At 69.2% G+C, this 57,671-nt stretch carries 45 protein-coding genes (2 of these 45 cut by a window edge); 19 read left to right on the top strand and 26 right to left on the bottom strand.

Annotation, left to right across the window (positions count from 1 at the left end; translation table 11 throughout):
- Positions 1-651 carry part of the coding region annotated (locus QHF84_RS39815) for a hypothetical protein (protein ID WP_281318795.1) on the top strand (this coding region is incomplete at its 5' end). Its footprint begins 1,056 nt before the window's first position, so 651 of the 1,707 annotated nt are shown.
- Between the two features lie 72 nt (positions 652-723).
- On the opposite strand, the gene QHF84_RS39810 is transcribed toward QHF84_RS39815, so the two are convergent.
- The 3 genes from QHF84_RS39810 to QHF84_RS39800 all read right to left on the bottom strand — a co-directional run bounded on the left by QHF84_RS39810 (position 724) and on the right by QHF84_RS39800 (position 4,195).
- A complete protein-coding gene (locus QHF84_RS39810; protein WP_281318794.1) occupies positions 724-2,061 on the bottom strand; it encodes an MYXO-CTERM sorting domain-containing protein in 1,338 nt (445 codons plus the stop codon).
- 666 nt (positions 2,062-2,727) lie between these two features.
- The gene (locus QHF84_RS39805; protein ID WP_281318793.1) at positions 2,728-3,345 is read right to left on the bottom strand and encodes an isochorismatase family cysteine hydrolase; all 618 of its coding nucleotides are present in this window, start codon (positions 3,343-3,345) and stop codon (positions 2,728-2,730) included.
- A 406-nt stretch (positions 3,346-3,751) separates the two neighbouring features.
- Positions 3,752-4,195, bottom strand: a complete 444-nt coding sequence (locus QHF84_RS39800; protein ID WP_281318792.1) for a hypothetical protein — start codon at positions 4,193-4,195, stop codon at positions 3,752-3,754.
- A gap of 124 nt (positions 4,196-4,319) precedes the next feature.
- On the opposite strand from QHF84_RS39800, the gene QHF84_RS39795 reads away from it, so the two are divergent.
- Together QHF84_RS39795 and QHF84_RS39790 are read left to right on the top strand one after the other, a co-directional pair.
- Positions 4,320-5,132 carry a hypothetical protein gene (locus QHF84_RS39795; protein ID WP_281318791.1) on the top strand — a complete coding sequence of 271 codons (813 nt, stop codon included), beginning with the start codon at positions 4,320-4,322 and terminating at the stop codon, positions 5,130-5,132.
- 53 nt (positions 5,133-5,185) lie between these two features.
- Positions 5,186-5,371 (top strand): hypothetical protein, encoded by a 186-nt coding sequence (locus QHF84_RS39790; protein ID WP_281318790.1) that lies wholly within the window; start codon positions 5,186-5,188, stop codon positions 5,369-5,371.
- On the opposite strand, the gene QHF84_RS39785 is transcribed toward QHF84_RS39790, so the two are convergent.
- Positions 5,368-6,399 (bottom strand): SUMF1/EgtB/PvdO family nonheme iron enzyme, encoded by a 1,032-nt coding sequence (locus QHF84_RS39785; RefSeq protein WP_281318789.1) that lies wholly within the window; start codon positions 6,397-6,399, stop codon positions 5,368-5,370. The genes QHF84_RS39790 and QHF84_RS39785 overlap by 4 nt on opposite strands.
- Positions 6,400-6,444: 45 nt before the next feature.
- Positions 6,445-8,067, bottom strand: coding sequence for an FHA domain-containing protein (locus QHF84_RS39780; protein WP_281318788.1), 1,623 nt, complete (start codon positions 8,065-8,067; stop codon positions 6,445-6,447).
- 340 nt (positions 8,068-8,407) lie between these two features.
- Between QHF84_RS39780 and QHF84_RS39775 the strand changes: the two genes are divergently transcribed.
- Complete coding sequence (locus QHF84_RS39775) at positions 8,408-9,367, top strand: NYN domain-containing protein (protein WP_281318787.1); 960 nt, start codon at positions 8,408-8,410, stop codon at positions 9,365-9,367.
- Positions 9,368-9,392: 25 nt separating this feature from the next.
- On the opposite strand, the gene QHF84_RS39770 is transcribed toward QHF84_RS39775, so the two are convergent.
- Both QHF84_RS39770 and QHF84_RS39765 read right to left on the bottom strand, forming a co-directional pair.
- Entirely contained in the window at positions 9,393-10,274 is an 882-nt protein-coding gene (locus QHF84_RS39770) for an MBL fold metallo-hydrolase (RefSeq protein ID WP_281318786.1), read from the bottom strand.
- A 53-nt stretch (positions 10,275-10,327) separates the two neighbouring features.
- A complete protein-coding gene (locus tag QHF84_RS39765) occupies positions 10,328-10,489 on the bottom strand; it encodes a hypothetical protein (protein ID WP_281318785.1) in 162 nt (53 codons plus the stop codon).
- Between the two features lie 140 nt (positions 10,490-10,629).
- Between QHF84_RS39765 and QHF84_RS39760 the strand changes: the two genes are divergently transcribed.
- The 5 genes from QHF84_RS39760 to QHF84_RS39740 all read left to right on the top strand — a co-directional run bounded on the left by QHF84_RS39760 (position 10,630) and on the right by QHF84_RS39740 (position 16,260).
- A complete protein-coding gene (locus QHF84_RS39760; protein WP_281318784.1) occupies positions 10,630-11,787 on the top strand; it encodes an acyl-CoA dehydrogenase family protein in 1,158 nt (385 codons plus the stop codon).
- A gap of 277 nt (positions 11,788-12,064) precedes the next feature.
- Positions 12,065-13,819 carry a circadian clock protein KaiC gene (gene kaiC, locus QHF84_RS39755; protein WP_281318783.1) on the top strand — a complete coding sequence of 585 codons (1,755 nt, stop codon included), beginning with the start codon at positions 12,065-12,067 and terminating at the stop codon, positions 13,817-13,819.
- Entirely contained in the window at positions 13,816-14,130 is a 315-nt protein-coding gene (locus tag QHF84_RS39750) for a circadian clock KaiB family protein (RefSeq protein WP_281318782.1), read from the top strand. The genes kaiC and QHF84_RS39750 overlap by 4 nt, the downstream gene beginning before the upstream one ends.
- Before the next feature lie 10 nt (positions 14,131-14,140).
- Complete coding sequence (locus QHF84_RS39745) at positions 14,141-14,533, top strand: circadian clock KaiB family protein (RefSeq protein ID WP_281318781.1); 393 nt, start codon at positions 14,141-14,143, stop codon at positions 14,531-14,533.
- Entirely contained in the window at positions 14,530-16,260 is a 1,731-nt protein-coding gene (locus QHF84_RS39740) for an ATP-binding protein (protein WP_281318780.1), read from the top strand. Before QHF84_RS39745 ends, QHF84_RS39740 begins: the two co-directional genes overlap by 4 nt.
- A 130-nt stretch (positions 16,261-16,390) precedes the next feature.
- Here QHF84_RS39740 and QHF84_RS39735 read toward each other — a convergent pair whose 3' ends face one another.
- Positions 16,391-17,122, bottom strand: a complete 732-nt coding sequence (locus tag QHF84_RS39735) for a DUF2071 domain-containing protein (protein ID WP_281318779.1) — start codon at positions 17,120-17,122, stop codon at positions 16,391-16,393.
- Between the two features lie 66 nt (positions 17,123-17,188).
- On the opposite strand from QHF84_RS39735, the gene holA reads away from it, so the two are divergent.
- A complete protein-coding gene (gene holA / locus QHF84_RS39730) occupies positions 17,189-18,244 on the top strand; it encodes a DNA polymerase III subunit delta (RefSeq protein ID WP_281318778.1) in 1,056 nt (351 codons plus the stop codon).
- A 3-nt stretch (positions 18,245-18,247) separates the two neighbouring features.
- Here the strand turns inward: holA and QHF84_RS39725 are convergent, their stop codons facing one another.
- Both QHF84_RS39725 and QHF84_RS39720 read right to left on the bottom strand, forming a co-directional pair.
- On the bottom strand, positions 18,248-19,072 hold the full coding sequence (locus QHF84_RS39725; RefSeq protein ID WP_281318777.1) for a lysophospholipid acyltransferase family protein: 825 nt from the start codon (positions 19,070-19,072) through the stop codon (positions 18,248-18,250).
- Positions 19,073-19,240: 168 nt separating this feature from the next.
- Entirely contained in the window at positions 19,241-20,536 is a 1,296-nt protein-coding gene (locus QHF84_RS39720) for a hypothetical protein (RefSeq protein ID WP_281318776.1), read from the bottom strand.
- 334 nt (positions 20,537-20,870) lie between these two features.
- On the opposite strand from QHF84_RS39720, the gene glmU reads away from it, so the two are divergent.
- Positions 20,871-22,292, top strand: a complete 1,422-nt coding sequence (gene glmU, locus QHF84_RS39715; RefSeq protein WP_281318775.1) for a bifunctional UDP-N-acetylglucosamine diphosphorylase/glucosamine-1-phosphate N-acetyltransferase GlmU — start codon at positions 20,871-20,873, stop codon at positions 22,290-22,292.
- Between the two features lie 3 nt (positions 22,293-22,295).
- Here the strand turns inward: glmU and ribA are convergent, their stop codons facing one another.
- Positions 22,296-22,976 carry a GTP cyclohydrolase II gene (gene ribA, locus QHF84_RS39710; RefSeq protein ID WP_281318774.1) on the bottom strand — a complete coding sequence of 227 codons (681 nt, stop codon included), beginning with the start codon at positions 22,974-22,976 and terminating at the stop codon, positions 22,296-22,298.
- A 245-nt stretch (positions 22,977-23,221) separates the two neighbouring features.
- Here ribA and QHF84_RS39705 point away from each other — a divergent pair, with 245 nt between their 5' ends.
- Positions 23,222-24,460, top strand: coding sequence for an MFS transporter (locus QHF84_RS39705; protein ID WP_281318773.1), 1,239 nt, complete (start codon positions 23,222-23,224; stop codon positions 24,458-24,460).
- Positions 24,457-25,710, top strand: coding sequence for an SLC13 family permease (locus QHF84_RS39700; RefSeq protein WP_281318772.1), 1,254 nt, complete (start codon positions 24,457-24,459; stop codon positions 25,708-25,710). Before QHF84_RS39705 ends, QHF84_RS39700 begins: the two co-directional genes overlap by 4 nt.
- Here QHF84_RS39700 and QHF84_RS39695 read toward each other — a convergent pair.
- The 5 genes from QHF84_RS39695 to QHF84_RS39675 form a co-directional block, all read right to left on the bottom strand.
- Positions 25,707-28,133: a metallophosphoesterase gene (locus QHF84_RS39695; protein ID WP_281318771.1), complete on the bottom strand. Its 2,427-nt coding sequence runs from the start codon at positions 28,131-28,133 to the stop codon at positions 25,707-25,709. The genes QHF84_RS39700 and QHF84_RS39695 overlap by 4 nt on opposite strands.
- 723 nt (positions 28,134-28,856) lie before the next feature.
- The gene (locus QHF84_RS39690) at positions 28,857-31,958 is read right to left on the bottom strand and encodes an efflux RND transporter permease subunit (protein ID WP_281318770.1); all 3,102 of its coding nucleotides are present in this window, start codon (positions 31,956-31,958) and stop codon (positions 28,857-28,859) included.
- Positions 31,955-33,190, bottom strand: a complete 1,236-nt coding sequence (locus QHF84_RS39685; RefSeq protein ID WP_281318769.1) for an efflux RND transporter periplasmic adaptor subunit — start codon at positions 33,188-33,190, stop codon at positions 31,955-31,957. Before QHF84_RS39685 ends, QHF84_RS39690 begins: the two co-directional genes overlap by 4 nt.
- Before the next feature lie 2 nt (positions 33,191-33,192).
- Positions 33,193-34,896 carry an alpha/beta fold hydrolase gene (locus QHF84_RS39680; RefSeq protein WP_281318768.1) on the bottom strand — a complete coding sequence of 568 codons (1,704 nt, stop codon included), beginning with the start codon at positions 34,894-34,896 and terminating at the stop codon, positions 33,193-33,195.
- Positions 34,897-34,970: 74 nt separating this feature from the next.
- Positions 34,971-35,846 (bottom strand): hypothetical protein, encoded by an 876-nt coding sequence (locus tag QHF84_RS39675; RefSeq protein WP_281318767.1) that lies wholly within the window; start codon positions 35,844-35,846, stop codon positions 34,971-34,973.
- Between the two features lie 656 nt (positions 35,847-36,502).
- Here QHF84_RS39675 and QHF84_RS39670 point away from each other — a divergent pair.
- The 3 genes from QHF84_RS39670 to QHF84_RS39660 are packed head-to-tail and all read left to right on the top strand — an operon-like array spanning position 36,503 to position 38,497.
- Positions 36,503-37,006 (top strand): hypothetical protein, encoded by a 504-nt coding sequence (locus tag QHF84_RS39670; protein ID WP_281318766.1) that lies wholly within the window; start codon positions 36,503-36,505, stop codon positions 37,004-37,006.
- A gap of 46 nt (positions 37,007-37,052) precedes the next feature.
- On the top strand, positions 37,053-37,685 hold the full coding sequence (locus QHF84_RS39665; protein ID WP_281318765.1) for a sigma-70 family RNA polymerase sigma factor: 633 nt from the start codon (positions 37,053-37,055) through the stop codon (positions 37,683-37,685).
- Positions 37,682-38,497, top strand: a complete 816-nt coding sequence (locus tag QHF84_RS39660; protein ID WP_281318764.1) for a hypothetical protein — start codon at positions 37,682-37,684, stop codon at positions 38,495-38,497. Before QHF84_RS39665 ends, QHF84_RS39660 begins: the two co-directional genes overlap by 4 nt.
- A gap of 7 nt (positions 38,498-38,504) precedes the next feature.
- Here QHF84_RS39660 and QHF84_RS39655 read toward each other — a convergent pair whose 3' ends face one another.
- Positions 38,505-38,627, bottom strand: a complete 123-nt coding sequence (locus tag QHF84_RS39655) for a hypothetical protein (RefSeq protein WP_281318763.1) — start codon at positions 38,625-38,627, stop codon at positions 38,505-38,507.
- On the opposite strand from QHF84_RS39655, the gene QHF84_RS39650 reads away from it, so the two are divergent.
- The 3 genes from QHF84_RS39650 to QHF84_RS39640 all read left to right on the top strand — a co-directional run bounded on the left by QHF84_RS39650 (position 38,626) and on the right by QHF84_RS39640 (position 41,416).
- Positions 38,626-40,107: a MopE-related protein gene (locus QHF84_RS39650; protein WP_281318762.1), complete on the top strand. Its 1,482-nt coding sequence runs from the start codon at positions 38,626-38,628 to the stop codon at positions 40,105-40,107. The genes QHF84_RS39655 and QHF84_RS39650 overlap by 2 nt on opposite strands.
- Before the next feature lie 92 nt (positions 40,108-40,199).
- Entirely contained in the window at positions 40,200-40,442 is a 243-nt protein-coding gene (locus QHF84_RS39645; protein ID WP_281318761.1) for a hypothetical protein, read from the top strand.
- 311 nt (positions 40,443-40,753) lie between these two features.
- The gene (locus QHF84_RS39640) at positions 40,754-41,416 is read left to right on the top strand and encodes a hypothetical protein (protein ID WP_281318760.1); all 663 of its coding nucleotides are present in this window, start codon (positions 40,754-40,756) and stop codon (positions 41,414-41,416) included.
- Positions 41,417-41,421: 5 nt separating this feature from the next.
- On the opposite strand, the gene QHF84_RS39635 is transcribed toward QHF84_RS39640, so the two are convergent.
- The 9 genes from QHF84_RS39635 to QHF84_RS39595 all read right to left on the bottom strand — a co-directional run.
- Complete coding sequence (locus tag QHF84_RS39635) at positions 41,422-44,238, bottom strand: serine/threonine-protein kinase (protein ID WP_281318796.1); 2,817 nt, start codon at positions 44,236-44,238, stop codon at positions 41,422-41,424.
- Between the two features lie 5 nt (positions 44,239-44,243).
- Positions 44,244-44,873, bottom strand: coding sequence for a sigma-70 family RNA polymerase sigma factor (locus QHF84_RS39630; protein WP_281318759.1), 630 nt, complete (start codon positions 44,871-44,873; stop codon positions 44,244-44,246).
- Between the two features lie 112 nt (positions 44,874-44,985).
- Positions 44,986-45,993, bottom strand: coding sequence for an SUMF1/EgtB/PvdO family nonheme iron enzyme (locus QHF84_RS39625; RefSeq protein WP_281318758.1), 1,008 nt, complete (start codon positions 45,991-45,993; stop codon positions 44,986-44,988).
- Positions 45,993-48,809: a MopE-related protein gene (locus QHF84_RS39620; protein WP_281318757.1), complete on the bottom strand. Its 2,817-nt coding sequence runs from the start codon at positions 48,807-48,809 to the stop codon at positions 45,993-45,995. The genes QHF84_RS39625 and QHF84_RS39620 overlap by 1 nt, the downstream gene beginning before the upstream one ends.
- A 37-nt stretch (positions 48,810-48,846) precedes the next feature.
- Positions 48,847-50,322 carry a hypothetical protein gene (locus tag QHF84_RS39615; protein ID WP_281318756.1) on the bottom strand — a complete coding sequence of 492 codons (1,476 nt, stop codon included), beginning with the start codon at positions 50,320-50,322 and terminating at the stop codon, positions 48,847-48,849.
- Positions 50,323-50,405: 83 nt separating this feature from the next.
- On the bottom strand, positions 50,406-51,308 hold the full coding sequence (locus QHF84_RS39610; protein WP_281318755.1) for a hypothetical protein: 903 nt from the start codon (positions 51,306-51,308) through the stop codon (positions 50,406-50,408).
- Between the two features lie 43 nt (positions 51,309-51,351).
- On the bottom strand, positions 51,352-52,950 hold the full coding sequence (locus QHF84_RS39605; RefSeq protein ID WP_281318754.1) for a GAF domain-containing SpoIIE family protein phosphatase: 1,599 nt from the start codon (positions 52,948-52,950) through the stop codon (positions 51,352-51,354).
- 133 nt (positions 52,951-53,083) lie between these two features.
- On the bottom strand, positions 53,084-55,810 hold the full coding sequence (locus tag QHF84_RS39600) for a serine/threonine-protein kinase (protein ID WP_281318753.1): 2,727 nt from the start codon (positions 55,808-55,810) through the stop codon (positions 53,084-53,086).
- 57 nt (positions 55,811-55,867) lie between these two features.
- On the bottom strand, positions 55,868-57,671 hold the 3' portion of the coding sequence (locus QHF84_RS39595; protein WP_281318752.1) for a serine/threonine-protein kinase. It continues 800 nt past the right edge of the window; the window shows 1,804 of its 2,604 coding nt (coding positions 801-2,604); its start codon lies off the right edge, out of view; its stop codon occupies positions 55,868-55,870.

The raw sequence follows: 57,671 nt of genomic DNA, 5'->3' as shown, positions 1-57,671 counted from the left end.
TTCCCGGTGACGCCGAATTTGATGGAGATCACGCTCGGGGATTGGTCGACGGGGCGGAGCCGCGTGGGCAGCGTGCACGCACGGGCGATGCCGCTTCCGCTTTTGCCGGGGTGGCAGCGGGGGCAGAAGCTGGATGTGATGGCCGTGCCGCGGCGTTTGGCCCGGCCAAACGGCTATTTGACGGGGCTCGTGGCGGAGAGCGCTTGTGCGGCCGCTGGAAAGCGGCTGTGCACGCTGCCGGAGTTCGTCCTGGCTTGCCGGGGGCAAGACGATACGCCATTTCCGTACGGCGATACGTACGTGGAGGGGGCGTGCAACGTGTTCCGCGAAGCGCACCCGGCGGCCATTTTGCATGACAATGCGTCGATCGGGCACCTCGATCCACGATTGAATCACGTGCGGGCCGGGGAGGCGCCGCTGTTCCGGAGGACGGGCGCGACGCCGGCGTGCCGGAGCCGCTGGGGGAACGACGCGATTTACGATATGGTCGGCAACCTCGACGAGTGGGTGGACGAGGGCAGCGGGGCGTTCGCCGGCGGGTTTTACGCGCGATCGACGCGGTCGGGCTGCGATGCGGTGGTGACGGCCCACCCGCGGAGTTACCTCGATTATTCGACGGGCGTGCGGTGCTGCAAGGACGCGGAGCCCTGAAGGGGCGCCGGGAACATCGATCGATTCAAGAACCGCTCGCGCCGGGTCCGCGCGAGGTCGATGGGGATCGCGTCATCCCCGTCGCCGCCGTCGACGCACGACGAGCGAGGCGCCGAACGCGACGACGAGCGCGGCGCCCGCCGAGGACGACGCTCCGCCCCCGGCCACCGCGCACCCGCTGCTCGTCTCCGTCGGTGTCGTGGTCCCGCCGCCCGCTCCGGTGTCCTCGCCCTTCGGGTCGAGACGCGCCGTTCGCACGAACAGCCTCGCGCCGTCGTCGTACGCGAGCGCGTACGAGCCGTCGGACGACGCTGCGAGACGAATATCGAGCGATGGCTGGGTCGAGATCACCGCCGTCTCTCCGCGGGGCGCTCCATCCGCGTCGAGCGCGACGATCGACGAGCCGCCGCCGTTCGCACGATACGCGAGCGCGACGCTCGTGCCGTTCGTCGCGAGCCGTGGGTCACGGATCCCCGGCGCCTCCGCGAGATTGTCCAGCGCGCGGATCGTGCCGTCCGGGGCGAGGAACCACCCGTGGATATGCTCGCGGTTTTGCCCATTCGAGTCGCCGGGCGGGAGGAAGTACGACCACGAGACGGCGAGCGTCCCGGCGCCGGTGAGCGCCACCGCGATGCGCGCGTAGGTCGCGTCGCGAAAGCCAAGGAACGTCGGCTTCGGATCCGTGTTCGCGTCGTCGAGCGCGACCAGCGCGACGTTCCGCAGCGGATTCGAATCGTTGAGCTGGAAGCCTGCGACGCACTGCGCGGCTCGACATGCGATGTCCATGCGCGGCGAGCTGGTCGGCGAGAACAGCGTGCTCGGCTCCCCTGCCTTCGGGAACGCGACGACGACACCGCTCGTGCACGAGAGCACGAGGCCGGTGCTCCGCGCCTCGAGCGCGAGCGGGCTGCACTCGACGAGGCCCTGCTCCTCGAGCCCGTACGTTCCGTCGTCCCCCACCGTCCCCGCTTCGTCGACCGAGAACAGACGTGTGGCGGCATAAAGACCAACTTGCTCTCCGACCGCGATGCGATACGCGCCGTCCGCGAAGACCGCGCGCACCGCGTAGAGTCGCGTCTCTGCCGAATAAACGAGGAACCGCGGGACGACGACGCCCTGCTCGGCGTCCAGGATCGCGGCGTAGAGATCGCGATTGCCTTCGACCCACGTGACGAGCATCGAAGAGCCGCGTGGAGCGACCGCGTAGTCGTCGCGACGCTCGTCGAGGAACTCGCCGCTGCCGTCCGGAGGCTCGACGATCGCGGGAAGTGTCGCGCCGACGTCGATCGGCGCGCTCAATTCGATCGGAGCGGCCAGCGCGATGGACGCGTGCGTGACGGCGATTGCGGAAAACAGGCCCGCGAAAAGCGGGCGGCGAAGACGTGGACCAAGCGTGGAGGAGGCAAGCATGCTGCCTTGGACGCCGCCTCGTGACCCCTATTCACCTCCCCGGGTCTGCCTCCAGGTCCGATTTCGCACCCGGAACCCCTCCCCGGGTCTGCCTCCCGCGGCACCCGCTGAAATAAGCAAGCTTCTCGGCATATTCGCACATCGACGCGAGCCGCGAGGCCCCCGCGGGCTTATGTTGCCAATGTAAGTTGCAGGGAGGTCTGCCATGCGGCAATCAGCACTGCTGTTGGGCACATTCGGCATCCTGGGGTTCTCCTCGTTCTCCTGCGATCGTGGTGAAGTGGGCATGGATCCTGAGGCTCAGGAAGTGAGCCTGTTGGCAAAAGAAGAAGGGTGCCTGTCTTCGGACTGCGACGATGACATCGCGAGCGACAAAGGCGCCCTCATCGAAAGGGAAGGAGATTCCGAGGTGGAGACAGCTCTCACGGAGCGCCCCCCCATTTCGGTGAGGCGACCTGACCCCTGCGCCCGCTGGGGCGGCGCCGGGGCGCGGTGCGTTCCAGGCAGCCGGACGAACTGCGCTATATACATTGTGGTGGGCGGCGGCTGCGCCTGCTTGCCCATCCCTTGTCCGCGGCCGAGCACGCGCTGCCCTGGAACGGTTGCGTGCCCGTGAGCACGCGTCTGCGTGTTCATCCCTTCCTCTCCGCTCCTCGGGTTCATCTTCTACGTCTGTTTCGCGCCCGCCCCATCTCCTCGGGTTTTCCCGTCGGTACTGCTTCCGGCGTGCCACCGCTCGTCGGCCAGCCACCTGGCACATGGCACGACTTCGGCCGCGCGGCTGGGAAAAACCTTGTCCATGAAGAATTCGTGGACGGTGGGGTCGCTGTCCGCGCAGCCGTCGCGAAGCACGGTGACCCGATAACCCCGATCGGCTGCGTCGTAACAGGTTGCGGCGACCATTGCACTGGTGGCCACTCCAGCGACGGCGATGGTGTCGACGGCATGGGCACGCAGCACGATATCCAGGTCAGTCCCGGCGAAAGCGCTTGCCCGGCGTTTGAGCACAAGGACGTCTTCGTCGTGCACCGGTAGGTCGATCTCGGTTCCGGCCATCCCCTCGTGGAAGATATCCCCCGCTTCGAAGAAGGCGGAGAACAATGCATTACCCGGCGGGAGATCCGCCCGGTTGACGCGGAACGCGGTACGTATGAACACCACCAGCACGCCGGCGGATCTGGCGCGCGGGAGGAGGTCGGTCAGCGGTGGAACGACCTGCCGCGCGAACGGGTAGGCGCCGGTGATGCCGCGCTGGATGTCGCCGATGATGAGTGCGGTTGCCATGACGTCAGCATGTAGAACAAAGAAACCGCCTCCTCGGGGGCGCAGCACGCTTCTCGCGGGGCGGTAACCGTGTCCTTCCACACTCCCCGGGTCCGCCTCCAGGTCCGGCATCACACCCGGAACCACTCCCCGGGTTCGCCTCCGGGTCCGACATCGCACCCGGAACCACTCCCCGGGTCCGCCTCCAGGTCCGATTTTGCATCCGGAACCACTCCCCGGGTCCGCCTCCAGGTCCGATTTCGCACCCGAAACCACTCCCCGGGTCCGCCTCCAGGTCCGATTTCACACCCGGAACCACTCCCCGGGTTCGCCTCCGGGTCCGATTTCGCACCCGAAACCACTCCCCGGGTTCGCCTCCAGGTCCGATTTCGCACCCGAAACCACTCCCCGGGTCCGCCCTCGGGTCCTAGCCCGGAATCGAGGCCCTCCGCTTGCCGGCGATGGTTTCGGTCCGGGCCCGCTCGAATTTGGGGCGGTCGGCATACACCTTGAGCCGACCGCCGAGCGCGACGTTCGCGACCGAGACGCCCATCGCCACGAGACGCGATTTCACCAGGATGTGCGCATCTCCCTGCTTCGGATGCTCCTGCGCCCAGCGCACGAATTCCTGCCGCACGATGCTGTCGTAGCCCGTGACGTGCTCCCAGTCGTGAAAGACCTCGAGGTCGCCCAGCGTGAGCGAGGCGAGGCGGTCGAACGCGCGCATCACGTGGAGCGCACAGTCGAGGTCCGCATGCCCGGAGACGCGGGTGAAAAACACGCCGTGCGCTGGGTTCGTCATGAGGAGCTCCCAGGCGTCCGTCTTCCAGGACTCTTTCCATTGCCCACGATCGGAAAGGGCTTCGGCCATGCTCGCCCATGGTGAGCATGAATTTTCCCGGAGCGGAAGGGGGATCGGGACGTATCCCGGCGCAAGGAACCAGGTGTAAGCTCGCCCGGCGGGCCCCGTTCTTCCACCACTGAAAGGATTTCCGATGCGTCGCCTCGCCCCTCTCGCCGTTTGCGCCCTCGCGCTCGCCACCCTCACGGGCTGCGGAGCCAGCTACGTGCCGTCCCGAAACACCCATTTCGAGATGGATCGCGAGGTCGAGATCGACGACGAGGACATCCGCAAGGCCTTCGATGCCCGGCCCCAGATGCCCCCCGGCGCGATCCGGCTCGCCTATTACACGCTCGACCCGGACGTCGCCGGGGACCTGGAGAAAGTGTTCGGCAGGCTGCCCGGCGTCACCAGCGTCTATCGAATTCCGTCCTTGTTCGTCACCGGTCAACGGCGGCTCTCCGAAGGGAATGGAAACGGGTATTCCTACGGACCGCCGCGCGAACTCTCCTTGAAGAAGCTCCGCTTGCTGGCGGCCCGCGCGAACACCGACGTGCTCGTCATCGTCGACCACGGCTACCAAAACCAGGGCGTCAATCCCCTCGTCGCCACGGTCTCGCTGCTCGTGCCCATCTTCTTCGTGCCATTCGTCGATACGCAGGTGAAAGGGTACGCCGAGGCGTTCGTCGTGGATGTGCGCAATGGTTACCTCTACGGCCACGTCTCCGAGGAGGATACGCGCGGAGAGCCGTACGCGACGATCTACGCGAAGGGCGCCAAGGACTATGTCGACGAGCAATGGATCGATCTGCACATGTCGCTGCAAAAACAGCTCGTGAAGCTCTTCGAGGACGAGCGCGCCCGCAAGGCCACAGCGGGCGAGCCCCCTCCCCCGCCCCCGCCCGGCACAGCCCCCTCGCTCGCCGCCCCGCCGGCCGCGCCGCCCGGGGCGCCTCCGGCTCCCTGAAACGTCAGTGCCGCCCGATTGACGAGGCAAGCAGGCCTCGTCACATCGGAGGTATGCGACCCGTCATCCCGAAGACCCTGCTCCTCGCCGCCCTGACGCTCGCCGCCGCCTGTCGCGAGCCGCTGCCCAAGGACAAACCACCCAAAACGCCCACGGGCCCGATCGCCCCCGCCACGAACGAAGTGCCCGGGACGGCCACGCCGGACGGCACGGCCGCGCCCGATACCTCGTCGAATTAACGCTTCTTCTTGCGGGGCTTTTTTTCGATCCCCGGCGCGTCCATGCAGCAGCGGAATCCCGTCGAATAGTCGTGGTAGGTCGGCTCGTGGGCGATCGTGGTGAACGAGCAGCCCGGGCCGTGCTCCAGGGTGGTGCTGAAAAACCCGCCCATGAAGATGCCATTTCCCACTTTCCAGGGCTGCTTCTTCCGCTCGACCTCGTCCCGCGCGAGGACGTCCTCGATATCGGAGCCGACCACGTCGCTCACCCACTCGTGGAGGTTGCCGACCATGTCGAAGGCGCCCTCGTCACTGCCGCAGGTCGCGTACTCGCCCGATTTGGCGAGGAAGCCGGGCTCGCGGTCGAGCTTCGGGTCGTTGAAGACCTCGTACGTCCAGGCGCCGCGGCTCCGGCCGTAAAATTTTTCGAGGAGGTGGAGCTTGCCGGTATTGCAGGCGCCGCGCTGGCCCTTGTTGCCGTACGGATACCGGTAGCCCTTGCGGCCCTTGCAGGCGCGCGTCCATTCGGCGCGGCTGCACAGGCGTTTGCCCGCGTGCGCGCAAGCCTCGGCGGCCTCGACGCGGCTGATGTAGGCCTGCGGGTAGACGTCGGCCGCGCTCATGGCGACGTAAAATGTGCCCTTTTCGGGTCGATCGTAATGGGGCCAGGGCGTCACGACGCCGTCCGCGGTCTTCGTGGCGAGGTGCCCCTCCCAGCGGTCGACGCAGGAGCGGCCGGTCTTGATCATCTCGGCAGGACAAGTCGGCGGGGAACCGCCGTCGGCCTCCGCATCCGCACCCGCGTCCGCGATCGCTGCCGTGGCCGCGTCCGCTTCCGCATCCGCGCCCGCCTCCGCCTCCGTTCCCGCCTCCGCGACCGTCGCCGCGACGATGGGCGCGGTGGACCCCACGGGAACGGCCTCCGTCGTGCTCGGCGCGGCTTGTCCGCCGGTGGGTTTGTCCTCGGAGGAGGTACATGCGGCGAGGGATCCCGCGGCGATCAGCGTGAGGGCCAAGGCGAGGAAGGCGGGGCGAGAATCGAGGCGCATCGGAAGCAAAAGCAAAAACGCTCGAGGCCCGGAGGGGCCTTTCCACTATCGTTCTTCTTCGTATTTGAGCTCGACGTCCCCGACGCCGATCACGTCCCCGGGCTTGAGCGCCGCCGGCGCCGTGATCTTCTTGCCATTGACGAACGTGCCGCTGCCGCCGCCGAGGTCCGTCAGCCAGAACCTGCCGTCCTGCCCCACGATCGAGCAATGCTCGCGCGAGACGTCCTTGCCTTCGAGGCGGATCTGCGCGTGGTTCGTCTGGCCAATCGTGATCGTGGTGCCTTCGAGGCGATAGCCGTCCTTCGGGCCATTGCCATGCACGACGAGCAGGCGGGCGCGGGGGAGGTTGCCCGCGACGGTGGCCATGGCCCGGCGGCTGAGAGGGCCCGCCTGGCTCGCGCCCGCGCGGCGAGAAGCAGCCGCGGCCCGGCCCGCCTGGGCCTTGCGGAAGAGGCGATACGCCGCAGGGTTCGGCTTCTTCGCGAGGACCTCCGCCTCCTCCGCGAGCTGCGCGATCGTCTCGCCGAGCGGCGTGCCGTCCTCCGCTTCGAGATCCGCTTCGGCGCGCATGCCGTCGACCGCGCGCCGGAGCAGCGCCGCCGCCGTCTCGAACGAGCTCTGATCGGCGAGCGTACGCGCCGCGGTGCGCGCCTCCTCCGCGAGCGCGACGAGCACCCGCGCACGCGCCGCAGGGTCGCGCTCGGACGCGCCCGCCTTCACCACGGTGCCGATCGCGCGATCGAGGACGTGCACGTCGGCCGCGCCGGGGCGCCGGTGCGCGAGGCGCGCGCGCACGACCTCGAAGTCCCCGTTTGCCGCGGCGCCGGGCTCGATCGCGACCTCGACGACCAGCGACGCGCGTTCGCCCGGCTGGAGATCCGGCAGCTCCACGCGCGCCGCGCCCATGGTCTTGCGCACACGCACGTCGCCCGCGATGCGGATGATGTCGACGCCGCGCGCGGGCGAGAGGTCGACCGACACGCCTTCGGCGACCGCGTCGCCCGTCGCGCCCACCGCGAGCGCAAGCTCGGTCGCGCAGAGCGCCGGATCCCGCACGTAATAATACTGGCCGCCGCCCGCGACCGCGATGCGCCGCAGGATGTCCTCGTTGTGCTCTTCGCCGTAGCCGAGCGTGGAGACCGTCGCGTCCGTGCGAAACGAGGCGGCGATCTCGGCGAGCGCCTCGGGGCGACGATCGCCGAGCGTCGGATCACCGTCGCTGAGCAGGAGGATGCCTCGTCGCTCGGCAGGCACGCGTGGACCGAGCGCGCTGCGGCTCACGCGAAGGCCACTCTCCATGTCGGTGCCGCCCTCGGGATCGATGCGGCGCAAGCTGCCCGCGAGCCTGCGCCGCGCGGACACGTCGAGCTGCTCGAGCTCCGCGACGATCTCCGCGCCCTCGGAGAACGAGACGATCCCCACGCGGTCCGTGGGATCGAGCAGCTCCACCATGCGCTCGATGGAGCGCACGACTTGCTCCATCGGCTGGCCCCACATCGACGCGGAGACATCGATCGCGAACACCAGCGCGAGCGGCGGTCGCTCGTGCCGTTCGTCCTCGGGGAGCGCGGCCGAGACCTCGATGACGAGGTGCGCGCGCTGCGTCGCGCCCGGAGGGACACTCCGGACGTCGAGCGCGAGCGACAGATCGAGGGCAGGACCGGGCATGCGCCCCCAAGAATACCCGGCAGAGGCAAGAGCGCGAGTCGAGATCGTTTGGGGGCTGCCAAAGAGATGCAAGAGGGACGGAGCGCCGCGCCGCCATGCGTCGATCTGAAGATGGTACGGCCGACCATAACACTACGATGACGGCGAAAAGCGTGAGCGAGACAGGTGGGCGGGCGTCCTGCATCGCGCAAGCCGTTTTTTTCGGCCGAAGAGCGGGTTGACCGGATGAGGAGCCTCGGATTAAGACACCCCGCCCCTGCGATCACGTGATGCGATCGCTCAATGGCCGTGATCGGCTTCCCCGGGGGCGCCGGATTTCTTTGTTTCGAGCGGCGGTGTGATGCGCGTCTGTATTTTCTTCGACGGCAAGAATTTCCACTCGGGTTGGCGTGACGAAGCGGGAGGGCGGAGGCTCGCGTTTCCCAAGCTGTCGCGCTGGCTCGTCGAGCGCGTCGGCGGATCGCTGCTTTGGGGCGCCTATTACTATACCGGCATCGAGATCGGCTCGGCCGCGGTGACCGAAGGGCAGAAGAAGCTCGCGGGCTTCCTCGACATGCTCGAAGTGCAGCCCGGCTTTTTCGTGAAGCGTTTCCCCCGCAAAACCACGATGTTCCAGTGTGCGGCCTGCGGAGCCGAGAACCGGTATACGCAGGAAAAAGAGGTCGACACCTCGATGGTCGCGGACATGTTGCGTCTCGCGGCCGTCAACGCGTTCGATGTGCTCGTCCTCGTCTCGGGCGACTCCGATCACGCGCCGGCCGTGGAAGGCGTGCGGCAGCTCGGCCGCCAGGCCTACGTGTCGACCTGGGGCCGCGCGGGTCTGTCGACGCGGCTGCGCAAGGCCGCGTTCGATCACATCGATCTGCTCGAGGGGATCTCGTTTTTCGAGGATACCGAGGGCTCCGGCTCACCCGCGCCGCCCGGGCCCGAGCCGCGCTGGGCGAGCGAGGACATTCCCCCGGCCGTGCCCACGCCGCCCGCAGGGACGGCGCCCCGCGAAACGACGCACGACGAGTGCGAGGACCCGGAGGACGCCGACCCGGACGCGTCCGAATCCCCGCCGCCCTCGTACGAGCCGTCGGAGGACGAGTCGGTGTTCATCGAGGAGCTACGCGCCGCCGAGCGCAGGCTGCGCAACGGGTACGTCGGGGCGAACTACTTCGTGACGCGCTGGCAATCGAACCGGCTCGATCCGTCGCCCGACGCGCGCCGCCGCATGCTGGAGCACCTCGTGACGTCGCGGCTCATCGAGGTGTATCACGCGCCCGACGGGAACGCGGCGATCCGGGCGCGCGAGTAGCGCCGTTTCAGGTCAAAGTTTCAGCTCAAAGGAAGAGGTCGCCGAGCAGCGGGAGCGCGCCGACGCGTACGTCCCGCGACGCGCGCCCGAGCCGCTCGGCGAGCGTGCCGATGCCCACGGCGGGCAGGGCGCGCACCGGCTCGTGCAGCGGCCGGAAGAAATCGTCCCAGTGCGAGAGGAGCACGTTCGCGGGCGAGACGGCGCGCATCACGCGCTCGGGCAGGTCGACGCCGCTGCGCCAGCCCGCCACGCAGAGCAGGAGCAGGTCGACGTTCCGCGGCGCGGGCTCGTCGGGCAAGAGCTCGGCGCTGCCGAGGTGCACGATCGTGCGGCCATGCACCTCGATTTCCACGCGGAAGACGGCCCCGCAGCGGTAGCCCTCGGCGCGGACGGGGACGGCGTCGCAGTCGTCGATGTCGCCGGGGAAAGGCACGCGGCCGAGGGCGAAGCGCGAGTGCGCGCTCGGGACGAAGCGCAGGCGGAACGGGCCGACCTCGCGGGTGATGGGCGCCTGTCCGGGCGCGCGCTCGACCATCTCGACGCGGTCCTCGGGCACGCCCGCGGCGCGGCAGAGCGCGGCGGCGGAGCGTGAGCCGAAGACACGCGCGCCGGTGCGCTTGGCGATGATGGGCACGTCGAGGGCGTGGTCGAAGTGCGTGTGTCCGACGATCACCGCGTCCGCGCGGTGGATGTAGCGCCCGATCGCGCCGAGGTCGGGGGCGAGCGGCGACGTCATGCATCGGGCGAGCGAGGCGCGCGTGACGTAGGGGTCGAGCAGCAGGACGTGGTCCTCGCAGGTGATCTCGAAGCCCGCCGTGCCGAGCCAGCGGACGGTCACGGCAGGACGGACGGCCGGGCCCTTCGGGGCGAGGTCATCCGGTCGGAAAAACAGGCTCTCGGGGCGCACGGGCGGCCGGTATAGGCGTGACGCGCCGCGCAGGGAAAGGTTTTCGTTTTCCCTCAGCGCCGACCGATCGGGCGGAACAGAAGGCCCGTCACGGCAAACGCGATGGAGATGACGAGCAGGACGTTGATCCACGGGCCTGCCTGGTAGACGCCCGTCGCGGCGAGCAGCCAGGCGAGGAAGGCCCCGACGGTGAGTCCCCAGAAGACCAGCATCATGGGAGCGCACTGCGAAGGGTGTGCCCGTTCGGAGTGGGAAGGTTCGTCGCGGGGGTTCGGGCAGAGCCCGGCTTGTCCGGGCGTGGCCCCGAGCGTTGGATGGGGACGTTGCGTCGGCCTCTCGTGCTAGTGTCCCGCGCATGAGCGACGTCGTCTTCGACCTCGAGAACCCGACCGAAGATCACCGAATGCTGCGCCAGATGGTGCGGAACTTCGTCCGCGACGTGGTGGAGCCGCAGGCGGAAGAGCATGATCGCACGGGCACGCTGAACGTCCCCTTGCTGAAACAGGCGGGCGAGCTCGGTCTGCTCGGGCTCACGGTCCCGGAGAAGGACGGGGGCGCGGGCATGGATGCCGTGAGCGCGGTGATCGTGCACCACGAGCTCTCGAAGAGCGATCCAGGCTTTTGCCTCGCGTACCTCGCGCACGCGATGCTCTTCGTGAACAACTTCTACTACGCCTCGAACGAAGCGCAGCGCGAGCGCTGGCTGTCCAAGGTGATCTCGGGCGAGTGGATCGGCGCGATGGGCATGACGGAGCCGTCGAGCGGCACCGACGTGCTCGGCATGCGCACCGTGGCTCGGCGCGAGGGCGAAGGGTTCGTGCTCAAGGGCCACAAGGCGCTCATCACGAACGCGGTCGATGCCGACGTGTTCATCGTCTACGCGAAGGTCGACGGCGACGTGACGACGTTCGTCGTGGAGCGCAGCGCGCCCGGGTTCTCCGTCGGAAAGAAGACCGAGAAGATGGGCATGCGCGCGAGCACGTTGAGCGAGTTCATGCTCGACGACGTGTTCGTGCCCGCGGAGAACGTGCTCGGCACGGTGGGCGGGGGCGTGCGCAACATGATGCGCAACCTCGAGATCGAGCGGCTCACGCTGGCGGCGATGAGCCTCGGCATCGCGGATCGGTGTCTCGACATCATGGTGCGGTACGCGGCGGAGCGGACGAGCTTCGGCAAGTCGATCGCGGAGCACGGGCAGATCCAGCGCTACATCGGCGAGAGCTTCGCGAAGACGGAGGCCGCGCGGGCGCTCGTCTACAGCGTGGCGCGTGACGTGGGCCCGGCCAAACGCAACCGCATCGGCACGGACGCGGCGAAGCTCTTCGCGGCGCCGGTGGGCAAGGAGGTCGCCGACAACGCGATGCAGGTCCTCGGCGGATGGGGATACTGCAGCGAGTACAAGGTCGAGCGGTTCCTGCGCGACGCGAAGCTCCTGGAAATCGGCGGTGGTACATTGGAGTCCCATCAGAAGAATCTGACGAAGGAGCTCCTGCGGAAGGTGAAGCAGGATTAAGCCCCACACCGAGAGCGATTTTCTTTCGACAACAATCCCTCGTCCTCCTACGATAACGTCCTCGTCGGTGACGGATGGGGGGTGTATGGCCGCGACAACCTGTACCCTGTCTTGCACAATGCTCATGCTTGTGCGATAGGGTCGAATCCAGGAAATCCAGAAAGGATTTACCGCCGACGGAGCCGTTGCGAGCTTCGTCGGCGATCACGAGCGGTTCGGCGCGGGTCGACCTGCGCCGAACGATTTGAAAATCATTTCGTCCGGGAGTTGGGTTCGTATGGGCACATACGAGTCGAAGGCGAATGTAGGCCACACAGTAGAATCGTTGGACGTACTGCAAAAGGTCCCGACCGGTATCAAGGGTTTCGATGAAATCACTGTCGGGGGACTCCCGAGGGGGCGCACGACGCTGGTATGCGGGAGCGCGGGGTCGGGAAAGACGCTCTTTGCATTGGAGTTCCTCGTCCGCGGCGCGATCGATCACGGCGAGCCAGGGGTATTCGTGGCGTTCGAGGAGACCGCCGTGGAGCTCACGCAGAGCGTCGCTTCCCTGGGCTTCGACCTCGACGACCTCGTCGCCCGCAAAATGCTGGCGATCGACTACGTGCACGTGGAACGGAGCGAGATCCTCGAGACCGGGGACTACGACCTCAATGGCCTCTTCGTGCGGCTCGAATACGCGATCTCGTCGGTCGGGGCGAAGCGCGTGGTCATCGACTCGCTCGAGACCTTGTTCTCGGCCCTCGGGAACGAGGGCATCCTGCGCTCCGAGTTCCGGAGGCTCTTCCGCTGGCTGAAGGATCGCGGCGTCACCGCAATCATCACGGGCGAACGCGGCGACGGCACCCTCACCCGGCACGGGATCGAGGAGTACGTCTCGGACTGCGTGATCCTTCTCGAACAACGCGTGCACGAGCGGGTCGCGACGCGATACCTGCGTGTCGTCAAATACCGCGGGACGATGCACGGGACGAACGAATATCCGTTCCTCATCCACGCCGGAGGCATCTCCGTCGTGCCCGTGACCTCGCTCGGGCTCACGCACCCCGCCTCCGACGAGCGCATGTCGACCGGCGTGCCGCGCCTCGACGCCATGCTCGGCGGCAAGGGAATCTACCGCGGGTCGAGCGTGCTCATCTCGGGGACGCCGGGCACGGGCAAGTCGAGCCTGGCGGCGCACGTGGCCAACAGCGCCTGCCGCCGCGGCGAGCGTTGCCTCTACTTCGCCTTCGAGGAGTCGCAGGGCCAGTTCGTGCGCAACATGCGCTCGATCGGCCTCGACCTGAAACCTTGGCTCGATCAGGGCCGGCTCCAGTTCCACGCCTCCCGCCCCACGCTGTTCGGGCTGGAGATGCACCTCGCGAACATGCACCGGCTCATCGAGGCCTTCGATCCGAGCGTGGTCGTGGTCGATCCCGTGACGAACTTCGCGATGGTGGCGACGAACCACGAGGTGCGCGCGATGCTCATGCGGCTCGTCGACTTCCTGAAGAGCCGCGGGATCACCGCGGTCTTCACGAGCCTGACAGCCGGCGGCGGCGCGCTCGAAGAGACGGACGTGGGGATCTCGTCGCTCATGGATACGTGGCTGCTCGTGCAGTTCCTCGAAGGCAGCGGGGAGCGAAACCGCGGGCTCTACGTGCTCAAGTCGAGGGGCATGATGCACTCGAACCAGGTGCGCGAGTTCCACATGGGCGCGCACGGGATCGATCTGCTCGACGTGTACGTGGGTCCGGCGGGAGTGCTCACGGGAACCGCAAGGCAGGCGCAAGAAGCGAAGGAGCGCGCCGAGGCCATCACGCGGCAGCAGGAGATGGACCGCAAGCAGCGTGATCTCGCGCGGAAGCGCGCCCAGCTCGAGGCGCAGATCCTCGCGCTGCGCGCCGAGTTCGAGGCCGAGGAGCAAGAGGTCCTGGCCAACCTGGACCAGGACAAGCGGCGCGAGCTGAACCTCAGCCGCGATCGTGAACAGATGGCCCGTCTTCGGCAGGCGGACCCGAGCAGACAGCAGAATGGAGGTAGTGCCGGATGACGAGCCCCTTGGACGGGATTTCCCGCGATGTGACCTCCGAGATCTGGGAGTTACGTCTGTACGTCGCAGGCCAGACGAGAAAATCGCTGCTCGCGCTGGGCAACTTGAGGCGGCTCTGCGAGGAGCACCTCGCCGGGAAATACCACATCGAGATCGTCGATCTGCTCCAGCACCCGCAGCTCGCGGAGGGAGATCAGATCCTGGCGATCCCGACGCTCGTGCGGCGTTTGCCCGAGCCGATCCGCAAGATCATCGGGGACCTATCCAACACCGAGCGCGTGCTCGTGGGGCTCGACATCCGGCCTCATTGAGAGGACGACCATGGGGGGAAGCGATCACGACGACGGGCGCGACGGACAAACCCCCCCGGCAGCCGCCGGGGACATGGACGACTTCTGGGCGCAGGCGCTCGTCGACGAGCCCCAGGAGACGTACGTCCTCCGGCTTTACGTCGTCGGCAATTCACCGCGATCGCGGTGGGCGATCCGCAACGTGCGGAAGCTCTGCGACCAGCACCTCGCGGGTCGCTTCGACCTCGAAGTGCACGACCTGAACCAGGAACCGTGGCTCGCGCGCGAAGCGCAGATCGTCGCCGCGCCGACGCTCGTACGGGAGCAACCGCTGCCCGTGCAGCGCATCATCGGCTCGCTGTCCGACATCGAGCGGGTCCTCGTGGGTCTGGGCGTGCCTCCGAACCCGACGGGGGATCCATGACGAAAAAAGACGACGCGTTTACCTCCGCACCGGAGTCCCCGCTCGTCGCGCACGACCTCCTCCGGCGCGTCGAGGAGGCCGAGGCGACGCTGGCGGCGATCCGCGCCGGCGAGGTGGATGCGCTCGTGGTGTCCGCCGACGGCACGCCGCGGGTGTTCGTGCTGAAAGGCGCCGATCACGCGCACCGGACGCTGCTCGAGACGCTGAACGAAGGCGCGATGACGATCAGCGGGGATGGGACGATCCTGTTCGCCAACCGCAAGGTCGCCGAGATGCTCGGCCGCCCGCTCAGCAAGGTGCTCGGCGCGTCGCTGCGCGGGTGCGTCGGGCCCGAGGAGGCAGCGACGTTCGACGCGCTGCTCGGGGCGGCCAAGGGCGGGAGCGCAAAAGGGGAGCTCTCGCTCGAGCAAACGAGCGGGGCGCGGCTGCCGGTGATGCTGTCGATCCGGGACGCGGGCGAGGAGGACCCGACGTTCACCGTGGTCGCGACGGACCTGACGCCGCTGAAGGCCGCGGAGGCGGCGCTCCGGCAGGCGAACGACGAGCTCGAAGCGCGGGTCGCCGCGAGGACGGCCGAGCTCGTGAAGGCAAACGAGGCGCTCCGCGAGGCCGATCGGCGCAAGGACGAGTTTCTCTCGATGCTCGGGCACGAGCTCAGGAACCCGCTCGCGCCGATCCTGACGGCGGCGGAGATGATCCGCGTGGCGACCCACGGCGACGCGCGGGTCGAGCGCTTCCGGGGCGTGATCGAGCGCCAAGCGCGGAACCTTTCGCGCCTCGTCGACGACCTGCTCGACGTCTCGCGCATCACGCGTGGGACGATCACGCTGCAGACGAAGCTCGTGGATCTCGGGACGATCGTGCGGAGCGCGGTGGACGCGGCGCGGCCGCTCGTCGACGCCTCGGGCCACACGCTCCGGGTCGCGCTCCCGGCGGCGCCGGTGCTCGTGGAGGGGGATCCGACGCGGCTCGAGCAGGTGATCGTGAACCTCTTGAACAACGCGGCGAAGTACACCGAGCGCGGCGGCGAGATCACGCTCTCGGTCGTGCAGGACAAGGCGAGCGTGACGGCGACCGTGAAGGACAACGGGATCGGGATGCCGGCGGAGCTTTTGCCGCGGGTGTTCGATCTGTTCGTGCAGGGCGAGCGCGCGCTCGATCGGTCGCAGGGCGGGCTCGGGATCGGGCTCACGCTGGTGAAGAGCCTGATCACGATGCACGGGGGCTCGGTCGAGGCGCGGAGCGAGGGCGTGGGCAAAGGCTCGGAGATCGTGGTGCGGCTGCCGCACGTGCGAAGGGAGGGGCCAAACGCGAAGGCGCAAGCCGCGGAGGAGGCTCCGGCGAGCGCGCAGCGGGCGCTCGTCGTGGAGGACAACGCGGACGCGGCGGACATGCTCTCCGAGCTGCTCGGGCTCTGGGGCTACGACGTGCGGGCGGCGCAGAGCGGCGAGGAGGGCGTGTCGCTCGCGGCGACGTTCCGACCGCACGTGGTGCTGCTCGACATCGGCCTGCCGGGCATGGACGGGTTCGAGGTGGCGCGGCGGCTGCGGGCGACGTGGCCGACGTCGCAGGCGCTCCTGATCGGCGTGAGCGGGTACGGGCAGGAGGCGGATCGACGCAAGGCCGAGGAGGCGGGGATCGATCATCAGCTCATGAAGCCGCTCGATCCGCAGGTGCTCCACGGGCTGCTCGAACGCTCGAAGGGGCGGCGCGCGCGGAGGTCGTAGCAGCCTGTGGAATCATCGTCGCGAGCGCCCCGAAGCTAGGGCGACGGAGCGAGGAATCCTGAAGGATTTCGAGCGATGTCGACCGACGATTCGGGGCGCGCAGCAGATGAGTCCACAGGCTGCTAGGGACTCAGACGATGGGCACGAGCTTGTAGACGTCGACGTCGACGCCGGGGCTGTAGAGCGCGAGCGGCTCGGTGGAAGGCTCTGGCAATCCCGCGGCCGCGACCATTCCATCACGCCACGATTCGACCTTCACCTCGTGGAGCGGATACGGCACGTGGTGCACGCGCCCGAGCGACAAACCCGAGCGGGTGCGGGCGTACAGGATGTATCGCTCGGCGAAGAAATGCGTGAGCGTCCCGGGTTTGGCCGAGCCGATCGATTCTCCGATATGGTAACGCGCCTCGAACGCGGCCGGCGTGGGGCCGGGGAAGAGGCGCTTGCTCCGGTAGTCGACGGTATTTCCCGAGATGTCGAGCTTCATCGAGGCGCGGTGGTACGGCAGGTGCCAGCCGGCGCGCGCGACCGCCACCGCGATCGTCGCGGCCGCGTCGAGGCTGAAGAACCAGACGCCCGGATCCTTGCCGCGGAAATGCACGTACGTGCGGACGTTGAGCTCGTGGAAATGCGAGATCCCCGGGACGGACGGCGACCAGCGCGGGGCGACGTCGCGCATCGTGAACGGCACGACCCCGACCCACGCTTTTCCCTCGAACGTGTCGACGGTGAGCTCGGACGGCAGGAGCCTCGCGATCGCCTCCGCGGGCACCTCCCAGTGCAGGAACAGGAGGGTTCGCCATCGCTGGAAGCCGGCGGGCCGACCCGGCGGACGTTCGGCCGGAGAGAGGCGGTCGATCATGGCGAGGGACATGGTACCTCTTCCCGCGCTTGACGCGCCCCTTCGAAGGGACGAACGGAGAGACCCGTGACGCCCGAGCAAGCCATCCAGGAAGCCACGAAAGGGAACTTGCGGCCCGTCTACCTCGTGCTCGGCGAGGAGCGGTACCTCGCCGACAAGGTCGTGCACGCCCTCAAGGAAGCGACGATGAAGGGCGGCATCGCGGGCTTCAACGAGGACAAGTTCACCGCCGGCGAGGCGAACGTGGACGCCGTCCTCTCGGCCTCGAAGATGGTGCCGATGATGGCCAAGCGCAGGTTCGTCCTCGCGCGTGGCCTCGAGCGCTGGGAGAAGAAGGGCGACAGCGACGACGACGACGGCGGCAAGGCCGCCGAGGGCAAGCGCGGAGTGAAGGACGGCAGCCCCCTCGACGCGCTCGCCGAGTACGCGAAGGCGCCGGCCTCGACGACGGTGCTCGTGCTCTCGGCGACGAAGCTCCACGCGCAACGCAAGATCGTCACGGCGGCGAAGAAGGAGGACTTCCTCGTCAACTGCGAGCCCGTGAGCCGCAAGGCGCTGCCGACCGTGGTGCGGCAGATGGCCAAGGAGCGCGGGCACGACATCGCGCCGGACGTGGCCGATCACCTGGCGGAGATCGCCGGGCCGGAGCTCGGCTACGTGGCGGACGCGATCGAGCGGCTGAGCCTGTTCGTCGGCGAGGGCAAGCCGTTCACGGAGGACGCGGTCGTGACGATGGTCATGAAGGTCCGGCCGGGCTCGGTGTGGGACCTCGTCGACGCGCTCACGCGGCGGCGGCTCGACAAGGCGCTCGCGGTGCTCGCGGAGGTCGTGGATTCGAAGGACGGGGGGCTGCCGCTGCTCGGGCTCGTGGCGTCGAACGTACGGAAGATGGTGAAGATGGACTCGGCGCTGCGCGCGGGGGCGAACGTGAACGAGGCGGCCGCGCGCGCGGGCATTCCGCCGTTCAAGGCGCAGGAGACGGCGCAGACCTTGAAATCGCTGCCGCGGGGGACCTTGCCCGCGTGGGTGCGCCTGCTCGCGGAGGCGGATCGAGCGCTCAAGGGCTCGAAACGCTCACCGCAAGCGGTGCTCGAGACGATGGTGATTTCGATGTGTCGTTGAGAATCAGGCGGGGGGCGGGGCTTCGATCGCGGCCGGGGCCGCTGCTCGTGGCACCTCGCTTTCGCCGCCCTCCTCGGAGGGCAGCGTCGGCATCCACTTGCCGAGGCGCTCGAAGGCCGCCGAGATATCGCCGCGCACGCGCTCGCGCAGCGTGTCGAGGTCGTCCATCGTCAAACCTTTCACGTCGACGGGCGGCAGGACCTCGATGCGGGCCTGGCATTTCACGCCGAAGACCCACGAGTTCTTGGGGATCGCGTGGCGCGTGCCGGCGACCGCGACCGGCAGGATGGGGATGCCCGTCTCGATGGCGAGGCGGAAGGCGCCGTCCTTGAAGGGCTTGATCTCGCCGTCGGAGGAGCGCGTGCCTTCGGGGAAGATCATCACGCTCATGCCGCGGTCGAGGTACCATTTGCAGCGCTCCATCGCCGATTTCGCGCTCTCGCGCTCGCCGCGGCGGAGCGGGATGTCGCCGGCCATGCTCATCATCCAGCCGAGGCCCGGGACCTTGAAATTGCTCTCCTTCGAGAGCCATTTCATCTCCCAGGGCAAATAGCTGATCGCCGGGATGTCGGCGATCGACTGGTGATTGGCCACGACGATGAAAGGCCCGCTGTTCTTGGGGCGCTTCCAGCCGGAGACCTTCACGCTCCAGAGCGGATTCAAGCGCACGAGCATCGTGCCGCAAATTCGGAAGAACCTGCCCGTGATTTTGCGGACCCGGTCGAATGGTGCGGTCGTGACGAACACCGCCGCGACCGCGCCGGTCGACACCGCCACGACGCCGATGATTTCGAACCAGTTCCAGAGCGAAACAAGCTTGGCCTTCATGAGGGAAGGCCCATCTTTACCCGAGGCCAGAATAACCGGCAAGAGGAGGGAAGGCCGTTTCCGGCATGACGCAATGCGCGTCTCGCGCTGCGTCGTTGGATTTCGTGCAATCGTGACGAGAACCTGACAGAACGAGGGCCAAAACCCTACATTCGTCTCGCGAGGCGGTTATTTTTTGCCGCCCTTGCCACCGCCGCCCTTCGCGTCACCGCCGCCACCCTTCGAGCCGCCGCCGCCGCCGCCGCCGCTCTTTCGGTCGCCGCCGCCCTTTCGGTCGCCGCCGCTCGGCTTCGAGCTGCCGTGGTCCCTGGTCTCGAAGGGCATCTTCGTCTCGTGGCCGCCGTGATCGCCGCCGCTCTTCGCCCGGCTGCTGCCGGGGTGCTCGGCGTTGTCCGACTTGAAGCCGCCGCTGTCGCGGGCGAACGTCCCGTCCTGGCCGAAATGCCGGCCGTTGTTGCCCTTCTTGTGATGGTCGTGGTCGTGGTCGTGGTCGTGGTGGTCGTGATCGCGGTCGTGGTCGTGGAACCGCGTCTTCACGTGGGCGTGGCCATAAACGTCGACGCCGCTGTCGAAGCCGCCTTGCAGGCTGAATCGAATGCGCGGCGCGCTGGCGATGCGCACCGTGGCCGTGGGGGCATAAATGCGGACGCCTGGACGATAGCCCCAGATCGCCGCGTGCGTGACGGAGCCGACGCTGAGCGACGCCGTGACCCGCAGCGGATTGAGCAGCGCCGCCGAGGCCCCGAGCCGCGCCGAGAAATAGAAGCCCGACGGCTCGGGATCGAAGTTCACGAACGTCGTCTTCTCGGCCACGAAGCCCATCCGCAGCTTGCGCGACTCGATCCGCACGGGCTTGAGGTCCACGTCGAGCACGTACACGCGCGTCTCGCCCGAGCTCGCGTCCGCGACCATCTCCAGCCGATCGTCACCCACGATCTGGATCGTGCCGCCGTGCGGGCCCACGGTCTCGTCGGGCAGCTTCGCCTCGGCCGTCACCTTGGCGCCCGCCACGAGCTCCGCCGTGCCGCCCACGGGCACGTGGATGACGCCGCTCCAGGGTTTGCCCGAGACCGTCACCGTGTAGTTGACCTCGGTGAGATCCGCCTCGAGCTTCGGCCCGGCCGCGACGAGCAGGCCCGTCTTCGCGTCGAGCACGAGCGGCACCGTCTTCGGCTCGCTGCCCTCGATCTTGTAGATGACCGAGCCGCCGATGTCCTCCTTCACGCGCCCGGTCGCCGTGGCGGTGACCGCGGCCTTCACCTGGCCGTCGGGATCGATGCGCCAGGCGACCGTCCCCTCGTCGTGCTCCTCGATCAGCGCCTCCGCCCCGAGATCCGCGTTGACGGCCGCCTCGGCCTCGACGTTGACGGCCGCCGGCGCCGGGGCCTCGCTGCTGCTGCTGCTGCACGCCGACGCGAACACGAGAACGAGAGACACGAGCGATACGTGAGCGAAACGGGTCATGAGGTTCCCTCCGTCCTTCTCTCCGTGCATACACTGCGCCTGACGGAGAGATCATCAAAAAGGTCCAAATCACCTCGAAAAGACCTCGCATCGGCACATTTTCGACGGGAACCGGTCACTATACGTACCACCCGACGAGACCAACCTCGCATTCAATGTTGCAGACAGGACGGCCTTTTCCCATTTCAACGGCCCGCAATGGCTGCGACAACGTAATGGCGCTCTCGCGCGTCCCGGCGCCGGCCTCGTCCGTCCGCGGCCGTGCAGCGGGCGTTTCGGGGGCGTTTCGCCGATCGCTGGGGGGTCTCGGGCGGCCGTGCTAGTTTCGGCGCCGATGACGAACCACGCCTCCCCTTCCCTCACCGCCATCGTCCTCGCCGCCGGGCAAGGCACGCGCATGAAGAGCACGAAGCCCAAGGTGCTCCACCCGCTCTGCGGCCGGCCGATGGTCGACTACGCCATCGAAGCCGCGCTCGCCGCAGGGTGCGGGGACGTCGTGGTCGTCGTGGGGTATGGCCGGGACGAGCTCGCCGCGCATCTCACGAAGGCGTTCGGCGATCGCGTGCGGACGGCGGTGCAGGAAGCCCAGCGCGGGACCGGGGACGCGGTGCGATCGGCCCTGCCGGCGCTGGATCCCTCGGCCGAGCGCGTGCTCGTGCTCTGCGGGGATACGCCGCTGCTCGATCCGGCCGAGCTCGTGCGGCTCGCGGGCTCGATCGAGGGCGGCGCGCCGCTCGCGATGCTGACGGCGATGACCGAGGATCCGACGGGGTACGGGCGCGTGCTGCGCGACGCCGAGGGAAAGATTTTCGCCGTGCGGGAGCATCGGGACGCGACGGAAGAGGAAAGGCGCGTGCGCGAGGTCAATACGGGCGTGTACGTGGCGCGGGCGGGCTTTTTGCGAGAATCGGTGGCGGGGCTTTTGCCGAACAATGCGCAGGGCGAACTTTATTTGACGGACATCGTGGCCGTCGGGGCGAACGCGGGCGGCGTCGCCTCCGTGCGGGCCGAGAGCGCGGCCGCGCTCGTGGGCGTGAACGATCGGGCGCAGCTCGCCGCGGCGGAGGACATTCTCTACGGGCGCATCGCGGACCGGATCCGGCGCGCGGGCGCGACGGTGCGGGCGACGGCGCGCATCGACGCGACGGTGGTCGTCGAGCCGGACGCGGTGATCGAGCATTACGTGGTGCTGCGCGGAAAAACCCGCATCGGCGCGAATGCGAAGATCGACGTGGGCTCGGTGCTGACGGACGTGGAGGTCGCGCCGTCGGCCGTGGTAAAACCGTATTCGATCGCGAATGATTCGACGATCGGCGAGAATGCGCAGATCGGACCGTTCTCGCACCTGCGCCCGGAGAGCCGCATCGAGGCCGAGGCGCACATCGGCAATTTCGTCGAGACGAAGAAGACCGTGGTCCGCCGCGGGGCCAAGGCCAATCACCTCGCGTATCTCGGCGACGGCGACATCGGCGAAGGCGCGAACATCGGCGCCGGGACCATTTTCTGCAATTACGACGGGTTCAAGAAGCACCGCACCGAGATCGGCGCGGGCGCGTTCGTCGGCAGCGATTCGCAGATCGTCGCGCCGGTGCGCATCGGCGTGGGCGCGTACGTGGCCACGGGCACGACGGTCACGCGCGACGTGCCCGACGACGCGCTCGCCATCGCCCGCGTGAAGCAGGAGAACAAAGAGGGCTACGCCTCGAGGCTCAAGGCGCGGCTCAAGGCGACCTCGGCCAAAAAGCCCGGCGGATGAGCGTCACTCGGCGTCGATGTTCTCGGCGGGGGCGAGCAGCGCCGCATCGAGCGGCGGCAGCGAGTGCCCCATCCGCACCCGCTTCGCCTCCAGGTAGCCCTGGCTGAACGGGTTCGTCTCGACAATCGAGGGCTCGCGCGCCTCGACCCGCGTGCCGAGCTGCCTGAGCGCCTGCACCTTGAGCGGATTGTTCGTCATGAGCTGGATCGAGGCCACGCCGAGGTGCTCCAGCATCGCCGCGGCCGGCGCGTAATCCCGCGCGTCGTCGGGCAGCCCGAGCAGCCGATTCGCGTCCACGGTGTCGTGCCCCCGCGCCTGCAGGTCGTACGCCCGGATCTTGTTCGAGAGGCCGATGCCCCGGCCCTCCTGGCGCAGGTACACGACGACGCCCTGCCCCCGCCGCGCGATCTCGGCCTGCGCTGCCTCGAGCTGGCCGCGGCAATCGCATTTCAAGGAGCCGAAGACCTCGCTCGTCAGGCACTCCGAGTGCACCCGGACGAGGACGGAGGACCGCCCCCGCACGTCGCCCATCACCAGCGCCACATGATCCGGGGAGAGCCCGCTCTCGGCGGTCTGCTCTCCGTACCGGAACACGATCATCTCGAACAATCCCGTCTGCGTCGGCACCGGGGCCTTCGCCAGAATCTCGAGTCGAGGCCGTATCACCGTGTCGGGGACGTACATCTCGCACTCCTCTGCGTTTACGTGGACGTGTATAGCATCCCCCAGCAGCTCCCAGGACCTCGGGATCTCCGGGGGACGACTTACGTAGCGTAAGGCCAAGGGTGTGACAAGGTCGGGGGCGCCCGTACGCCCTTGCAAAGGGTCCAGAAGGACAAACCCGAAGAGCCGCTCGCTCGGTTGCTTTTTCATACACCGAGCCGTCACGCTCCGCTTTCGAGCACACTCCCGACGCTGCAAACCAACCCGTGACCACCGCGCCCCCTCTCCGTCAGGAAGAAGCCCCGAAGAAGCTGCCCGCCACGGTGGTCGCACTCGGCTGGGTGTCACTGCTGACGGACGCGGCGTCGGACATGATTTACCCGCTCGTGCCCGAGCTTTTGCGCCAGATCGGCGGAGGGCCACTCTGGCTCGGGTGGTTCGAGGGGGTCGCCGAGCTCGTGGCGACGTCGATGAAGGTCGTGTCGGGCAGGCTCTCGGACGAGCCTCGACGGCGTAAACCCCTCATCGCCCTCGGCTACGGCCTCGCCGCGCTGACGCGGCCACTCTTCGCGGTCGTGAGCGCACCGCTGCACGCGGTGCTGATCCGCGCGATCGATCGGGTCGGAAAGGGCATGCGAGGGCCGCCGCGCGACGCGATGGTGGCGGGCGCGGTGCCGGAGGGGCAGCGCGGGCACGCGTTCGGCTTCCACCGGATGATGGACAACTTCGGCGGCGTGCTCGGGCCGATCCTCGCGTTCTTGCTGCTCTGGGGCCTGCACCTGCCGCTGCGAACGGTCTTCGCGCTCGCGGTCGTGCCGGGGCTCGCAGCGGTGCTGGTGGTGCTCCTGTTCGTGCGGGATCCAGCGCTCGACGCGGCCACGCCGCGCGAGGACGAGGGGCCGACGAAGCAGGCCGCGGCGAACGCCGGACCGACGAAGATCCCGGCCGAGGCGTGGCGATACCTCGCGGCGCTGTTCGTGTTTTCGCTGGCGTGCTCGGGAGATCTCTTTCTCCTGCGGCGCATGTCCGACCTCGGCCTCTCGCCGGCGTTCGTGCCGATCGTGTGGATCTCGCTCCAGTTCGGCAAAGGGCTGCTCAACGTGCCCGGGGGACGCGCCTCCGATCGGTACGGGCGAAAGCGCGTGCTCGCGCTGTCGTGGGTGCTCTACGGGATCACGTACGTCGGGTTCGGATTCGCGACGTCGTGGATCGGGGCCTGGGTCTGGCTCGGGCTCTACGCGGCGCACTACGGCCTCGCCGAAGGCGGACAACGCGCGTTGCTCGCCGAGCTCGTGCCGGCGTCGATCCGCGGCCGTGCGTTCGGCTACCAGCTCGCGATCGAGGGAGCCGCGGTGCTGCTCGCGAACGTCCTCTTCGGGCTCGCCTATGAGCGCGCCTCCGCGCCCGTCGCGTTCGCCGCCGCGGGCGCGGTCGCGCTCGTGGGAGCTTTGCTGCTCTTGCTCCTCGTGAAAGCCTCGCCGAAGAACACGAAAGCATCCGCATGACGCACCTACCCACGCTCGTCGTGTTCGTCGCGACCTACGCGCTCATCGCCTTCCGGCGCCTGTCGCTGCTCCCGATCGGAAGGCCCGCGGGCGCGCTCGCAGGCGCGTGCCTGATGGTCGTGCTCGCCGCGATCGAGCCGCGCTGGGGCATCGACGCGAAGGCCGCGTTCGCCGCGGTCGAACCAAACACGATCGGGCTCCTGCTCGGGATGATGTTGCTCTCGGCCGCGCTCGCGGAGGCCGGGTTTTTCGAGATGGCGGCGTCGTTCCTGCTCGATCGGAAGCCCTCGCCGGTGGGCCTCCTGTACGGCACGACGATCGCCTCGGGCCTGCTCTCGGCCGTGCTGGTGAACGATCCGGTCTGCGTGCTCTTCGCGCCCGTGGTGGACGCGACGGCGCGGAAGGCGGGCCTGCCGCGCGTGCCGTACCTGCTCGCGCTGGCGATGGGGGCGAACGCGGGCAGCGCGATGACGCTCGCAGGAAACCCGCAAAACATGCTCGTCGCGCATCTATCGGGTCTGTCGTACCGGAGTTACCTGATGCGCGGAGGGCCGGCCGGGTTCCTCGCGCTGCTCGTGACGGCGGCGACGCTGCACTTGCTCTTCCGGAAGAAACTCCGACCCACGGGGGCAACGTCGATCGACGCGGACGCACCCGTCAAACCTCAATCTTCGAGTGAGCTCAAGCTCGCGCTCGTCGTGATCCTCGGCGTCTCGATCGCCTTCCTCGCCGGCGCGAACCTCGCCTTCGCCGCGCTCACGGGCGCGGCGGCGTTGCTCGTCCTTCGGAGGCGTGATCCAGGGTCGCTCTTCTCCGGCGTCACGTGGACCGTGCTCGTCTTCTTCGGCGCGCTCTTCATCGTGGCCGCCGCGTTCCAGCGCACGGGGCTCGTCGACGAGGCCCTCGCCGCGGCGCGGCCGTTCATCCCGGAAGGTCGCGGCGCCGCCATGGCCGCGCTCTCCGCGATGTTCACGCTCGGCTGTCAGATCGTGAGCAACGTGCCCTTCATCCTGCTCGCCGAGCCGATGATCCGCACGCTGCCCGATCCCACGCTCGCCTGGACCGTGACGGCGATCGCCACGACGCTCGCCGGAAACCTCACGCTGCTCGGCTCCGTCGCGAACATCATCGTCGTCGAGGCCGCGCACGCCGAAGACGAGATCGGGTTCGTCACGTACCTCCGCGCCGGTTTGCCCGTGACGATCGTCTCGATGGTCGTGGCGATCGGATACTTGTTGCTCGTGGGTTAATCGGTCGCCGACGAGAGCAGCGCGTTCAGCACGTGGCGCGCGTAGCGACCCTCGCTCTCGCTGAGCCCGTGGTTCGGATCGGTCACGCACGTCCAGAACACGGCGTTGATGACGGTCTGGAGCATGAGGCGGAGCTTCGTGGCCTCGGGATCCATCGTCTCGGTGCAGATCGCGCGGGCGAGGTGGCCGAGCGCGCGCTCGACCTGCGTGTTCTCCTCCTCGCTCGCGAGACATACGACGCCGAGCGACGACTCCTCCTCCGGCGCGAGCCGGAGCGGGAAGCACAGGATCCAGCGGTAGTGCCGCGCGAAGAGGCGGTGATGATCCGGGCTCGGCTGGTAGATGATGCTCGTCGTCGCGTGCGCGTCGCGATGCCAGGCCGCCGCGATGTTGAAGCGGAAGGCGTGGCCCGCGACGCCGCTGCCGCAGGTGAAGCGCGCGGCCCAGGACTGCGGCCAGAACTGGCCGAACGCCGGGCAGAGCACGCGCAAGTTCGCGTCCCAGATCATGCCCATCCACGACCCGCGCTCCGAGAGCAGTCCGCTCCGCACGATCGGCGCCGTCTGCACGCCCCACGGCGAGGACGTGGCGATCTTGTAGATCGAGTTGCCAACGGCCTCCGTGAGCTTCGCCGAGAGCGAGATGTTCGACATCGGCTTGCCGCAGCAGCGCTCGAGCAGCGCGCGCGCGGTCCACTTCGCGGCCTCGGGATATTCCTTGCCGGCGCCTCCGGGGCGATACGCGAGCGAGTACCGGTAGCCCACGATCGGCCCCGGGATCTTGAGCTCCACGTGCGTCTTGCCCACGATGAAGTGCGAGCGGCACCGCTCCTGCTCGAACTCCACCGGCTCCCAGCGCTCCTCGCCGAACTGCTCGTAGCAGCGCTCGACCATGGGATACGCGTCCTCGATCGTCGCGCCCGAGCTCTCCGCGAACACGAGCGCGAGCGTGAGGTGGTCCGATTCGAAGCGGACCACGTGCGAGCGGACGTCGTAGCCGTCGATCAAGTTGGGGTACCAACGGTCGCGTTTTTCCAGCAGGTTCAGCTCGGCCTGCGTGAGCGCGACGGCGTTCGAGAGGTGGTAGCTCCACGTGAGGTACCGCTCGGTCTTGTCGGCGCCTTGCAACATGAAGCGCACGCGCCCCCCGCCGAGCGGCTCTTCCTTCACCTCGCGGCGGCCGCGCCACGTGGTCGCGCGCGGCTCGGCCTGGACGTTGTTGTAGGGCGGTTCGAGCACGGCGATCGGCGTCTCGATGGGCGCCACGAAGTCACGCAGCTCCACCTCGACGAGCGCGATGCCGTCGTCCCCGACGCTCCAGATCCGCGTGTGCTCGCGGGCCTTCACGAAGCGCTCGGCCTGCGCGACGGGCTCCCAGTTCACCTCGAAGTACTTGCGCTTCGGTTCGAGCGCGTACTCGCCGGCCTCGCCATCGCGCTCGTACACCTCGACGCTGACCGTGCTCGGGCTGAGCCGCACGACCGAGAACTGGTTGCCCACGGCGCCGGGACGCTCGTGCGCGGCCGAGCCGAGAGATCCCGTGGAGATGATGACGAAGCGGCTCTTGAAGAGCTCGACGAGCTTCGAGCTCTCCTGGTGCGTGTGGCCGTGGAAGCCGATGCGGAAGCCCGCGGCGTAGAGGGTGCCGACGTCCTGCAGCGTAAGGTAGTCGGGGCGCCCGCGTTCGCTGGTGAAGCCATGATGCCAAACGGCGACGCGCAGCGTGTCGCGATCCAGGCCGTTCGCGAAGTCGCGCGCGGCGGAGACGGCGCGCGTGGAGATGGCGGCGCCGGTCCAGTACTTGTCGTTCCGGTGGCAGGAGTTGAAGCCGAAAAACGCGACCTTCTCCTGGGGGAAGACGTGGGCCGACCAGTGCTCGCGTTCGTTCGGGTCGAGAAGATCGAAGGCGCGGCCGCGACCATCCAAGGACTCGCCGTAAAATCGGTCGAAGAAACGCTGGACGTTCGCGAAGCGCTTGTTGTACTCCGCGCCCGCCCGCAGCTTGACGAGGTCGAGGTGACCGTAGCGGCCCACGTCGATGCGCAGATCCGAGAGGTCCGGCGAGCGCTTGAGCCGCTGCATCTCCTGCTCGAGGAGGTCGAAGTCGTGCGCGGTGCGCAGCGAGGTCACGCGCACGGGCTCGCCGATGTCGGCGCCCCAGTCGACGTCGTGGTTGCCCGGAACGAACACGACACGCGCGCGCTCGCGGTTCACGACGAGCGGCAGGACGCGGTGCTCGGCGAATTCGAGCAGCTCGTCGTACTCCGCGGCGCTCCCGCGCTGCGTGAGATCACCGCTGACGACGACGAAGTCGAAGGGGGCCGGGTGCAGCGTCCCCAGCGCTTGCGCCGGGTGCATCCACACGTCGTCGAGCGTTTGCCCGGGCTCCGTGACGTGAAGATCCGACAGGTGAAGGATGTACATTCGGTCCCAGCGCTACGTCGACGCGCGGACCGCTTCGGAAGTTCTAGCGGCCGCTCGCAGTCCGTCGCCTCGAAGTCGACGGGTTGGAGGATGGCACGGACTCGCGTTGTGTGTTCGGCCCGAAAGAGCCCGACAAGAGCTCCTTCGTGTAGCGGATGGCCTGCATGGCCACCGCTCGGTCGATGACGAAGGGTTCACGAACGAGGACCACTGCATCCTGAAACGCCGCTTCGCGAGGGGCAACAGCGACGGCCGGGGCGTGAGGTCGGTTCTTGGCGCTCATCGTTCATCTCCCGAAAGCCGATTTTTCAGATTTTCCAGGGAACCTTGCCCCGGAGGCAAGAGAAGAAGGTTGCCGGTGGGTGTTGAGGGGCGAGGCGCGAAGGGAGCGCCGCGTTTGCCCCGGCGCCGAGTGTGCACGGCGCGATCGTCCCTCGGATCGCGGCAGCGTGACTCCCTCGGGCCCCAGCAGTCGGCATGCGCCAATCCTACACGATGTGCAGAAGAAGCAAGCCCGGCGCGTAGCGGTTTGTGCACGTTCGTGTCGCCCGAGGCGAACCCCCCACCGTCCAGGCTGCGGAATGGTCTTTGCAGCATGAAGTCCTCGCGGCGCACCTAAAGCCGAGCCTCCCAAACGGCAACAGCCTCGATCCAATTTTCTGCCGGGACGGGAGGGCGCAAGCACGAGTTGGTCGGTGGAGTCTCCACCCGAGACTCGTCGCGTCAAGCGTGAGGCGGAGGCGGGACCGGCTCGGCGAGCGGCGGCGAGGACGCGCGACGGAAGCGCGCGAGGCGCGCCGCGATGCGGTCGGCGACGACGTAAAACGCCGGCACCACGAGGAGGCTCAGGCCCGTGGAGATCACGAGGCCGCCGATGACCGCGATCGCCATGGGCGCGCGCACCTCGCTGCCTTCGCCGAGCGCGAGCGCCGAGGGGACCGCCGCCATCAGGGTCGCGATGGATGTCATCAGGATGGGCCGGAGACGAACCGGGCCCGCTTCGAGCATCGCATCGAAGGCGTTCTTGCCGTGGTTTCGGAGCTCGGTCGCGTAATCGACCAGGATGATCGAGTTTTTCTTCACGATCCCCATCAAGAGGACGATCCCGATCATGCTGAAGATGTTGAGCGTCTGCTTCATGAGGAGCAGCGCGAACGCGGCGCCCGCGACGGAGAGCGGGAGGATCGTCAGCACGGTGACCGGGTGCAGGAACGAGTTGAACTGCGACGCGAGCACCATGTACGCGACGATGATCCCGAGGATCAGCGCGAAGACGAGGCCGCCCATGGATTCGCGGAACGCGACCGACGCGCCGCCGAGCACCACGTGGTAGCCGGTCGGTACGTCCTTGCCGAGCTTCTCCACGAGCGCGAGGGCCTCGCTCTGCGACTTGCCCGGCGCGACGTTGCCGAAGAGCGTGATCGCGCGTTCGCGATCGCGGCGCGTGATCGCCTGGAGCGCAGGCTGCTCCTCGTACTTCACGAGCGTCGAGAGCGGCACGAGCTCGCCGGTCTTCGCGCGGATCTTGAGCCGCGAGAGATCCTCGGGCCGCGAGCGCTGATCGGCGAGCAGGCGCATGCGCACGTCGACGCGCCTGCCGCCCGCGCTGTACTTGCCGACACGCGTGCCGCCGACGAGCGCGTTCAGGGTCGTCGCGATCTCCTCGACGGAGATGCCGAGATCCGCGGCGCGCGCGCGATCGGGCACGATCCGTAGCTCGGGCATGCCGAGCTGGTAGTCGGAGTCGAGGTCGACGACGAGGCCCGCCGCCTGCAGCTCCGCCTTGATGCGCTCGCTGTGCGAGACGAGCTCACCCCACTCGGGACCGCGGATCGAGAACTCGACGGGGAAGCCACGCGACGCGGTGAAGCCCGACTGCGAGAGGTCCTGCACGATGGCGCGTACGCCCGGTATGGAGTTGAGCTCCTTGCGCAGGACGGCGGCGAACTCGTTCTGCGTCGCCTTGCGCTCGCTCCGGGGCTTGAGCGTCACGAAGATCATGCCGCTGTTCACGGCGCCGGTGCCGAAGCCGCCGACGACCACGAGCGTGCGCGCCACCTCGGGCGCGTTGTTCACGATGGTCTCGGCCTTCGTGACGATCTTGTCGGTCTCGCGGATGTCGGAGCCGACGGCGGTCGTGAGCCGGACCATGAGGCGGCTCTGATCCTGCGAAGGGACGAACTCGCCGGGCAGCGCCTGGAACGCGAAGACCGCGCCCACGAAGAGGCCCACGGATGCGACGAGCACGAGCGAGGGGAACTTGAGGCCCCGCGCGAGGAGCCATCCGTAGCCGGCGGAGAGTTTGTCGAAGGCGTGATCGACGAAGATGCCGATCTTGCTGCGGCCCTCGCGCGAGGTCGTGAGGAGCTGCGCGCAGCGCGCGGGCGCGAGCGTGATGGCCTCGACGTACGAGAGGGCCACGGCGATGCAGAGCGTCACGCCGAACTGGAGGAAGAAGCGCCCCATCACGCCTTCCATGAAGATGACGGGGATGAAGATCGCGATGACGGCGACCGTGGCGGCGAGCGCGGCGAAGGTGATCTCGGCCGTGCCCTCGCGCGCGGCCCGCACGCGATCTTTGCCCTGCTCGGCGTGCCGGAAGATGTTCTCGAGCACCATGATCGCGTCGTCGACGACGATGCCGACGGCGAGCGAGAGGCCGAGCAACGTGAAGGTGTTCAGCGTGAAGCCGAGGAAGTAGATCGCCGCGATCGTCCCGAGCAGGCTCATCGGGATCGCCAGGATCACGTTGAGCGTGCTGGAGAGGGAGCCGAGGAAGAGCCAGCAGACGAGGGCCGTGAGCGCGACCGCGAGGATGAGTTCGAGCTCGATCTCGTGGACGGACTGCTCGATGAAGCGCGTCGAGTCGAAGTTGATCTGGAGCTCCATGCCCTCGGGCAAGGTCTTCCGGATCTCGTCGAGCATGCCCTTCACGCCGTTCGCCACCGCGACCGCGTTCGAGCCGCGTTGCTTCTTGATGCCCATGCCCTGCGCGGGCTGGCCGTTCACGCGCGACATGCGCCGCACGTCCTCGAAGCCGTCCTCGATGATCGCGACGTCCTCGATGTACGTCGGGACGCCCGCCTGCTCGCGCACGACGATGCGGCGAAGCGTGTCGAGGTCGAGCGCCTCACCGAGGACACGCACGTTGACCTCGCGGCCCGTGGTCTCCAGGCGCCCCGCCGGCAGCTCCACGTGCTCGCGACGCAAGGCCGCGATCACGTCCGTGACGGTGAGCGATTTGGCCGCGAGTTTGTCGGCGTCGAACCAGACGCGCACGTTGCGCTCGAGGTAGCCGCCCAGCATGACCTCGCCGATCCCCGGCACGGTCTGGAGCTTCTCCTTGACGCGGTAACGCGCGTAGTCGGCGAGGGTCTGGGGCGAGAACGGCCCCGACAAACCCACCCACATGATGGGCTGGTCCTCGGGGTTCGACTTGGAGATGACGGGCGGGTCGATGTCACGCGGCAGGCGCGACTGGGCCTGCGAGACCTTGGCCTGCACGTCCTGGAGCGCGGCGTCGACGTTGCGCGAAAGATCGAGCTCGATCGTGATCGAGGCGCCGCCCTGGCGTGAGGAGGAGGTGAGGGATTTGACGCCCTCGACCTGGACGACGGCCTCCTCGATCTGCTCGACGATGTCGTGCTCGACGGCCTCGGGCGCGGCGCCTTCCCAGGTGACGTTGACGTTGATGGTCGGGAAGTCGACGTCGGGGAACTGGCTGATGCCGATGCGGGTCGCGGCGACGATGCCGAAGACGATCGTCGCGAGCATCATCATCCACGCAAGGACGGGCTTGCGCAGGCACGCTTCGGTCAGGCTCATGGCGCGCTCCCTCCCTTCGAAGGCGCGCCGACGCCTTCGGAAGGCGCGCTCGTGGTCGCCGGAGGCTGAGCCGCGCTGGATGCCCCGGGCGGTCCTTTGCCGGGCCCTTGCCCCGGCGGCGCGACGCGCACCGTGGTGCCGTCACGCAGAGGTTCGGCGCCACGCACGACGAGCATCTCGCCGGGGTTCAAGCCCTTGCGTACCTCGACGCGTCCATCGGCCGTGCGCATGCCGAGCGTGAGCACGCGTTCGTGCGCGACGTTGTTCTCCACGACGAACGCGAGAAATCCCTTTTCGCTCGGACGAATCGCGGTCTGCGGGATGACGGGCGCGTTCTCGGTCGCGCCGACGCGCACCGTGACGTCGGCGAACGCGCCGGGCCGGAGCGTGTCTTTTTTCTCGTCGGCGACCTCCGCGACGATCGGGACCATCCGCGTCGCAGGATCCGCGGCGTCCGCGACGAGCGTGATCTTCGCGGTGAAGTCGTGCTCGATGCCCGTGACCCTGAACGAGACGTTCATGCCGGCCGAGAGGCGCGGCGCGTCGGCCTCGGGGACGGGGAAACGAAGCAGGAGCGGATCGCGGCGAAGGACGGTGCCGAGCACCGTGCCTGGCTGGACGAACTGGCCGGTCTGGACCGTACGCGTCTGCATCTTGCCCTCGATGGGCGCTCGCACGTACGCGTCGCGCAGGTTCAGGTTCGCCTCGTCGAGCGCGGCGCGGGCCTCGGCGACCTGCGCGGCTCCGGTGCGCGCGCGCGTCCGCCAGCCGTCGATGTCTTCCTTCGAGAAGACACCCGCGCCGTCGGCGCCCGCGTTTTCCCGCCGTTCGAGGTTTTGCTTGGCCTCCGCCGCGGACGCTTGCGCGCGCTCGAGCGTGGCCTTGGCGCTGCGGACGGCGAGGTTGAAGCGCGCCGGGTCGATCTCGACCAGGACCTGGCCCTTCTTGACGACGTCACCCTCGGCGAACCGCACGTGCTCGATCACGCCGGAGACACGCGCCGTGACCTGCACGCGCTCGTACGCGTCGACGGTGCCGACCGCGGTGACGGTGTACTCGACGCGCTCGCCGGGGACGGGCGCGATCTCGACGGGGAACGCCATCTTCCCCTTGCCGCCCGCGGGCGGGCCGCCCTCCTCCTTCTTCGAGCAGCCGAAGAGCACGATCGCGAGGAGCGCGATGACGAACGAGAGCCAGACCGAGAGCCTTCGGGGTGTTGCGAGGACAGGCATGATCAAGGGGCCGATGGAGCGAGGACCACGCCGCCTGCGGGGCTGTTCGTGGTCATCCACGAGGTGAGCGAGTCGTACCATTTCGTCACGTCGCCCTGACCGTCATCGGTGCCGGACAGGGGATCGATGTGGGTCAGATCGATGATGTCGAGCACGACGAACGCGTCGGGATCCGTGCGAGGTTTGCCCTCGAGGGGCCGGCCCGGTCCGATGGGAACGTTCTGAACGAGAGCCCGCAGCGGGTCGAGCGCGGCGGTGTCACCGACGAGGCCCGCGACGGCCGCGAAGATCGGGAGGTCCATGGAAGCGCCGTGAATCGCGCGCATTCCGTGGGTCGCGCGGGGCCAGTCGGTCTCTTTCAGGACGAGCGTGGCCGCGGCCTGGGCGTCGAGCGAGAGGCGCGCCGGGAAGTACCACTCGGCGAAATCGAGCGAGGGTCCGTCGAACCAGGAGCGCGAAATGTCGTCCAGGGAGGTGTGCTCGCGAGGGTTCGTGGCGTCGTACTCCACCCAATCGTACGTGGCCGTAGGATCGGAGGGCTGGACGAGCTTGGTGCCGAAGAGGCTGTCGTACTCGGAGAGCGCGCCGCCCTTGCTCCCGCCGCAGGAGACGGCCGCGAAGGAGACGCCGTTCGAGGCATCGTCCATGGCGAACCCCATGGCCGCGCGGTTCGTCATGCGCGGGACCTTCGTGAGCGAGAGGAGCGTGAGGAAGGCGTTATCCCGGTACGGATCCTCGATGATCGCGGTCGGCGACCAGAGCGCGCGCATGCCGGCGATCGCGGCGACGGGGTAGACCTTGAGGCCGAGCAAGGGGAGCGCGACGAACCGCGTGGTCTTGCGGATCGTTTCGAGGCCCGGCGTGAGGTAGTTGTCGGCGCCCTGGGACGAACCTTTCAGGTAGTCTTCCTCGGTGATCGCCGGGGCCTCGGCGCCCTCTTTCCGCGCGACGCCGTCGACGAGGACGAGGCCCGCGAGCTCGCCGTAGCCGGGTTTGCCGTCGAAATCCCAGGCCGCGTACTCCTCGACGATCGTGGCGCCGAGCGAGTGGCCGACGAGGAAGACACGCGCCTTGCGGTCCTCGGGCGCGACCATCTCGATGACACGGCGAAGGTCGCCGATCGTGGTGTCGAGCCCCCACTCGGAGGCGTAGTCGACCGCGGCCTGATCGACGAAGCCCGGGAACGTCTTGCCCTCGGTGGCCTCGTCCTCGAAGTAGTAACGCTTCGCGATCTCGGGGTCCTTGCGGAACTCGGCGACGTCGAGGCCGTGGTGGTCTTCGAGGAGGTTACTGCGGCGATCGATGGCCCAGGCCTCGAAGGCCTCGCCGTCCTTGGATCTGCGGACGATCGCGCGCGCCATCGCATCGTAGCTGTTCGCGCCGCCGAGGAAGCCGGGCATGAGGACGGCGACCGCGCGAGCAGGCGCCGGCGGATCGGCGTCGACGCGGTAACGAACGACGCGGACGGCGTTGTATTCGGCAGGCGTCTCGCCGCCGGTCACGGGGTTCGGCGGCGGCGTGACGCCCGGGACGAGGAAGACGTCGCGACGAATGCGCACCGCGCCCTCCTCGACGACGGCCGAGCTCGGAGGCGGCGCGTAAGGCGCAGGCGGAACGGGGACTTCGGCGGGATCGGAGCAAGCAACGAGGAGGGCGGCGGCGCTCGCGAGGGCGAGCACCGAGGAACGCATGCGGCTCGAGGGCATGCGCGGCATCATGAAGGAAGGCGGGGGCCCTCGGGAGGGTTTCGCCCGGTTTCCGACGCCGATGGATCGCGGGATCAGGGCCGCGTCGTCCGGGCCTCGGCAAACGCGAGGACCTCGGCGATCGAAGCCTCGTCGCCCTCGGCCGCGAGCGCGGCTTGCAGCGCGGCCTTGGTGTCGGGCGCGGCCGTGAGGTCGACGGCGATGCGCAAACGCCGCAGACTCTCGGTGTCCTGCGAGGCCGCGAGCGCGACGAACGCGGCGGTACGATCGACGGTCGGCGCGCTCGGGCTCTCGGCGACGCGGAGCAGCTCGTCCGCGGGGACGGGTGAGGTGCGGATGCCCTCGTGAGCGCCCGAGCCGATCGCCCGAAGCGCGCGCGCCCAGGCATCGTAGGGCCTGCCGCCGCGGCCGAGGGCCTCGGGCGCGGGGGCGGGACGGCGCGCGCTCGCGGCCTCGATGGCGGCGCGGATCAAGCTGAGGAGCGCGTCACGCTCGGCCCAGCGCTCTTTGAAGACGCTGGTCGCGAAATCGACGGCCTCGCCCGAGCGGAGGGCGATGTTGATGCCGGGGTTGCGGAAGTAAAACCCGTCGGAGGTCTCGACGTAGGCGATGTCGCGGTAGGGGATGAAGCGCGCGCGGACCCAGACGAGCAGGAGCCCATCCTCGCCGACGATGAGCTTGCGCGGAAAAAGGACGATGACGAGGACCGCGAGGACGAGCGCGGCCCAGAGCGTGACGCCCCAGGGCCCCTTGCGCATGAACCCGGACGCGAGGAGGGCGACGCCGACGCCGAGGAGGAGGCCGAGCCAGGGGAGGAACGGCGAAGGCAAGGAAAAGACGGGGCGCTCGTCGGGCGTACGGCCGAGATCCCGGAGCAGGACTTCGCGGGAGGGCAGGCCCGCGGGGGGAGGACGCGCGGGGCGCGTGCTGCTCGTTTTCGGCCGGCTCATCCGCGGGGCATGATGACATAAGTGACCCCATGCTTCGGGCCCGGGCCCCTTCCCTGATCGTCGCCGTCCTCGCGTCGCTCGGCCTCGCCGCCGATGCGCACGCGTCGAGCGGGGTCCGCTTGCGTTGGTCCGCGCCGGAGGGGTGTCCCACGGCCGAGGCGATCTCGGCCGAGGTGGATCGATTGCTCGGAGGGCGCGGCTCGCCGGAGGCGCCGCTCGACGTGACGGCCGAGGTGAAACGCGACGCGGGGCGGTATCGGGTTCGTCTGGAGACACGGAGCGACGAGGGACCGCGAGTGCGCGAGGTCGACGCCGCCTCGTGCGCCGCCCTCGGCGAGGCCGCGGCCCTGATCATCGCCATGATGATCGAGCCGGACGTCCTCGCCGAGCCCCCGCCGGAGTCCCCCCCACGACCCGAACCGAAACGCGTTGAACCTCCGAAGGTCGCCCCTACGACCCAAACCTCAATCGATTCCACCCCCGAGCCCTCCCCCCCCCGGCCGGAACCTCAACGCGTTGCACCTCCGACCGTCCCCCCCACGACCCGAACCTCAATCGATTCCACCCCCAAGCCCTCCCCCCCACGACCCGAACCTCAACGCGTTGCACCTTCGACGGTCCCTCCGTCAGCGCCCCAACAACCGCCGCCTCCGCCGATGGCCCTCTTCGTGCGTGCCCTCGCCGACGTCGGCTCCTTCCCCGCGCCGACCCTCGGCTTCGGCGCCGCGCTCTCCCTCTTCGTCGGCCGCTACCGCCTCGAAGCGGGCATCTCCTACCTCCCGACCCGCGCCTTCGCCTTCCCCACCCTCGACACCGCCACCGGCAACATCGACCTCACCCTCGCCCACGTCGGCGCCTGCGCCGCCTTCCTCCAGCGACGCCCCTTCGAGCTCGGCCCCTGCGTCTCCTTCGAGGCCGGCCGCATCCAGAGCGCGAGCGCCGGCATCTCTTCCCCAGGCCAGGGCGCCGCCGCCTGGCTCGCCTTCTCCGCCGGGGGACGTTTCGCCTGGACGTTCGCGCGCCCTGTCTCCCTCGTCGTCGGCGTCGGCGCCGGCGTCCCCGTCGTCCACCCGGAGCTCGCCGTCTCGGGCCTCGGCGCCGTCCACCGTGCCTCGCCGGTCATCGGACGGGCCGAGCTCGGCTTCGAGGTCCGGTTCTGAGATTTTTGATCACGGAACCTCACGGCGCCGGCCACCAAGGACCAGCTTGCCTCCTTCCGCTTCCTTCCATGCCACCCTCCCCTCGCCGCTCGCCCCCGAGCCCACGGCAGCGGCGCGCTCGGGTGGCGGTGAGGCGGTGGCCGTGCCGCCGTTCGAAGTCGTCTACGAAGAGCATTTCGACCTCGTCTTCCGCAACGTCCGCCGCCTCGGCGTCCCCGACGCGCTCGTCGACGACGCCGTCCAGGAGGTCTTCCTCGTCGTCTATCGCCGCCTCGGCCAGTTCGAGGGGCGCTCCTCGTTGAAGACGTGGATCTGCTCCATCGTCACCCGCGTCGCGAGTGATCACCGGCGCGCGCTCCGGCGAAAGAGCCCGCATGCCTGCGGGAAGGCCGAGGCCGTCGACGTCGATTCGGTGCCCGACGAGCGCGCGGAGGGCCCGCACGAGCACACCGTGCGGCTCGAAGGCGCGCGCCTTTTGCACAAGCTGCTCGACGAGCTCGAATTCGAAAAACGCACCGTGCTCGTGCTCGCCGAGCTCGAGCAGATGACCGCGCCCGAGATTGCCGACGCGCTCGGGGAAAACGTGAACACCGTTTATGCGCGCCTGCGGGCCGCGCGGCGCGATTTCGAGCAAGCGGTCGCCCGGGAGCGGGCCCGCGATACGTGGAGGCTCCGATGAGCGAGCTCGGCCCCGAAGCGCGGGCGATCCTTCTTGCAGGGCGCGACGGAGACGATCCCTCGCCCGCCGACCGCGCCCGCCTGCGCCGCGCGCTCTCGGCCGCCATTGCCGCAGGTGGAGCCGCTTCGGTCGGGGGAGAGCGTATCGCCGACGCCGCCACGACAAAACTCGGCGAGGCCGCCTCGGCCACGAAGATCGCGTCCGCTGCCAAGACCGGCGCGGTGTTTTCCCTCGGCGGCCTGGCGTGGAAAGGAATGGTCGCCCTCCTCGTGGGCGGCGCCGCCTCCGCCGTGGCGATTCTCGGGCCCACGGCGACGCACCTGGAGACGCCCCCTGCGGCCACGCATCTCGAAGCGCCGGCTCAAAAAGGAAAAACCCCGCCCGCGCCGACGCGCGCCGAGGCGGAGCCCACGGTCATACCGATCGACGACCCGCCGCCTCCCCCGGCGCCCGAGCTTCCGCATGCACCGACGGTGAATGCTGCGCCCAAGCGGACGGCGCCGACCGTCGCCACGAACGAGCCTTCCCCCGAGCCCACGGACCCGCTGCTCGCCGAGACGCGGCGCCTTCGCGCCGTGCACGGCGCCATGAAGGACGGCGATCCGGAGCAAGCCCTGCGCTTGCTCGACGAGAATTCGGCGAGCGCGGAGGGCCAATCGCTGCGCGCGGAGCGAACCGCGGCGCGCGTGCTCGCGCTCTGCAAGCTCGGCCGCGTCGACGAAGCCCGCGCCGAGGCCGCCCGATTCCTTTCGGAGAGCCCCGGCTCGCCGCTCGCCGATCGTGTCCGGAAAGCCTGCCCCACGAGCCCTTAACATTTCTTCACGGATCGGCGGGCGGCCGGCCACGAAGGTAGACGAAGACATTGGTAGCCGCGCCGCGCGTCCATTGCGTGGACGAACGGCCGCGCGCGCCCTCCACCCACGAGAGAGACGACCACGCCATGAAAAACCTTCGCGCTTCCTTCCTCAAGGCCCTGCTCCCCCTCGGCGCCCTCTTCGCGATCACGCCGTTCGCCGGGTGTATCGATCACGTCATCATCGGCGGCAACGAGGCGTGCGTCGTCGCCTCCGATTGCGCGGCCGGCCAGTTCTGCGTGAACGGCCTTTGCGTCTTGCAGAACGACGGCCCCCAGCCCGAGGTCTGCAATGGCGTCGACGACGATCTCGACGGCAAGATCGACGCGACCGCGAACGGACCCGTCATCTGCCCCGACGGGAGCGTCTGTCAGAACGGCACGTGCGGCGGCATGACGCAATGTGGCCCCATGACGCCGTGCCCGCCGAACAGTTATTGCGACGCGAACGGCATGTGCCAGCTCGTGTGCGACTACTGTCCGGCCGGCATGGTCTGCGATCAATTCGGGATGTGCATCCCCGGCCCCCTCTGCGAGGCTGGGCCCGAGATCTGCGACGGTATCGACAACGATTGCAACGGCATCATCGACAACCCCACCGGCGCGCTCCTCTGCCCGAACGGCGGCGCCTGCGTGGCCGGCGCGTGCGTGGTCGTGCAATGCATGACCGACGCCGAGTGCCCCGCCGGCCAGCTCTGCAACCCGATGCTCGGCGTCTGCCTCCCGGGCGGCTGCGTCCCGGCGCCCGAGGCCTGCAACGGCCTCGACGACGATTGCAACGGCATCCCCGACAACAACGCGTTCTGCGCCGACGGCACCCCCTGCGTCAACGGCCAGTGCGGCGGCATGTGCACGCCCACGCCCGAGCTCTGCGACGGCTACGACAACGATTGCGACGGCCAGATCGACGAGGTCACGCCCGGCGCGATCCTCTGCCCGATGGGCGGCACGTGCGTCAACGGCATGTGCTCGTTCCAGGGCTGCATGACCGACGCCGAGTGCCCCGCCGGCTACGTCTGTGATCCGGCGATCGCGGCGTGCGTCAATCCGAACGGCTGCATCCCACAGCCGGAGGCCTGCAACGGCGTCGACGACGATTGCAACGGCTCGGTCGACGAGAACACGATTTGCGCCGACGGCACCGCCTGCATCAACGGCCAGTGCGGCGGCATGTGCATGCCCCAGCCCGAGTTCTGCAATGGCCTCGACGACGATTGCGACGGTCAGATCGACGACGTCACGCCCGGTGGGCTGCTCCTCTGCCCGAACGGCGGCACCTGCATCATGGGCTCGTGCGTCGCACAGCCTTGCCAGATCAACGCCGACTGCCCGCTCGGCCAGATCTGCACGCCGAACGGCGTCTGCTCGCCGGGCGGCTGCGTGCCGAGCAACGAGAAGTGCGACGGGATCGACAACGACTGCGACGGCGTGGTCGACGACGTCACCCCGGGCTCGTTGATCTGCCCCGCGCCCCAGCTCTGCCTGAACGGCAACTGCACGATCAAGCAATGCGCGAGCAACGCCGATTGCCCGGCGGCCACGACCTGCGTGAACGGCCTCTGCAAGTGAAGCCCCGCCGCGCCCGCCGGGAATGACGAGCCCGGCGGGCGTTATGCCCCTGGCACGTGTGCTGCTACGTCCGGCACTCGAAAGGAGTGCGCATGGCCACACAGACGCAGCAAAAGCAAACGGGTGCCTCGAACATCGAATACGACATCGTCGCGGAGATGCACGAGCTGCTTCAGGGGAACTCGGCGCTGGAGCAATACATACAGGATGCGCGCCAGGCCGGGGATCAAGAGGCCGAGCGCTGTTTCCAGCAGATCCACGACCAGAACAAGCAAAACGTCACGACGCTCCGCACGCTCCTCGCGAAGCACATCCAGGCCACCAAGGCCTCCTGATCCGGGTCGCCGGATCCGGAGACCGCGCCGGTCGTCCGTCCCATGGCAGTTTTCGCACGGCCCCGTGACGAACACGCGAGCGGACGCGACGACCGGGCGGCCCGTGACATCGGCGTGCCGAAGGTCGGCCCGCCCACCGCTCGCCTCCGTACACCGGGGGGCCCGGACGCACCTTGCGACCGGTGAAGAATTTTTTTTCGTCACATCTGCGCGCAGCGGGAACTCTCTCGTTGATGGCTGGGGCGGTGAGGCTGGGGGGCCGTTCGTCCCGGCCCGGGACCCTTCGTTCGTTCTTCCGAGGAGAGTACGCCATGATCAGTGGGCACATCGGCGCAGGTCAGTACATTCTTTTCCAGCGCGATCCGCGCATTCCGAGCGCGCCGCTGCTCGAGGTCGGGCGCCTCGTGGTCACCGAGCTCGACGGGGATACCCGCTACGAGCACTGGTTCCTGTACACGAGCGCGCCCTTCGGTTCCGGTTACGCCGCGTACGTCCGCCCGAGCAGCTCGTTCCTGGGCACGCCCGTGGGCCTGTCGTTCCGGGGCACGGGCGCGGCGCCGGCCGACTTCAGCGTGAATGATTACCTCGCCCGGCTGACGATCTCGACGGGCTGCGGCATCGAGTACATCGAGGCGCGTTGCGACCGGCTCGCCTCGAACAACACCGGGAGCATCTCCGCCGCGATGCCGAGCCTGCCGCAGCAGGTCGACCTCGGCATCTACGACATCACCCAGGGCAACCGGCGCGTCGGCGTGCTCGTCGTGACGCCCATCGCCAGCGGCACCCTGGAGACGTGGCACCTGTTCGATCGCGTCGCGACGGCCACGCTGAGCGCCAACGAAGCGCCGTACAGCGCCCCCGACACAGGCCTCGGCGGGGCGTACGCGCTGACCTACCTCGGCGCCGTGAGCACGCCGGATCTCTCGGGCCGCGCCGTCGTGACGGTGAACGCGCTCTGCGCCGTGGCCGCGTGAACCGGCTAGGCGCGAGACAACCGCTCGAGCGACTCCTCCACCGAAAGCACATCCATCCGATCGCGCCGCCGATCCAAAGGAACGAGCGCGGCGAGCCTGTCGACCTCTTCTCTCCCCCACGTGACCGGGACCCCGGCCGCCGCGAGCAACGCGAGCGCTTGCACGCCCACGCCGGGGATCGGGCACGTCCTCGCAGCCTCGACGACGGCCTGCACCTCGGCCGTGGGCAAGGCGCCGCCGTGCGCGAGGGAGAGGCCCGCGCAGAGGAGCGAGCCGACACGCTCCTGCGAAGGTCGCCACACGCGGTAGGCCCGGCCGGCGAGGTCCCGCGCGAGGGCGCGATCACCGGCGCGATGCGCGACGGCGGCCTCGGTCAGGCACACGAGCGCTTCGAGATCCGCTCCGCCCACGAGCGGCGTGGCCTCGACGAGCTCGAGGTCCACGGGCCCGCCGTCGATCGCGCCCATCCGGTACGCGACCGATCGGAGGATCCATTCGGCCCGGCCCGCGCAAACCGCATGACGGCAGTGGCGCGCGAGGGCGAGCGCCTCCTTGGCCGTGGCCTTCGCCTCCTCGAACCGAAACGCTTCGAGCAGCGCGGACGCGCCGAAGAGGAGCGCCCAGAGCCGCGCCACGGGCCAAGCCTCGCCCGCCGCCGCGGCGAGGTGACACGCCGCCGCCTCGTCGAAGCGGCCCTGCCGATACCTGAGCCGCCCGACCCAGCTCGCCGCGCGCGCCTGCGCGACCCGATCCCCTCCGGCCTCGGCCCACGCCGCGACCTCGGCGAGCGTCGCCTCCTCGACCGCGAGCGCCCCGCGCCGCGACGCGAGCACCCGCACGCCCTGCCGCCGCAGCTCAAGCGCCGGATCCGAAAACGGCGGCACCTCGTTCGCCGCCGCGACCGCGCGTGGCGTCCACGACCCGGCCGCGAGCGCCGCCCGAACGAGCGCCGCGAGGTGCGCGAGCGCCGGATCGTCCGCCGCGCCCGGCCGGCAAAGCTCGTAGAGCACCCGATCGAGCGCGGTCGACGTGTTCTCGGCGAGCGCGATCTCCACCCACGACGCGAAGAGCCGCGCCCGATCCTCGCGCGACGCCTGCGGGTTCTGCCGGAGCATCCGCAGGCCCTCCGTGAGCAGGAGTGTCGCCCGCGTGGTGCGCCCCTCGGCCGCGAGGAGCTGCGAGGCGCGCACGACTTCCCGCGTCACGTCGGCCGCGCTCTCCCGATCGTCGGCGGCGCCCTTGAGCAGGTGGATCAGCCGGCCCGGCGCGCCGAGCGGCAAGGCCGCGGCGAGCGCCCGGTGCGCGCGCTGCTGCGCCTCGACCGTCCAGAACTCCTCGACGTCCGGCCAGATCGCCGGGAGAAACTTCCCTTCGGGCAGCGGGCGCAAGACCTCCGCGCGCACGAGCTCGTCGAGCTCGGCCTCGACATCCTCCGGATCGTCGCCGCGCGCCTCGGCCAGCACGCCCACGTCGGCGTGCGGGAACGCGAGCGTCACCCACGCGACGAGGTCCCACTGCCGCGGCGTCAGGTGGAGCCGCATCCCGCCCGTATCGTCGTGCGTCGCGACCACGAGCCCCGCTTCGAGCACCTCGATCGCCTCGCGATCCACGGCCACGCGTTCGCCGTCCCAGCGCCCGAGCCCCGCGCGCACCCACGCTTCGAGCTCGCGCGCGACGAGCGCCGGCTCGCCCGCGGTGCGCGCGAAGAGCACCCGCGCGGCGTCTTCTTGCAGATAGAGCAGGCGGTTCGGCCCGGAGAACACGGCTTGCAGCGCGGCGACGGTGCGCGGCGGCTGCCGACCCCGCGGCGGCGTCAGGATCGGCCGGAGCGGCGACGGAATGCCGCTCGTGCGGGTCGACGGGATGAGGCGATCGCGCAGGCGCACCACGACCTCCGCCGCCGAGCGAGGTCGATCCGCGGGGTTCGTGGCGACGAGCTGATCGAGGACGAGGGACACCTCGAAGGGCAGCTCCGGGACGAGCGTACGCAGGTTCGGCGCGGGCTCGTTCAGGCGCGAAAGGATGAACGCGCACATGTCGCGCTTCTCGTGCGGGACGCGCCCCGTGAGCGCAAGATAGGCCATGACGCCGACGGCGTAGAGATCCGTGCGCGCGGTGGCGCGTTGCTCGCGGAACTGCTCGGGCGCGATGTACGAGAGGGTGCCGACGATCTGCCCCGCGTCCGTGATCGGATCCCGCGACGCGGCCGACGGCGACGAGAGGCCGAAATCGAGCACCACGGGCCGCTTGTCCGGCCCCACGAGCACGTTGTCCGGCTTGAGATCGCGGTGGACGATGCCCACCGCGTGGATCCGCGCGAGCGTCTCGAGGAGCCCGACGAGCACGGGCTCGAGCTCTTCCCAGGAGCAAGGGACGCTCACGCCGGGGAAGGGTCGGCCCGTGATGCGCTCGGTCACGAGGAAGGGGCTGTCGCCTTGCAGCCCCTCGTCGACGAGGCGCACCACGCCGGGCAGGCGCAGGAGCCGCAGCACCGCGATCTCCCGCTGCGCGCGCGCCGCGCACGTCGCCGACACCGAGCGGAGCACCTTCACCGCGACCCGCTCGCCCGTGAGCGTATCCTCCGCCTCCCACACCGCGCCTTGCCCGCCGCTGCCGAGCAGCGAGACGAGCTGGTACCGATGGGCGACGAGCTTGCCCGCGCGGTCCTCGCGCTTGCGGGGCACGGGGACATCGTCGATGCGCGCGACCTCCCGCAGGAACGCGTCGTCCGACACGTCGGACGACTCGTCCGCCGACGCGTCCTCCGACGAGGCGCTCGCCGCGAGCGTGGACGCTTGCCAGGCGAAGATCTCGGACGACATCGTGCTCACCCGTCCTCGTCGAGCAGGCCCTCGCGACGGGCCATCTCGCGGAGCCGTTCCTTCAGGATCTGGAACTTCTTGCGCAGCCGCGCCCCCTCGCGGCGTTTGTCCTCCGCCGAGAGCGGCGGCTCGTCCTCGCCGCGCAGCACCACGGCGAGCTCCTCCCAGGGCAGCTTGCGGTCCACGCGCAGCATGAGCAGCTCCTGGTCCTCCTCGGGCAGCGAGGCGCGGAGCGCGGCGAGGCGGCTGCGAACCGTCGTCCGCAGGTACGTGGCGGTGCGCTCGCGAACCTCGGCCATGACGCCCGACAGCTCGGTGCTGTCGAGCTCCTCCTCGCGCTTGCGCCGACGCGCCGCGTCCCTGCGGAAGCGGACCGAGGTTCTTCGCGCGATGGCGTAGGCGAACGTGCGGAAGGAAGATTGGCCCTCGAAGCGCTGCAGGCCTTGCCAGAGCGCCTCGCCGAAGCGGGAGAAGACCTCCTCGGCGTCGCTCTCGTCGCGGTGCAGGGCCGCGAGGAACGCGTAGATCTCGGGCCCGTACGCCGCGAGCATGTCCGTCGCGACGCTCTTTCGGTCTCCTGTGGCAAGGCGGGTCAAGAGCTCGCGCTCGAGATCGCCCCGATCCTCCGCGGTCATGGTGGCGTTGGTCCCGGAGCCCGAACGCCGAGCGACGTCGTGCCCTCGGTCCATCCTACACCATGGGACGGTTCTCCGATCGTCGATGTCCCCGGGCGGGGTCGCCGCGATCCTACCCCTTGGCATCTCGCGCACACCGGAACCCGCTCATCACCATCCGGTAGCGCGATGGGTGGTGGACGCGGTTCGTCGAGCGCAGGCCCGTCGCGTGGTAATTGAATCCGCCGCCGCGCAGGACCCGCTCGCATTCGGTGGGGATCTTGTTCGACCCGGTAAAACCCTGCTGCCTCTTGCGCCGGAGCTCCGCGTAGGCTTCGAGGGCCTCCTCGCACGTGCCGCCGCGGCCCTCGAGGGCGCCGGGACGCTTGTAGGCGAACGGGTCGTAGACGTCCTCGGCCCACTCCCAGACGTTGCCGGCGAGGTCGTGGTGCCCGTAAGGACCACGCCCGGAAGGGTGTGTCCCGACATCCGCCGTCACGCTGGCCGCGAAGACCGCGCGCTCGGGCCCGGGCGGCGAGTTTCCCCAGGGATAAAGCCGGCCGCCCTCGCCGCGCGCCGCCTTCTCGAGCTCCGCCTCGCGCGGGAGGCGCTTGCCCACGAAGTTGCAATAGGCGCGCGCGCTGTCCCAGGAGATGCTGCTCACGGGCTGCTTCGGCCCCCGGAAACGTTTGTCCGGGCCCACGCCATTGCGCTCCGCGTTGCTCGGCTCGGGCGGCGGGCAAATTTTGGCCTCGATGCAGCGCGCATAGTCGCCGTTCGTCACCTCGAATTCGTCGAGGTAATAGGCCGGCAGCGTCACGGTGTGCGCCGGCCATTCGTCGGGCTCGCCGCCGCTGTCGGCGCCCATCGTGAAAGGACCCGCGGGCACGAGGATCATGCCGTCCACGCGTGTCGGCAGCGCGCTCGCCTGCGGGGGCGCGGGCGCAGGCTCCACCGGCGCGGGCGGCGGGGGCTTTTTGGGTTCGAGCGGCGGCGCGACGATCGACGGCGGATTCGGGACGACCGGCAGCGGCGCGGGCGGCGGCGCCGAGGGCCCGACTTCGGGCGTCGGTCCCCGGCTCGTGCATGCGGTCGTGAGGAGGAGGGCCCCGAGGAGGAGCCCGTGGAGGGATTGGCTCATCACTGGCAGCGGCGGATCACGACGTCGTCGAGGTTCCAGGAGGACATGTCGTACAGGCCCGACGTCTCGCCGATCGAGAACCCGAAGCGCACGCGCAGGTCCGCGTTCTTGTAGGTGGTGATGTCGTGCACGATGTTTTTCCAGGATCCATCCTTGATATAAGTCGTATCACTCTGCCAGATGACGACCCAGGTCGACCCGTTGTAAACCTCGATGACGTTCGTCATGTACGGCGAGTAGTCGCTGTTGAGCCACCGCCAGAAATCGAGGACGATCGAGCCTGCGCCGGCGGTGTTGATGATGGGGCTCGTGAGGTAATACATCGGGTGCGTGGCGAGGGTGCTGGCATTGCCGCCGATGACCACGCCGGCGAGTTTGTTGTCGGCCGTCGACGTGTGATCCGTCGACGGGTCGCCATACCCGGTGTCGTGCCCGGACGAGGACATGGCCGTACCGATCTGCCATTCGGTCCCGGGCGCCCAGCCGTTGTAGCCGTTCGCCGCCGTCGCGGTCGCGAACGTCTCCTCGAAGACGTTCGTCACGCCGCAGACGAGCACGCCGTTCTGGCAGATCGTCTTGTTGTTCGTGCAGGGCGCGGCATACGCCGTCCCGCAGGCCACGCCGCCGCCCGGGTTGTCCTCGTCGACCACGCCGTCGCAATCGTTGTCGAGCCCGTCGCAGATCTCGGCCGACGGCGTCTTCGTGGCCACGCACGCGATCGTGCCGCCCTGACAAACGTACGTGCCCGCGCCGCAGACGCCCTGCTGGCCCGTCGTGCACGCGCCGCCGCCGCCCGCGTTGTTCTCGTCGATCATGCCGTCGCAGTCGTTGTCCTTGTTGTCGCAGACCTCGGTCGTCGGCATGATCGTCGGCACGCACGAGATCGTACCGTTCTGACAAACCTGCGTGCCCGTGCTGCAGAGGCCCTGCAGGCCCGTCGGGCACGCCGAGCCGCCGCCCGGGTTGCCCTCGTCGACCACGCCGTCGCAGTCGTTGTCCTTGTTGTCGCAGATCTCGGCCGAGGGCTGGATCGTCGGAGTGCAAACGATGCCCCCGTTCGAGCACGTCGACGTGCCGGCGCTGCAGACGCCCTGCTGGCCCGTCGCGCAGGCCATTCCGCCGCCGGGGTTGTTCTCGTCGACGAGCCCGTCGCAATCGTTGTCCTTGTTGTCGCAGGTCTCGGCCGAGGCCATCGTCGTGGACACGCAGACGAGCCCGCCGTTCTGGCACTGGTAGGTGCCGACGGCGCAGACGCCCTGCTTGCCCGTCGGACACACGCCGCCGCTGCCCGGGTTGCCCTCGTCGACCGTGCCGTTGCAGTTGTTGTCGAGCCCGTCGCAGATCTCCAGGCTCGGCTGGTTCGTCTGGACGCACGCGGTCTGGCCGTTCTGGCAGGCCGTGGTGCCCGACGCGCAGACGCCCGATTTGCCGGTCTGGCAGGACACACCCCCGCCGGGGTTCTGCTCGTCGACCGCGCCGTTGCAGTTGTTGTCGAGCCCGTCGCAGGTCTCGACGGTGGGCTGGCTGTTCGGATTGCAGACGGGGGCGCCGTTCTGGCAGGCCGTCGTGCCGGCCGCGCAGATGCCGAGCTGCCCCGTGTTGCAGGCGCTCCCGCCGCCGGGGTTCTGCTCGTCGACTTGCCCGTCGCAATCGTCGTCCTTGCCATTGCAGGACTCGGCCACGGGCTGGACCGTGGGCATGCACTGGAGCATGCCGCCGGTGCAGACCTGCGTCCCCTGCGCGCAGGCGCCCGGTTGCTCCGTCGTGCAGCCCGCGCCGCCGCCGGGGTTGCCCTCGTCCGTGTTGCCGTCGCAATCGTTGTCGACGCCGTCGCAGACCTCGGCCGTCCCGAGCCCCGGCATGCACGTCTGCGGCTGGCCGCCGATGCACGCTTGCACCGTGGTCTTGCACGCGCCGAGGCCGCAGGAGAGGGTGCCGAGGCCGTCGTCGATGAGCAGGTTGCAATCGTCGTCGACGCCGTTGCACGTCTCGGCCTTGGGATTGCCGGGCATGCACGTCTGCGGCGCGCCGTTCACGCAGGCCTCGACGCTGACGAAGCAAGCGCCGGCGCCGCAGTTGAGCTGCCCGAGGTCCTCGTCGGTTTTCCCGTCGCAATCGTCGTCGGCGCCGTTGCAGGTCTCGACGCCGGGCACGGTCTCGCCCTCGCAAGCGCCCCACGCGCCGCCCACGCACGTCTGCGTGCCGGACTTGCAGATACCGACGCCCTGCGTGCCCGCGCCGCCCGAATAACAGGACTGCGTGTCGCCGTCTTCGCAGGAGCAGCCCTCGTCGATCATGCCGTCGCAATCGTCGTCGACGCCGTCGCAGGCCTCGGCGGTCGCCGGCGGGAGCGGCGTGCATTCGGGGACCTCATGGTCCACGCAGCCCGGGACTTTCACCTGGCACTGGCCGAGCCCGCAGGTCACGTCCGCGATGTTGTCGTCGACCTGGCCATTACAATCCTCGTCCTTGCCGTCGCACGCCTCGGAGGCCGGCAAGACCTGCCCCGTGCACGCGCCCCAGACCGAGCCTGTGCACGTCTGCGTGCCTTGCTTGCATTCGCCCCTGTCGGCGGTGGCGGGGTCGGCGTCGTAACAGGCGCGCGACTCGCCGTCCGTGCAAGCAGCGCCGCCTTCCCCGCCCTGGCCGCCGCCCTGCCCGCCGCCGCCTTGCCCCGCGACGCCCCCTTGCCCCCCGGTTCCTCCGCCGGCTGTGCCCGCAGTGTTGTTCGCACCGTCGCCCGAACAACCGGAAGCCTGCACGAACGAAATCGCGAGGCCGAGAGACAGCAAGGAAGCACGCGTGAATCGCCTCATGCGAGTATTGGAAAGCAACGCCCGCAGAGTGTCAACTTCAATAAGTCTCGGGGAGCGGGAACCGCTCGATGGTGGCGCCGCCGCCGGGCGTGGCGTTCACGTGGTAAAGGTTGTTGTCGCGCGCGAGCGCGATCCGGCCGCTCTTCGCGCCCTTCGCGAACAGGCCGAGGTCGCTGCCGGAGCCATCGAGGTCGCGGATCTCGCCGCCAAAAAGCGAGACATAGACGTGGCCGGTGAACGGGTCGCGGGCGAGGCTCGTGATGTTCGCGGAGAGGGTCGCGAAGGGCGCCGTCGCGCCGGTGTTCACGTCGAGGAGCACGATCTCCTTCGTGGCGAGCGCGACGAGCAAGTGGCCGCCGTCGTAAGGCGAGGCGGCGTAGACGCGGGCCGGCAGGGTGGCGACGAGGCCCTTCGTGCCATCGGCGAGGTCGACGGTGTGGAAATCGCCGTCCGTGTCGACATTTCCAACGTAAAGCTTCTTGGTGAGGCCCCAGGTGAGGCCTTGCGGGCCGGTGTCGAGGTAGGCGCTCTGGAAGGGGCCCGCGCCGGTCGTGATCTTCGCGCTCGGGATGAGGAGCGGCAAGGCATTCGTCATCTGGTCGAAGAACGCGACGCCCTGCGGTGTGCCCTGACAACCGCAGTTCGCACAGCAATTGTACGTGAGCCCGACCTCGGTGACGCTGCCGCCGAACGTGCCATTCTGGCCCTGGATCGCGGCGACCTCGCCCATGTTGAGGTTCGTGACGCCTTGCACCGTGGAGACCTGGCCCGTGGGGCTGACCTTGCGCAGGAAATCGGGTCCGCTGACGACGGTGACGCCCCAGGCATTGCAGGCGAGGTCGAAATCGATGTCGACGAGTCCATTCACGAAGGCCGGGACGTTGAGCTCTGCGAGCGTGGCGCCCGTGCAGGTGGGCGCGGGGCGCTCGCAAGGGCAAGCAACGCCGCGACAAACCGTGCCGAGGCACTCGATGCCGGCGCAAGGCAGGGACGCGACGCAGGTGTTCGTGGCCGCATCACAGGTGGTGCCGGGGCCGCAGGTCGAGGCGCCGCAAGGGACGAGCGGGCCGGTGACGACGCAGCCGGAATCGGGCGCGACGCAAGCGCCGGGGCTCTTGTCGCTCACATTGCAGACGGTGTCCGGCGCGCAGGGGTTTGCCTCGGGAGAGACGCAATCGGTTTTGCAGGCGCCCGCCGCGCAGACCTCGCCGGGCCCGGGGCACAACGAGGCGTCTTCGTCGATCGCGCCATCGCAATCGTCGTCCATGCCGTTGCAGACCTCGTCCGTGCACGAAACACCGCCCGCGCCGCCGCTCGACGAGGACGAGCCGCCCCCCACGCCCCCGGTGCCGCCCATGCCGCCCATGCCGCCCATGCCGCCGGCCGAGGACGAGGACGAGGACGAAGCCGACGAGGCGCCGGCCCCCGAGGAGGAGACGTCGTCGCTGCTGCAACCGGGCGCGACGAGGGAGGCGACGAGGGTGAACGACGAGGCGAAATGGACAAGGCGCATGGACGAGTTTCCTCCCTGGGAAAACGCCCACGATCGTACCGCGCGGAGCCTCGGCGCCACAAGGCGCATGCTCTCCGCGACGTTCAGCGCAAAAGCTCTTCCGGCACGAACCCGTATTCGGTCTTCTTCTCGCCCGTGCTCGGCTTCCACTTGAAGACGTAGTCGTTGCGCAGGAGCATCACCGAGCACACGCCGAGCGCCGCCACGAGCGGGACGAACCCGAGCACGCTGCTCACCCACGAGCGCTGCACGACCTCGGCGTCCCGCACGACCTCGAGCACATCCGGGTGCTCCGCGAGCAGCTTGTTCCAGAGCGCCCCGTGCACGCGCTCCGCGTCTGTCCGCATCGGGCCCACGGAGAGCGAGGCGTCGATGCAGGCGAGCGTGAACGCGGCTTCGAGATACTCACGGTCGCGCATCGACGGCTCGAGCGCGAGCACGCGATAGCCCGCCTTCACGGGGCCGCCCTTGCGATAGTTCGAGCCCGTCATGACGGCCGCCGCGCGCTCCTCCAGGAAATCACGCAGCTTCTGGGCGATCGAGCCGCGCACGTCCTCGTCGAGCACCGAAGGATGCACGGGGTGCCCGAGGAAACGCGCATAGATGAGTCGCTGCGCCTTCTCCTCGCGGCTCAGGCGGCCGATCATCGAAAACGCCGCCGTGGTCAGGCCCGCGCAGACGACCACGAGGCCCGCGCCGACATACGCCGTCGGCACCTTCGAGTTGCCCGCCATGGCGAGGCCCGGGATGAGCGCGATGAGCGTGGCAGCGATGCCGTACGCGCGGAGATACCCCGTCGCGACGCTCTTCCAGTTCATCTTGATGTGCACGACCTTGTGCGTGTCGGCCGAGCCCTCGGCGACGACGATGTGCGACCGCACGGGGAAGAGCGGCAAGAACTGGAGGAAGGCGAACGTCGTCGCGATGTAGGTGCTGCCTACCTGTTCGACCTTGCCGTAGAGGCGTCTCCCACCAACGACGAGCACGCCCGAAGGCTACCCGCGTCCCCCGCGTTTTTCAACGCCTCGATCAGCGGCGGTTGCGCTTTCCCGAGCCCTGCGCAATCGGCTCGATGACGCGGTACTGGCCCGTCGGGAACTCGCGGCGCGAGGGATTGCGACGGAGCGCGAGCAGGGTGATGTCGTCGAACTGCGCGGCGCCGCCGATGTGGTTCCGGAGCGCGGCCACGACGTCGCCGAGCATGGCCGTGACGGAGGGCGCGCCGCCGCGCAGAATCGAGAGGAACGCCTCCTCGCTGAACGGGCGCTCGGACGGGTCGAGCGCGTCGCTCACGCCGTCGGTGAACGCCACGAGGGAATCGCCCGGCAGGAGGATGACGCGGCCCGTTTCGAATTCGACGTCGCGAATGGCGCCGAGCGCGGGGCCCGTGGATTCGAGGCGCCGCTCCTCGCCCGTCGCGCCGAGGACGATGGGCGCGTCGTGCCCGCAATTGATATAGGAGAGCTCGCCGGTCTCCGGATCGAGGAGCCCGAAAAAGAGGGTCGTGAACATGGCCGTGCGGCCATGGTTCTCCGCGAGGTAATCGTTCGTCTGGGTGATCGCCGCGAGGGCCTCGGTCGGATCGGCTGCGCGGAGCGCGAAGGCGCGGAGCAGGCCGCGGACGAGGGACATGAAGAGCGCGGCGCCGACGCCCTTGTCGCAGACGTCGGCGATCGCGACGGCGACCTCGCCGGAGGCGAGCTGAAAGACGTCGTAGAAATCGCCCGAGAGCTTGCGCGCCGGCAGGAAACGCGAGGCGATCTGCCAGCCGGGCAAGGAGGGCAGCTCGCGCGGGAGGAACTCGGATTGCAGGACGCGGCCGATCTGCATCTCGCGCTCGACGGCCGCGAGGCCATTTTCGGCGCGCTCGCGGGCCACGGCGAGCTCTTTGTAGAGGCCCTCGAGCTCGAGGAGGCGTTGCTTGAGCGCCTCGTCGGTCTGCCCGAACAGCTTCGCATTGTGGATCGCGATGGCGGCCTGCCCCGCGAACGCCTCCAGCAAATCGAGCTTCGCCTGGGAGAACTGCCCGGTGAAGGCGCGGTTGTCCACGTAGAGGACGCCGATCACCTTGCCCCGGATGCGCAGCGGCGCGGCCATGATGCTGGTCAGCCGGAACATCGCCACGCTGCGCTGGAGCGCGAATCGCTCGTCCGTCTGCGCATTGCTCGTGAGCACGCTGCGCTCGCTCTTCAAGACCTCCTCGACCACGGAGCTCGAATACGCAAACTCCATGCTGCGAATGGTGTCCTGATCGAGGTTCCGCGCGACCTGGACGTCGAGCCTGCCGTGCTGGTCGACGAGGACGAGGTAGCCGCGCTCGGCCTTCGTCAATTCGATCACGGAGTCCATGCACTGGTTCAGCACGGTCTTGAGGTCGAGCGACGAGGTGATCGCCTTGCCGACCTCGAAGAGCGCGGCCTGCGCCTCGCGCGACATCGCGCCCTCCTGCTCGCGCCGATCCGTGTCGAGGCTCGCGCGAAAGTCGGAGAGCTGCGTGATCACGGCGTCGATGTCCTGCGGCAGGTCCCGCGCGAGGTCGCCGCCGCGCTCGCGGAGGAGGCTTCCGATCCGGGCAAGCTCGAGCTGGAGCCGCGTGGCGTCGCGGAGGAGGCGCTCGGGGTCCGACACGGCAGGCTCTTCGGGGGCTCTTCGGGGGGCGGTCATGAGCGGTCTCTGGGGGGCTGCTCGAAATCGAAGGGACGGCGCATCTTACGTGGCAAGCCGGCGCGCGCCTACCGTCGCGCGCAGCGCGGCCAAAACGTCAGCCAGCGTTCGGATTCGAGGTCCGCGGCGAGCGAGGCCCCGCGAGCCCCCCCTCCGCGAGGAACCCACAGCCGAGGCCCTTGGCTCGCTTCTCGACCTCGCGCGCCGTGGCCGATTCCTTCGGATTGCTCCAGCGCGAGAGGACGCCGCGATACGCGCTGCAAGCGCCGGGTTTGTCGCCCTTGGCCTCGCGCGCGATGCCGAGGTGCGCCTGCTGCTCGACGTACCACGTGGCTTGCCACGGGGTCGGGCACACCTGCGTGGCCTTCTCCAGGTACGGGAGCGCTTCGCTTTCGCGGCCGGCGAGCAGGCGGACGTGCGCGAGGGAGCTCAGCCAGTGCGCGCCGCCGGTCTCGCGCTCGCCGGCGGAGAGCCGCATGAGCTCCTCCTCCTTGGCGAGGGCCTCCCGCGCGAGCTCGGGCGAATACGCGGGCCAGGCATACGCCGCGTCCCAGGCCTTCTTCCGCCCCACGACGGTGGTGAGGTCCTGCTTCGCGAGCCACGAAGACCGCGCCGCCTCGTATTCGTCGCGTGATTCCTTGCCGGCGCGGAGCCGCAGCGAATGCATGTACACGGTGGGATCGAGGACGCCGTCGAGCTCGAAGTACGACGTCCGGAGGGCGCTCTTCGCGAGGAATTCGTCCGCGACCGCGGCCGCTCCCTCGAGGTCGCCGAGCTCCACGCGCGCGAAGGTCCGTAGCTGATACACGGCGACCTCGTCCTGCGGCAGCGGCGGCGTCATGGTCACGAGCGAATCGGCGGCGCGGGCCGCCGTCGTGAACTCGCCGAACGACGCCGCGCGGCGGACCACGAGGTCCTCCGCGTGCCAGAGCTGGCCCGCGGCCCGGAAGCGCCGCTCCGCCTGGTCGAGCGCCGCGCGGACGGCCGCCTCGGGCTCGCCCGCGCCGTAGAGCGCGGCGCCGAGCATCACGTGCGGCTTCGGCGAGGAGGGCTCCTTGGCCATCCACCGCCGCGCTGTCTCCGCCGCGAGATCACACTGGCCGAGCGACGAGACGATCTTGATCTTGTCGTTCAGGCAATCGACCGCGCCGGCCGAGACCTCGATGCATTTTTCGAGCGCGACGAGCGCCTCCTCGTACCGGCCGAGGGGCTTCAGGGCAAACTGCTTCGTCTGCCAGCAATCGGCATATTGAGGGTCGAGCTCGACGCAGCGATTGGCGAGCGAAAGGACCCGGTCGGGATCAGCGTTTTTCGTGGCGTGGAGGTGCTGGCGCGCCTGCCAGAAGACGAGCTCCGCGTCGCCGGGCCATTTCGCCACGAGGGCCTCGAACCTCCGGGCCGACGTGGCGCAATCGCCGGGGTCGTTCTGGACCATCGGCTCGAGCGCGTCGAGGAACGCCTGGTCGCGCTCGGAGAGGGAGGCGCGGAGGCCGATCGCCTTGCGAAACGCCTCGCGGGCCGCGTTGATGTCGAACGAGCTCTGGAGCGCCGCATACCGGAGGTGCGCCGCGGCCATGCCAGGATCGGCCTTGCGCGCCCGATCGAATGCGGCAATCGCCGTGTCCCAGGTGGCATCCCGGATCGCCTGGAGCCCCTCGCGAAATGCAAGCCGCGCCGCCGCGCTGTCCGTGGGCGGCACGGGCAATTCGGTGACGGCCGTGGGCGCGGGGCCGGCAAGAGCGGCCGCCGATCCCGGCGCCTGCGAGGCCTGCACGTCGGCCGGCGCCTTGCGAAGGGCAAACGCGGCAGCGCCGGCCGCGAGCAGGGCGACGACGGACGCCGCGACCACCCAGGGCTTGCGCGCAGCCGTCGCGGGCGGGATCGAGGCGGCGACGGGCGCGCGGGTATCACCCGTCGAGACGAGGACGACGTTGCGGCGGCTCGTGATGGCCTTCGTGTCCTCCGCGGTGACGAAGGCGCGGAGGTTCTGGGCGATCTCGTCCATCGAGGCGAATCGCGCCTCGGGCTCCTTCGCGAGGGCACGCGCGACGATTTGCCAGACGCCGTCGGGCACGCTGGTGAGCTTCGGCGGTTCGTCGCTCAGGATCGAGGCCATGAGGCTGACGGCGCCCTTGTCCGAACGAAACGGGAGCTTGCCCGCGAGCAATTCATACGCGAGGACGCCCCAGGCGAACTGATCGGCGCGCGCGTCGATCTCCTCGCCGCGGAGCTGCTCGGGCGCCATGTATGCCGGGGTGCCGACGAGCGCGCCCTCGGCCGTCATCGTGGAGAGCGCGCCGTCCGCCGTGGGCCCGAGCGGATCGGCGCTCGCGCGCGAGAGCTTGCGAGCGATTCCGAAATCGAGGACTTTGACGGCGCCGTCGGCGCGCACGACGACGTTCTCGGGTTTGACGTCGCGATGCACGAGGCCCGCCTGATGCGCGGCCGAGAGGGCCCGCGCGATCTCGAGGAGGATCCGCAGGCGCGTACCGAGGGGTTCGTCCCCGCCGACGAGGGCACGCAAAGGGCGGCCCTCGACGAGCTCCATCGCGATGAACGGGGCGCCGTCGTGCTCGCCGACGTCGTAGATGGCGACGATGCCCGGATGGGAGAGCGCCGCGACCGCGCGCGCCTCGCGGAGCATACGCGCGACCGCACGGCCCCACGTCTCGCTGTCGGCCTCGTCGCCGCGGCGCAGCACCTTGAGCGCGATTTTGCGGCGGAGGCGGGTGTCCTCGGCGCGGTACACCTCGCCCATGCCACCCTCGCCCAAGAGCGACTCGATGACGTAGCGGTCGAAGGACTCCCCCGGCGAGAAACGCATGACGGGAACATCGTAGCCCGTAAAGCGGCTCCCGCCCAGGCAAGGATGGCGCGTTCGTCAGGGTCCGCGCCGGGGCTCACAGCCGAGCGCCTTGGCTCGACGCGCGACATCGCGCGCCGTGATCGAGTCCTTCGCCGCGCCCCAGCGCGAAAGGACCGTCCTGTACGCAGCGCACGCGAGATCCTTTTCACCCCGCGTTTCACGCGCGACCCCGATGCGATGCTGGTTCTGCAAATAGCCGACCGGATCCATCAACATGGCGCAATGGTTCGAGGCCTGGACGAGGTCCGGCAGCGCCGCGTCCATCTCGCCCGCGAGGAACCGGACCTTTCCGCGAAGCGCGGCGGCATAATGGGCGCGATAGAAAGGGGCGTCCTCGGGACGCACGGTGAAACGCGGCAACGCGGCGAGCGCCTCGCGCGCGTCGTCGGGCGTGATCGCAGGCAGGGCATACGCGGCGTACCAGGCGGAGGCGGCGTCGCCCTGATCGGCGCAGCGTTGTATCCAGGCGTCGCGATGCGCAGCGCGGTCCTCCGCCGAGATCAGGCCCGCGCGATGGGCGACGGCGTAAAACAAAGGGTCCGGGTCGACGATGCATCCCTCGACGCTGGAGCGGAGCGAGGCCGTCTGCCGCGCGAGGAAGTCCGAGGCGATACGGCCCGCATCCGCGGTGCGCCCGAGCTCGAGCAAAAGAAAGATTTGTTTGGCCGTGGGGCCGGCCCCATGATCGATGTCGCCGACGGTGCTCGTCTGCTGCCCGGCCTGGAGCGCGGACTCGAAATCCCCCGTGCCCGCGGCGAACCCGAAATCGAGCGTCAGGGCCTCGACCTGGAAGCCCGAGACGCGGAGCTTTTGCGTCGCCACTTCGACGACGGCGCGGACAGCCGCGTTCTCGCGGCCCTGCCCATACAGCGCGGACGCGAGATACCCATGCGCTCGGCCGAGGTCGGGCTCCCTCGCGATCCAGTTCCGCGCGACCTCTTCGAGGCCCACGCAGCGGCCCGACAAGATCTCCACGGTGGCCCGGTCGAACATGCAGTCGCCCGCGGTGGGAGCGATCTCGACGCACCGATCGAGCGCGCGCCTCGCGTCCTCGGTCCGACCGAGGGCGAGGAGCGCGCGGGCCTGGGTTTGCCAGCAATCGGCGTATCGATCGTCGAGCACGAGGCAACGCTCGGTGAGCGTGAGGACCTCGGCCGGGGTGTGGTGGACGAACGGGAAAAACCGCCAGTACACGAGCTCGGCGTCGCCCGGATACCGGGCCGAGAGCTCCGTGACGCGGCGGCGCATCTCGGTGAGGTCGGGCGGGTCGCGCTGCAAAAAGGGTTCGAGCGCGTCGAGCAGCGCATGATCACGCTCGCCGAGCGAGGACCGCAAAAGGAAGGCGACCCGGTAGGCCTCGCGCGAGGGGTCGAGGTCGTCGGAGTCGATCGCGACCATCGCATAACGGAGATGCGCGAGCGCGAGCGAGGGATCGGCCTTGCGGGCGCGATCGAAGGCGAGGCGCGCCGTCGACCAGGAAGCGTCACGCACGGCCTGGACCCCCTCGCGATACGCGACGAGCGCCTCGGGTTTGTCCGTGGTCGGGAGCGGGAGGTCGGTGATCGCAGTCCCGGCCGGAGCCGCGGCCGATGCGACGGGCGAGACGAGCGCGACGACGGGCGGTTTTTCGCGACGAACGGCAAACCACACGAAGGCCACGAGCGCGGCGAGGCCGGCGACGAGGGCGAACACGCGAGCCGCGGGGGAAGAGGCCTTCCCGGGCGGGTTTGGCGGGGAAGGCGGCTCGGGGGATGGGTCGTCTTCGATCGACAGGAGCGCGAGCTCGTCGGCGAGGGCGGTCATCGAGGGGAATCGATCG

Origin of the sequence: Polyangium sp. y55x31 (assembly GCF_029946505.1) — a bacterium.
Classification (GTDB): Bacteria; Myxococcota_A; Polyangia; order Polyangiales; family Polyangiaceae; genus Polyangium.
The sequence above is the reverse complement of the archived record's forward strand: the minus strand, read 5'-3'. Positions and strand labels throughout refer to the sequence as shown.

Bases quoted from the DNA above. Each gene is read 5' to 3' on its own strand.
- QHF84_RS39670 (WP_281318766.1), top strand. From the start codon at position 36,503: ATGGCCCTCTTCGTGCGTGCCCTCGCCGACGTCGGCTCCTTCCCCGCG.
- QHF84_RS39790 (WP_281318790.1), top strand. From the start codon at position 5,186: ATGCGACCCGTCATCCCGAAGACCCTGCTCCTCGCCGCCCTGACGCTC.
- QHF84_RS39645 (WP_281318761.1), top strand. From the start codon at position 40,200: ATGGCCACACAGACGCAGCAAAAGCAAACGGGTGCCTCGAACATCGAA.
- QHF84_RS39675 (WP_281318767.1), bottom strand. From the start codon at position 35,846: ATGAGCCGGCCGAAAACGAGCAGCACGCGCCCCGCGCGTCCTCCCCCC.
- kaiC (WP_281318783.1), top strand. From the start codon at position 12,065: ATGGGCACATACGAGTCGAAGGCGAATGTAGGCCACACAGTAGAATCG.
- glmU (WP_281318775.1), top strand. From the start codon at position 20,871: ATGACGAACCACGCCTCCCCTTCCCTCACCGCCATCGTCCTCGCCGCC.
- QHF84_RS39630 (WP_281318759.1), bottom strand. From the start codon at position 44,873: ATGACCGCGGAGGATCGGGGCGATCTCGAGCGCGAGCTCTTGACCCGC.
- QHF84_RS39750 (WP_281318782.1), top strand. From the start codon at position 13,816: ATGACGAGCCCCTTGGACGGGATTTCCCGCGATGTGACCTCCGAGATC.
- QHF84_RS39650 (WP_281318762.1), top strand. From the start codon at position 38,626: ATGAAAAACCTTCGCGCTTCCTTCCTCAAGGCCCTGCTCCCCCTCGGC.
- QHF84_RS39615 (WP_281318756.1), bottom strand. From the start codon at position 50,322: ATGCGCCTTGTCCATTTCGCCTCGTCGTTCACCCTCGTCGCCTCCCTC.
- QHF84_RS39735 (WP_281318779.1), bottom strand. From the start codon at position 17,122: ATGATCGACCGCCTCTCTCCGGCCGAACGTCCGCCGGGTCGGCCCGCC.
- QHF84_RS39700 (WP_281318772.1), top strand. From the start codon at position 24,457: ATGACGCACCTACCCACGCTCGTCGTGTTCGTCGCGACCTACGCGCTC.
- QHF84_RS39695 (WP_281318771.1), bottom strand. From the start codon at position 28,133: ATGTACATCCTTCACCTGTCGGATCTTCACGTCACGGAGCCCGGGCAA.
- QHF84_RS39775 (WP_281318787.1), top strand. From the start codon at position 8,408: ATGCGCGTCTGTATTTTCTTCGACGGCAAGAATTTCCACTCGGGTTGG.
- QHF84_RS39685 (WP_281318769.1), bottom strand. From the start codon at position 33,190: ATGCCTGTCCTCGCAACACCCCGAAGGCTCTCGGTCTGGCTCTCGTTC.
- QHF84_RS39655 (WP_281318763.1), bottom strand. From the start codon at position 38,627: ATGGCGTGGTCGTCTCTCTCGTGGGTGGAGGGCGCGCGCGGCCGTTCG.
- ribA (WP_281318774.1), bottom strand. From the start codon at position 22,976: ATGTACGTCCCCGACACGGTGATACGGCCTCGACTCGAGATTCTGGCG.
- QHF84_RS39740 (WP_281318780.1), top strand. From the start codon at position 14,530: ATGACGAAAAAAGACGACGCGTTTACCTCCGCACCGGAGTCCCCGCTC.
- QHF84_RS39660 (WP_281318764.1), top strand. From the start codon at position 37,682: ATGAGCGAGCTCGGCCCCGAAGCGCGGGCGATCCTTCTTGCAGGGCGC.
- QHF84_RS39680 (WP_281318768.1), bottom strand. From the start codon at position 34,896: ATGCCCTCGAGCCGCATGCGTTCCTCGGTGCTCGCCCTCGCGAGCGCC.
- QHF84_RS39745 (WP_281318781.1), top strand. From the start codon at position 14,141: ATGGGGGGAAGCGATCACGACGACGGGCGCGACGGACAAACCCCCCCG.
- QHF84_RS39760 (WP_281318784.1), top strand. From the start codon at position 10,630: ATGAGCGACGTCGTCTTCGACCTCGAGAACCCGACCGAAGATCACCGA.
- QHF84_RS39805 (WP_281318793.1), bottom strand. From the start codon at position 3,345: ATGGCAACCGCACTCATCATCGGCGACATCCAGCGCGGCATCACCGGC.
- QHF84_RS39800 (WP_281318792.1), bottom strand. From the start codon at position 4,195: ATGGCCGAAGCCCTTTCCGATCGTGGGCAATGGAAAGAGTCCTGGAAG.
- QHF84_RS39780 (WP_281318788.1), bottom strand. From the start codon at position 8,067: ATGCCCGGTCCTGCCCTCGATCTGTCGCTCGCGCTCGACGTCCGGAGT.
- QHF84_RS39625 (WP_281318758.1), bottom strand. From the start codon at position 45,993: ATGAGCCAATCCCTCCACGGGCTCCTCCTCGGGGCCCTCCTCCTCACG.
- QHF84_RS39785 (WP_281318789.1), bottom strand. From the start codon at position 6,399: ATGCGCCTCGATTCTCGCCCCGCCTTCCTCGCCTTGGCCCTCACGCTG.
- QHF84_RS39795 (WP_281318791.1), top strand. From the start codon at position 4,320: ATGCGTCGCCTCGCCCCTCTCGCCGTTTGCGCCCTCGCGCTCGCCACC.
- QHF84_RS39690 (WP_281318770.1), bottom strand. From the start codon at position 31,958: ATGAGCCTGACCGAAGCGTGCCTGCGCAAGCCCGTCCTTGCGTGGATG.
- QHF84_RS39600 (WP_281318753.1), bottom strand. From the start codon at position 55,810: ATGCGTTTCTCGCCGGGGGAGTCCTTCGACCGCTACGTCATCGAGTCG.
- QHF84_RS39765 (WP_281318785.1), bottom strand. From the start codon at position 10,489: ATGATGCTGGTCTTCTGGGGACTCACCGTCGGGGCCTTCCTCGCCTGG.
- QHF84_RS39640 (WP_281318760.1), top strand. From the start codon at position 40,754: ATGATCAGTGGGCACATCGGCGCAGGTCAGTACATTCTTTTCCAGCGC.
- QHF84_RS39620 (WP_281318757.1), bottom strand. From the start codon at position 48,809: ATGAGGCGATTCACGCGTGCTTCCTTGCTGTCTCTCGGCCTCGCGATT.
- QHF84_RS39720 (WP_281318776.1), bottom strand. From the start codon at position 20,536: ATGACCCGTTTCGCTCACGTATCGCTCGTGTCTCTCGTTCTCGTGTTC.
- QHF84_RS39810 (WP_281318794.1), bottom strand. From the start codon at position 2,061: ATGCTTGCCTCCTCCACGCTTGGTCCACGTCTTCGCCGCCCGCTTTTC.
- QHF84_RS39725 (WP_281318777.1), bottom strand. From the start codon at position 19,072: ATGAAGGCCAAGCTTGTTTCGCTCTGGAACTGGTTCGAAATCATCGGC.
- QHF84_RS39635 (WP_281318796.1), bottom strand. From the start codon at position 44,238: ATGTCGTCCGAGATCTTCGCCTGGCAAGCGTCCACGCTCGCGGCGAGC.